Annotated in this window: 52 protein-coding genes (1 of these 52 running past the window's edge); 39 read left to right on the forward strand and 13 right to left on the reverse strand. The window is 56.1% G+C overall.

Annotation, left to right across the window (positions count from 1 at the left end):
• Window positions 1–267: 267 nt before the first annotated feature.
• Both mltA and tcdA read left to right on the forward strand, forming a co-directional pair.
• Window positions 268–1365, forward strand: coding sequence for a murein transglycosylase A (gene mltA, locus ABLU78_RS15670; protein ID WP_015369941.1), 1098 nt, complete (start codon window positions 268–270; stop codon window positions 1363–1365).
• A 79-nt stretch (window positions 1366–1444) separates the two neighbouring features.
• The gene (gene tcdA / locus ABLU78_RS15675; protein ID WP_015703318.1) at window positions 1445–2254 is read left to right on the forward strand and encodes a tRNA cyclic N6-threonylcarbamoyladenosine(37) synthase TcdA; all 810 of its coding nucleotides are present in this window, start codon (window positions 1445–1447) and stop codon (window positions 2252–2254) included.
• Between the two features lie 444 nt (window positions 2255–2698).
• Here tcdA and csdE read toward each other — a convergent pair whose 3' ends face one another.
• Both csdE and csdA read right to left on the reverse strand, forming a co-directional pair.
• A complete protein-coding gene (gene csdE, locus ABLU78_RS15680) occupies window positions 2699–3130 on the reverse strand; it encodes a cysteine desulfurase sulfur acceptor subunit CsdE (protein ID WP_032706330.1) in 432 nt (143 codons plus the stop codon).
• Complete coding sequence (gene csdA / locus ABLU78_RS15685; RefSeq protein WP_047039407.1) at window positions 3130–4335, reverse strand: cysteine desulfurase CsdA; 1206 nt, start codon at window positions 4333–4335, stop codon at window positions 3130–3132. The genes csdE and csdA overlap by 1 nt, the downstream gene beginning before the upstream one ends.
• Window positions 4336–4767: 432 nt before the next feature.
• Between csdA and gcvA the strand changes: the two genes are divergently transcribed.
• Genes gcvA through rlmM form a run of 3 tightly spaced genes read left to right on the forward strand, consistent with a single transcriptional unit; the run spans window position 4768 to window position 7217 of the window.
• A complete protein-coding gene (gene gcvA / locus ABLU78_RS15690; RefSeq protein WP_015369945.1) occupies window positions 4768–5685 on the forward strand; it encodes a glycine cleavage system transcriptional regulator GcvA in 918 nt (305 codons plus the stop codon).
• A 43-nt stretch (window positions 5686–5728) separates the two neighbouring features.
• The gene (locus ABLU78_RS15695; protein ID WP_015369946.1) at window positions 5729–6124 is read left to right on the forward strand and encodes a DUF423 domain-containing protein; all 396 of its coding nucleotides are present in this window, start codon (window positions 5729–5731) and stop codon (window positions 6122–6124) included.
• Window positions 6117–7217, forward strand: a complete 1101-nt coding sequence (gene rlmM, locus ABLU78_RS15700; RefSeq protein ID WP_015369947.1) for a 23S rRNA (cytidine(2498)-2'-O)-methyltransferase RlmM — start codon at window positions 6117–6119, stop codon at window positions 7215–7217. The genes ABLU78_RS15695 and rlmM overlap by 8 nt, the downstream gene beginning before the upstream one ends.
• 43 nt (window positions 7218–7260) lie before the next feature.
• Here the strand turns inward: rlmM and xni are convergent, their stop codons facing one another.
• The 5 genes from xni to queF form a co-directional block, all read right to left on the reverse strand.
• Window positions 7261–8019, reverse strand: coding sequence for a flap endonuclease Xni (gene xni, locus ABLU78_RS15705; RefSeq protein WP_015369948.1), 759 nt, complete (start codon window positions 8017–8019; stop codon window positions 7261–7263).
• A 152-nt stretch (window positions 8020–8171) separates the two neighbouring features.
• Window positions 8172–9539, reverse strand: coding sequence for an L-serine ammonia-lyase (locus ABLU78_RS15710; protein WP_015369949.1), 1368 nt, complete (start codon window positions 9537–9539; stop codon window positions 8172–8174).
• A gap of 66 nt (window positions 9540–9605) precedes the next feature.
• The gene (locus ABLU78_RS15715; protein WP_015369950.1) at window positions 9606–10895 is read right to left on the reverse strand and encodes an HAAAP family serine/threonine permease; all 1290 of its coding nucleotides are present in this window, start codon (window positions 10893–10895) and stop codon (window positions 9606–9608) included.
• Between the two features lie 492 nt (window positions 10896–11387).
• Window positions 11388–12755, reverse strand: a complete 1368-nt coding sequence (ppnN, locus tag ABLU78_RS15720) for a nucleotide 5'-monophosphate nucleosidase PpnN (protein WP_015369952.1) — start codon at window positions 12753–12755, stop codon at window positions 11388–11390.
• A 112-nt stretch (window positions 12756–12867) separates the two neighbouring features.
• Window positions 12868–13713, reverse strand: a complete 846-nt coding sequence (gene queF / locus ABLU78_RS15725) for an NADPH-dependent 7-cyano-7-deazaguanine reductase QueF (RefSeq protein ID WP_048229386.1) — start codon at window positions 13711–13713, stop codon at window positions 12868–12870.
• Between the two features lie 68 nt (window positions 13714–13781).
• Here queF and syd point away from each other — a divergent pair, with 68 nt between their 5' ends.
• From syd to ABLU78_RS15765, 8 genes are all read left to right on the forward strand, one after another.
• Window positions 13782–14327, forward strand: a complete 546-nt coding sequence (gene syd, locus ABLU78_RS15730; RefSeq protein ID WP_015369954.1) for a SecY-interacting protein — start codon at window positions 13782–13784, stop codon at window positions 14325–14327.
• Between the two features lie 629 nt (window positions 14328–14956).
• On the forward strand, window positions 14957–15286 hold the full coding sequence (locus ABLU78_RS15735) for a YqcC family protein (protein ID WP_015369955.1): 330 nt from the start codon (window positions 14957–14959) through the stop codon (window positions 15284–15286).
• Window positions 15286–16080 carry a tRNA pseudouridine(65) synthase TruC gene (truC, locus tag ABLU78_RS15740; protein WP_048229383.1) on the forward strand — a complete coding sequence of 265 codons (795 nt, stop codon included), beginning with the start codon at window positions 15286–15288 and terminating at the stop codon, window positions 16078–16080. The genes ABLU78_RS15735 and truC overlap by 1 nt, the downstream gene beginning before the upstream one ends.
• A gap of 5 nt (window positions 16081–16085) precedes the next feature.
• A complete protein-coding gene (locus ABLU78_RS15745; RefSeq protein ID WP_015369957.1) occupies window positions 16086–16529 on the forward strand; it encodes a flavodoxin in 444 nt (147 codons plus the stop codon).
• A gap of 472 nt (window positions 16530–17001) precedes the next feature.
• The gene (locus ABLU78_RS15750) at window positions 17002–18354 is read left to right on the forward strand and encodes an MFS transporter (protein WP_015369959.1); all 1353 of its coding nucleotides are present in this window, start codon (window positions 17002–17004) and stop codon (window positions 18352–18354) included.
• A gap of 2 nt (window positions 18355–18356) precedes the next feature.
• A complete protein-coding gene (locus ABLU78_RS15755) occupies window positions 18357–19697 on the forward strand; it encodes an enolase C-terminal domain-like protein (RefSeq protein ID WP_020078055.1) in 1341 nt (446 codons plus the stop codon).
• Window positions 19698–19714: 17 nt separating this feature from the next.
• Complete coding sequence (gene gudD, locus ABLU78_RS15760; RefSeq protein ID WP_048229379.1) at window positions 19715–21055, forward strand: glucarate dehydratase; 1341 nt, start codon at window positions 19715–19717, stop codon at window positions 21053–21055.
• A 66-nt stretch (window positions 21056–21121) separates the two neighbouring features.
• Window positions 21122–22261, forward strand: a complete 1140-nt coding sequence (locus ABLU78_RS15765; protein WP_015703309.1) for a glycerate kinase — start codon at window positions 21122–21124, stop codon at window positions 22259–22261.
• Between the two features lie 149 nt (window positions 22262–22410).
• Here ABLU78_RS15765 and barA read toward each other — a convergent pair whose 3' ends face one another.
• Window positions 22411–25161, reverse strand: coding sequence for a two-component sensor histidine kinase BarA (gene barA / locus ABLU78_RS15770; RefSeq protein WP_048229377.1), 2751 nt, complete (start codon window positions 25159–25161; stop codon window positions 22411–22413).
• A 110-nt stretch (window positions 25162–25271) separates the two neighbouring features.
• Here barA and rlmD point away from each other — a divergent pair, with 110 nt between their 5' ends.
• From rlmD to eno, 5 genes are all read left to right on the forward strand, one after another.
• A complete protein-coding gene (gene rlmD, locus ABLU78_RS15775) occupies window positions 25272–26576 on the forward strand; it encodes a 23S rRNA (uracil(1939)-C(5))-methyltransferase RlmD (RefSeq protein ID WP_045367347.1) in 1305 nt (434 codons plus the stop codon).
• Window positions 26577–26704: 128 nt separating this feature from the next.
• Window positions 26705–28942, forward strand: a complete 2238-nt coding sequence (gene relA, locus ABLU78_RS15780; RefSeq protein ID WP_048229375.1) for a GTP diphosphokinase — start codon at window positions 26705–26707, stop codon at window positions 28940–28942.
• Between the two features lie 70 nt (window positions 28943–29012).
• Complete coding sequence (mazG, locus tag ABLU78_RS15785; RefSeq protein ID WP_015703306.1) at window positions 29013–29804, forward strand: nucleoside triphosphate pyrophosphohydrolase; 792 nt, start codon at window positions 29013–29015, stop codon at window positions 29802–29804.
• 279 nt (window positions 29805–30083) lie between these two features.
• Window positions 30084–31721: a glutamine hydrolyzing CTP synthase gene (gene pyrG, locus ABLU78_RS15790; protein ID WP_015703305.1), complete on the forward strand. Its 1638-nt coding sequence runs from the start codon at window positions 30084–30086 to the stop codon at window positions 31719–31721.
• Window positions 31722–31802: 81 nt separating this feature from the next.
• Window positions 31803–33101, forward strand: coding sequence for a phosphopyruvate hydratase (eno, locus tag ABLU78_RS15795; RefSeq protein ID WP_015369968.1), 1299 nt, complete (start codon window positions 31803–31805; stop codon window positions 33099–33101).
• Window positions 33102–33168: 67 nt separating this feature from the next.
• Here the strand turns inward: eno and ABLU78_RS15800 are convergent, their stop codons facing one another.
• Entirely contained in the window at window positions 33169–34278 is a 1110-nt protein-coding gene (locus ABLU78_RS15800; RefSeq protein ID WP_020078059.1) for an SDR family oxidoreductase, read from the reverse strand.
• Window positions 34279–34792: 514 nt separating this feature from the next.
• On the opposite strand from ABLU78_RS15800, the gene queE reads away from it, so the two are divergent.
• Together queE and ABLU78_RS15810 are read left to right on the forward strand one after the other, a co-directional pair.
• Window positions 34793–35464: a 7-carboxy-7-deazaguanine synthase QueE gene (queE, locus tag ABLU78_RS15805; protein ID WP_015369971.1), complete on the forward strand. Its 672-nt coding sequence runs from the start codon at window positions 34793–34795 to the stop codon at window positions 35462–35464.
• A 191-nt stretch (window positions 35465–35655) separates the two neighbouring features.
• The gene (locus tag ABLU78_RS15810; protein ID WP_015703303.1) at window positions 35656–36444 is read left to right on the forward strand and encodes an SDR family oxidoreductase; all 789 of its coding nucleotides are present in this window, start codon (window positions 35656–35658) and stop codon (window positions 36442–36444) included.
• A gap of 66 nt (window positions 36445–36510) precedes the next feature.
• Here the strand turns inward: ABLU78_RS15810 and queD are convergent, their stop codons facing one another.
• A complete protein-coding gene (queD, locus tag ABLU78_RS15815) occupies window positions 36511–36876 on the reverse strand; it encodes a 6-carboxytetrahydropterin synthase QueD (protein WP_162866946.1) in 366 nt (121 codons plus the stop codon).
• Between the two features lie 317 nt (window positions 36877–37193).
• On the opposite strand from queD, the gene cysJ reads away from it, so the two are divergent.
• From cysJ to cysH, 3 genes are all read left to right on the forward strand, one after another.
• Window positions 37194–38993 (forward strand): NADPH-dependent assimilatory sulfite reductase flavoprotein subunit, encoded by a 1800-nt coding sequence (gene cysJ / locus ABLU78_RS15820; RefSeq protein ID WP_048229373.1) that lies wholly within the window; start codon window positions 37194–37196, stop codon window positions 38991–38993.
• Window positions 38993–40705 carry an assimilatory sulfite reductase (NADPH) hemoprotein subunit gene (gene cysI / locus ABLU78_RS15825; protein WP_015369975.1) on the forward strand — a complete coding sequence of 571 codons (1713 nt, stop codon included), beginning with the start codon at window positions 38993–38995 and terminating at the stop codon, window positions 40703–40705. Before cysJ ends, cysI begins: the two co-directional genes overlap by 1 nt.
• Before the next feature lie 101 nt (window positions 40706–40806).
• Window positions 40807–41541: a phosphoadenosine phosphosulfate reductase gene (gene cysH, locus ABLU78_RS15830; protein WP_015369976.1), complete on the forward strand. Its 735-nt coding sequence runs from the start codon at window positions 40807–40809 to the stop codon at window positions 41539–41541.
• A 73-nt stretch (window positions 41542–41614) separates the two neighbouring features.
• On the opposite strand, the gene ABLU78_RS15835 is transcribed toward cysH, so the two are convergent.
• Window positions 41615–42661: an aminopeptidase gene (locus ABLU78_RS15835; protein WP_015369977.1), complete on the reverse strand. Its 1047-nt coding sequence runs from the start codon at window positions 42659–42661 to the stop codon at window positions 41615–41617.
• Window positions 42662–42907: 246 nt separating this feature from the next.
• Between ABLU78_RS15835 and cysG the strand changes: the two genes are divergently transcribed.
• From cysG to rpoS, 13 genes are all read left to right on the forward strand, one after another.
• Complete coding sequence (cysG, locus tag ABLU78_RS15840; RefSeq protein WP_162184003.1) at window positions 42908–44314, forward strand: siroheme synthase CysG; 1407 nt, start codon at window positions 42908–42910, stop codon at window positions 44312–44314.
• 9 nt (window positions 44315–44323) lie between these two features.
• Window positions 44324–45232, forward strand: a complete 909-nt coding sequence (cysD, locus tag ABLU78_RS15845; protein ID WP_015369979.1) for a sulfate adenylyltransferase subunit CysD — start codon at window positions 44324–44326, stop codon at window positions 45230–45232.
• A gap of 9 nt (window positions 45233–45241) precedes the next feature.
• The gene (cysN, locus tag ABLU78_RS15850) at window positions 45242–46669 is read left to right on the forward strand and encodes a sulfate adenylyltransferase subunit CysN (protein WP_045395340.1); all 1428 of its coding nucleotides are present in this window, start codon (window positions 45242–45244) and stop codon (window positions 46667–46669) included.
• Window positions 46669–47274 (forward strand): adenylyl-sulfate kinase, encoded by a 606-nt coding sequence (gene cysC / locus ABLU78_RS15855; protein WP_045395342.1) that lies wholly within the window; start codon window positions 46669–46671, stop codon window positions 47272–47274. Before cysN ends, cysC begins: the two co-directional genes overlap by 1 nt.
• Before the next feature lie 50 nt (window positions 47275–47324).
• Window positions 47325–47651 carry a DUF3561 family protein gene (locus tag ABLU78_RS15860; protein WP_015369982.1) on the forward strand — a complete coding sequence of 109 codons (327 nt, stop codon included), beginning with the start codon at window positions 47325–47327 and terminating at the stop codon, window positions 47649–47651.
• Window positions 47652–47789: 138 nt separating this feature from the next.
• Window positions 47790–48101 (forward strand): cell division protein FtsB, encoded by a 312-nt coding sequence (ftsB, locus tag ABLU78_RS15865; protein WP_015369983.1) that lies wholly within the window; start codon window positions 47790–47792, stop codon window positions 48099–48101.
• 19 nt (window positions 48102–48120) lie between these two features.
• Entirely contained in the window at window positions 48121–48831 is a 711-nt protein-coding gene (ispD, locus tag ABLU78_RS15870) for a 2-C-methyl-D-erythritol 4-phosphate cytidylyltransferase (protein ID WP_020078075.1), read from the forward strand.
• The gene (gene ispF / locus ABLU78_RS15875) at window positions 48831–49310 is read left to right on the forward strand and encodes a 2-C-methyl-D-erythritol 2,4-cyclodiphosphate synthase (RefSeq protein ID WP_015703296.1); all 480 of its coding nucleotides are present in this window, start codon (window positions 48831–48833) and stop codon (window positions 49308–49310) included. The genes ispD and ispF overlap by 1 nt, the downstream gene beginning before the upstream one ends.
• Complete coding sequence (gene truD / locus ABLU78_RS15880; RefSeq protein ID WP_032712422.1) at window positions 49307–50356, forward strand: tRNA pseudouridine(13) synthase TruD; 1050 nt, start codon at window positions 49307–49309, stop codon at window positions 50354–50356. The genes ispF and truD overlap by 4 nt, the downstream gene beginning before the upstream one ends.
• The gene (gene surE, locus ABLU78_RS15885; RefSeq protein ID WP_015369987.1) at window positions 50337–51098 is read left to right on the forward strand and encodes a 5'/3'-nucleotidase SurE; all 762 of its coding nucleotides are present in this window, start codon (window positions 50337–50339) and stop codon (window positions 51096–51098) included. Before truD ends, surE begins: the two co-directional genes overlap by 20 nt.
• The gene (locus ABLU78_RS15890) at window positions 51092–51718 is read left to right on the forward strand and encodes a protein-L-isoaspartate(D-aspartate) O-methyltransferase (protein ID WP_015369988.1); all 627 of its coding nucleotides are present in this window, start codon (window positions 51092–51094) and stop codon (window positions 51716–51718) included. Before surE ends, ABLU78_RS15890 begins: the two co-directional genes overlap by 7 nt.
• Before the next feature lie 124 nt (window positions 51719–51842).
• A complete protein-coding gene (gene nlpD / locus ABLU78_RS15895) occupies window positions 51843–52985 on the forward strand; it encodes a murein hydrolase activator NlpD (protein ID WP_045395344.1) in 1143 nt (380 codons plus the stop codon).
• Between the two features lie 157 nt (window positions 52986–53142).
• Window positions 53143–54135 (forward strand): RNA polymerase sigma factor RpoS, encoded by a 993-nt coding sequence (gene rpoS / locus ABLU78_RS15900; protein ID WP_015369990.1) that lies wholly within the window; start codon window positions 53143–53145, stop codon window positions 54133–54135.
• 52 nt (window positions 54136–54187) lie between these two features.
• Here the strand turns inward: rpoS and ABLU78_RS15905 are convergent, their stop codons facing one another.
• Complete coding sequence (locus tag ABLU78_RS15905) at window positions 54188–54565, reverse strand: DUF4440 domain-containing protein (RefSeq protein WP_015703291.1); 378 nt, start codon at window positions 54563–54565, stop codon at window positions 54188–54190.
• A gap of 122 nt (window positions 54566–54687) precedes the next feature.
• Here ABLU78_RS15905 and ABLU78_RS15910 point away from each other — a divergent pair, with 122 nt between their 5' ends.
• Window positions 54688–55575, forward strand: coding sequence for a LysR family transcriptional regulator (locus ABLU78_RS15910; RefSeq protein ID WP_047049957.1), 888 nt, complete (start codon window positions 54688–54690; stop codon window positions 55573–55575).
• Here ABLU78_RS15910 and ABLU78_RS15915 read toward each other — a convergent pair.
• Entirely contained in the window at window positions 55572–55991 is a 420-nt protein-coding gene (locus tag ABLU78_RS15915) for a MarR family transcriptional regulator (protein WP_042895315.1), read from the reverse strand. The two genes, ABLU78_RS15910 and ABLU78_RS15915, sit on opposite strands and share 4 nt — an antisense overlap.
• Before the next feature lie 172 nt (window positions 55992–56163).
• Between ABLU78_RS15915 and ABLU78_RS15920 the strand changes: the two genes are divergently transcribed.
• Together ABLU78_RS15920 and ABLU78_RS15925 are read left to right on the forward strand one after the other, a co-directional pair.
• Window positions 56164–56754: a non-oxidative hydroxyarylic acid decarboxylases subunit B gene (locus ABLU78_RS15920; protein WP_042895312.1), complete on the forward strand. Its 591-nt coding sequence runs from the start codon at window positions 56164–56166 to the stop codon at window positions 56752–56754.
• A 2-nt stretch (window positions 56755–56756) separates the two neighbouring features.
• Window positions 56757–57671, forward strand: the 5' portion of a protein-coding gene (locus ABLU78_RS15925; protein WP_042895308.1) for a non-oxidative hydroxyarylic acid decarboxylases subunit C. 513 nt of this gene lie beyond the right edge of the window; 915 of the gene's 1428 nt are visible here — the first part of the coding sequence; its start codon is at window positions 56757–56759; the stop codon falls past the right edge of the window.

Consider the following 57671-nt stretch of genomic DNA (forward strand, 5'->3'; position numbering starts at 1 on the left):
ACCGACGACCTTCGGGTTATGAGCCCGACGAGCTACCAGGCTGCTCCACCCCGCGTCCGTGGAAGCGCACTATACTCCGCTAGCGTTCTGATGCAACCTTTTTTCGTAGAAATCGTCAATTTTGTAAAAAACGGCGGCTAAAAATACAGTAATGGGCGAATTTTTACACAATTTGGGCTGCGGGGCGCTTTCGTGCATTTCATTAGCCGCATGGGTTTGTTATCTTCATCACGCACTAAGGCTTAGCAGCAATAAAGAAGAGATACCATGAAAGGACGTTGGGCAAAATATGTAGCGACGGGGGCAATGCTGGCGATGCTCGCCGCCTGTACCTCGAAACCGACCGATCGCGGTCAGCAATATAGTGATGGCAAGTTTACCCAGCCGTTTTCATTGGTAAACCAACCTGATGCGGTAGGCGCGCCGATTAACGCCGGCGACTTCTCCCAGCAGGTTGGTCAGATTCGTAGCGCCTCTCCGCGTCTCTATAATAGCCAGAGCAGCGTCTATAACGCGATTCAGGAGTGGCTGCGTTCCGGCGGCGATACCCGCACGTTACGCCAGTTTGGTATTGATGCTTGGCAGATGCAGGGGGCTGATAACTACGGCAACGTGCAGTTTACCGGCTACTACACCCCGGTCGTACAGGCCCGCCACACTCGCCAGGGCGAGTTCCAGTATCCTATTTACCGTATGCCGCCGAAAAACGGCAAGCTCCCTTCCCGCGCCAGCATCTATGCCGGAGCGCTCAGCGATAACTACGTGCTGGCCTACAGCAACTCGCTGATGGATAACTTCATCATGGACGTGCAGGGCAGCGGCTATATCGATTTCGGCGACGGTTCGCCGCTTAACTTCTTCAGCTACGCCGGGAAAAACGGCTGGCCTTACCGTAGTATCGGTAAAGTGCTTATCGACCGCGGTGAAGTGAAGCGGGAAGATATGTCGATGCAGGCGATCCGTGAATGGGGCGAAAAACATAGCGAAGCGGAAGTCCGCGAGCTGCTGGAACAGAACCCATCTTTTGTCTTCTTTAAACCGCAGTCCTACGCGCCGGTGAAAGGGGCGAGCGCGGTACCGTTGATTGGCCGCGCGTCGGTCGCCTCTGACCGTTCGATTATTCCGCCGGGAACCACCTTGCTGGCCGAGGTGCCTCTGCTGGATAATAACGGTAAGTTTAATGGTCAATACGAGCTACGCCTGATGGTGGCGCTGGATGTCGGCGGGGCGATTAAAGGCCAGCATTTCGATATCTACCAGGGCATCGGCCCGGATGCCGGTCATCGCGCCGGTTGGTATAACCACTATGGCCGCGTGTGGGTACTGAAAAACGCGCCAGGCGCCGGTAGCGTCTTTAGCGGTTAACGTTCAAACGTCCGTACGTTTCTAACCCGGATCCGCGCAACGCGCCGAATCCGGGGTCTCTACTTTATTCCGAGGTTTTATGTCTGTAGTAATCAGCGATGCCTGGCGCCAGCGGTTTGGCGGCACGGCGCGTTTATATGGCGAAAAGGCGCTGCAGTGTTTTGCCGAGGCGCATGTTTGCGTGGTCGGGATCGGCGGCGTCGGCTCATGGGCGGCGGAAGCGCTGGCGCGTACCGGGATTGGCGCGATTACGCTGATTGATATGGATGATGTTTGCGTCACCAATACCAATCGCCAAATCCACGCCCTTGGCGGCAACGTTGGGCTGGCGAAAGCGGAAGTGATGGCCGAGCGTATACGTCTGATTAACCCGGAGTGTCGGGTCACGGTTATCGATGATTTCATCACGCCCGAGAACGTAGCGGAATACCTGGGAGCGGGCTTTAGCTATGTTATCGACGCGATCGATAGCGTCAGGCCAAAAGCGGCGCTGATCGCCTGGTGCCGTCGTTATAAAGTGCCGTTGGTGACGACCGGCGGAGCCGGCGGGCAAATCGATCCGACGCAGATCCAGGTGGCCGATTTGGCGAAAACTATTCAGGATCCGCTGGCAGCGAAACTGCGCGAACGGCTGAAAAGCCAGTTTGGCGTAGTGAAAAATAGTAAAGGAAAGCTGGGCATCGATTGCGTCTTCTCGACCGAAGCGTTGGTCTACCCGCAGGCGGATGGCAGCGTATGTGCAATGAAAAGCACGGCGGAAGGGCCGAAGCGGATGGATTGCGCCTCCGGTTTTGGCGCGGCGACCATGGTGACGGCGACCTTTGGTTTTGTCGCCGTATCCCATGCGTTGAAGAAGATGTTGGCGAAAGCGCAGCGTCAGGGGGAATAGTCCGGCAGGCGTTTCCTTTATTGGCCTGGAACCGTAGATACTATTATTGGTTTGCAACGGTTTTGGTTGGGGATAAACATGTGCTTTGTGTTAATTCAAAGCACATTGCGCTCCCGATATTTCTTCTGCGTTATGGCACTCATGGCGCAGGGAGCGCACAGAGGGCGGCCAGTCGCCGCCGCCCTCTGTACTCCCGGGCTCTGGCCGCCAAAATCGCCACTTCGTGGTTCCTTCGACTTATCCCGGCAGGCTTCGGGTCGGGCCGAGGCAGCGTCCGTGCAAAACACGGCCCTCAGCCCGCATCCATGCGGGCTGCCCCGGCCTGCCGGGAACGTCTCAGCGATTTTGAGGCCCCCAACACCGGCAGTTTCAGTCAGCATTGATGCGGTTGTAGTGGGAGTAGCCCGGCTCAGCGTAGCGCAAGCCGGGGAGACGGCGTTTGAATTAGTTCTCGCGGGCGGCGGCGAGCACCGCGTCGCTTAGCGCCTGCAGCCCCTGGCTGCGCGAAGCGCTAAGCTGCCCGCGCAAACCCAGCTCATCGAATAACGCCAACGGATTATTCGCTAAAATCTCAGCGGCGCTTTTTCCTTCGCAGGCGGCTAACAGCACCGCCAGCAGGCCGCGCACGATACGCCCTTCGCTATCGCCAAAGAAGTGCATCTTGCCCTCAGCATCAACCTGATACCCCAGCCAGACACGGTTTTCGCAGCCGGCGATCTCTTTCGCCTGCGCCCGCTGGTCATCCGTTAATGGCGGCAGTTTCTTACCTACTAAAATCAACTGGCGGTACTTATCTTCCCACTGAGTTAGCGGGGCGAAGATCTGGCGCAGCGTCGCTTCGCTGAGCGCGGCGCTTAAAGGTTGGGAGGTCATCATTAATCCACCAGTATTTCCAGCGCGCGGTCGATAGCGTGCACCAGCGCATAAACATCATCTTGCGTATTGTATGGCGCGAATGAGGCGCGCAGCGTACCGCTAACGCCTAATGCCGCCAGCAGCGGTTGCGCGCAATGCTGCCCGGCGCGTAGCGCAATGCCGGACTCCGCCAGCAACGTAACCATATCGCTATGGTGTACGCCCTCGAAATCAAAGGCCAGCAGGCTCGAATCCTGACAGCGGAACGAACGAAAACCGGGCCGCTTTGCCAGCTCATCTTCCGCAAGCGTCGCCAGGCTACGGCTCCAGCTTTCCGCCTGTGTAAGATCGATTTCCTGCAGCCATTCCAGCGCGGCGCTGAGGCCAATAACGCCGGCGACGTTGGGCGTCCCGGCTTCAAGCCGCCAGGGGGCGGGCTGGGTTTTAAAGCCATCGAATGAGACTTCAGTAATCATTTTGCCGCCGCCGAGCCATGGCGACATCTCCGCCAGCAACTCGCTTTTGCCATACAGCGCGCCAATACCCGTTGGGCCATACAGCTTGTGGGCGGAGAAGGCATAAAAATCGATATCCAGCGCCTGCACGTCGGCCGGAAAGTGCACCGCGCCCTGAGCGCCGTCAACCATCACTATCATTCCCGCCTGATGGGCGAAATCAATAGCAAGTCGCAGATCGGGGCAGCCGCCGGTGACGTTAGACATCTGGCCAATCGCCAGCACCCGGCTGCGCGGAGAGATAAGCGAAGGCAGTTGCGCGACATCCGGCAGACGATCGGCGCCCAGCGGCAGCTTGACCACCCGCGCGCCGGTTTGTTCGGCAACCATCAGCCACGGCACCAGGTTGGCGTGGTGTTCGGCTTCGCTGACGATTATTTCATCGCCAGGATGCAGGCGCGGGCGCACGTAACTCTGCGCGACCATATTGATGGCTTCGGTGGTGCCGCGGGTCCAGACGATATCTTTGCCGGAAGAGGCGTTAAGCCAACTGGCGACGCGTTCGCGCGCCGCCTCGTAGCGCTCGGTAAGACGCTGGGCGGCGGCAAACTGGCTGCGGTGGACGTTGCCGGCGCTCAGACGATAAAACTGGTCGCTGGCATCGATCACGGCCAGCGGTTTTAGCGCCGTCGCCGCGCTATCCAGGTAGACGCCGGCATCCGCCAGGGCTGGAAACTGGGCGCGGAAGTGGGCGGGATTGAATGCGTTCATGGAATTCCTCATATCGATATCACGATCGTCGCGCAAATTCCCCATTAGGGCAAGGCTGGTGATAGCGAGGAGGCGGGGAGAACGGTGATTTTTCGGCAAAAAAAAGCACCGCGCATTGCGGTGCTACATTAAATCACTATGGACAGACAGGGTAAATGTACAGGAAGTGAAAAGGTAGCCTTGCTACCATGGTCTGCAAACCCAGACCAATTGCAAACACAACAACACAACATCACAACCGTAAGCCAAAAGCTTGTTGGAACACGCATTCCAAAAAAAGCTTTTCGTTCCGGCTCAGGAAGTGCCGCCACTATAGGTATTTGCTGGTAGAACCTCAACGGACAATTTATAATGGCTCAGATAAAAAAAACTAATAGGTTAACTGTTGTTTCCTATTTGTTAAAACTCGTTAACATCTCAGTCAGAATAACCATGTCGAAGCGATTACCACCTCTGAATGCATTACGTGTTTTTGATGCAGCCGCACGTCATCTGAGCTTCACTCGCGCAGCCGATGAGCTTTTTGTGACGCAGGCCGCAGTAAGTCACCAAATCAAGTCACTAGAGGACTTTCTGGGCCTGAAGCTGTTTCGTCGACGCAATCGCTCGCTACTGTTAACGGAAGAGGGGCAAAGCTATTTTCAGGATATTAAAGAGATTTTTTCGCAGCTCACCGAAGCTACGCGTAAACTGCAGGCGCGCAGCGCGAAAGGGGCGCTAACTGTTAGTTTATTGCCCAGTTTCGCCATTCAGTGGCTGGTGCCGCGACTCTCAAGCTTTAACTCAGCTTATCCGGGGATCGACGTGCGGATCCAGGCGGTGGACCGTCAGGAAGACAAACTGGCCGACGACGTCGACGTAGCGATTTTCTATGGCCGCGGCAACTGGCCGGGGCTGCGTGTTGAAAAACTGTACGCCGAATATTTACTACCGGTTTGTTCGCCGTTGTTGTTAACCGGTGACAAAGCGTTGAAAACGCCTGCCGATCTGGCGCAACATACGCTGTTACATGATGCCTCTCGCCGCGACTGGCAAACTTATACCCGGCAACTGGGTCTAAATCATATCAATGTGCAACAGGGACCGATATTCAGCCACAGCGCGATGGTGCTGCAGGCGGCAATCCATGGACAAGGCGTCGCACTGGCCAATAACGTTATGGCCCAGTCCGAAATTGAAGCAGGCCGTTTGGTCTGCCCGTTTAATGATGTTCTGGTCAGTAAGAACGCGTTTTACCTTGTTTGTCATGACAGTCAGGCTGAACTGGGTAAAATAGCCGCTTTCCGCCAGTGGATTTTAGCGAAGGCGGCGAGCGAACAAGAAAAATTCCGCTTTCGTTACGAACAATAACGGCCTGATGACCAGGCGTTAACTGACTTTGTAGGGTATCAACATGACCAGCCGTTTTATGCTGATTTTTGCCGCCATCAGCGGCTTTATTTTTGTGGCTCTGGGCGCCTTTGGCGCACACGTATTAAGTAAATCGCTGGGTGCGGCCGAAATGGCCTGGATCCACACTGGCCTTGAGTATCAGGCGTTTCATACGCTGGCGATTTTAGGCCTGTCTGTCGCCATGCAGCGGCGGATAAGTATCTGGTTTTACTGGAGCAGCGTGTTTTTGGCGCTGGGAACCGTGTTGTTCAGCGGCAGCTTATATTGCCTGGCGCTGTCGCATTTACGCCTGTGGGCGTTCGTTACCCCGGTAGGCGGCGTCTGCTTCCTTGCCGGTTGGGTATTAATGTTAATTGGTGCAATTCGTCTGAAACGTAAGGGCGTTGTTCATGAATAAGGTTGTCCTCTATTGTCGCCCCGGGTTTGAGAAAGAGTGCGCAGCAGAAATTACCGATAAGGCAGCCCGCCTTGAGGTATTTGGTTTTGCCCGGGTCAAAGACGACTCCGGATATGTGATTTTTGAGTGCTATCAGCAGGGCGATGGCGAGAAGCTGGTGCGCGATCTACCGTTTAGCTCGCTGATTTTCGCGCGTCAGATGTTCGTTGTTGGCGAACTGCTGCGCGACCTGCCGCCGGAAGACCGCATCACGCCGATCGTCGGCATGCTGCAGGGCGTGGTGGAAAAGGGCGGCGATCTGCGCGTTGAGGTCGCGGATACCAACGAAAGCAAAGAGCTGATGAAGTTCTGCCGCAAGTTCACGGTGCCGCTGCGCGCGGCGCTGCGTGAAGCCGGCGTGCTGACCAACTATGAAACGCCGAAGCGTCCGGTGGTGCACGTGTTCTTTATCGCACCCGGCTGTTGCTATACCGGCTATTCCTTTAGCAATAACAACTCGCCGTTTTATATGGGGATCCCGCGCCTGAAGTTCCCTTCCGATGCGCCGAGCCGTTCGACGCTGAAGCTGGAAGAGGCATTTCACGTCTTCATTCCGGCGGATGAGTGGGACGAGCGTCTGGCGAATGGCATGTACGCGGTGGATCTCGGCGCCTGCCCGGGCGGCTGGACCTATCAACTGGTGAAGCGCAACATGTGGGTCTCTTCGGTCGATAACGGCCCGATGGCGCAGAGCCTGATGGATACCGGACAGGTGACCTGGCTGCGTGAAGATGGCTTCCGCTATCGTCCGAACCGCAATAACATCTCGTGGATGGTGTGCGACATGGTTGAGAAACCGGCGAAAGTGGCGGCGTTAATGGCCCAGTGGCTGGTGAATGGCTGGTGCCGCGAGACCATTTTTAACCTCAAGCTGCCGATGAAAAAGCGCTATGAAGAGGTGTCGCAAAACCTGGCCTATATCCAGGCGCAGCTTGATGAGCACGGTATTAACGCGCAGATTCAGGCCCGTCAGCTGTATCACGACCGTGAAGAAGTGACCGTGCACGTGCGTCGCCTGTGGGCGGCGGTCGGCGGCCGCCGCGACGAGCGCTAATCAGCGCTCAGCAGCCCCGGCCACGCATCAGCGCGGCCGGGGATCACGCGGATGGCAAACGCAGCTGCTGTAGGTTGCCATCGAGCTGTAAATCCGTTTGCAGGCGGGCGATTTCCCGGCAGGTAAACGCCATCTCTTTATGCTCTTCAAGCTTCTTACGCCACTTCTCCGGCACTTCGGCAAGCCGCGCGTAGATGCCTTCTAAATCCTGATAATCCGTTAACAGCTGCGCCGCGCTTTTCGGCCCAATCCCGGCAACGCCCGGGACTTTCGAGCTGCTAATTCCCGCCAGGCCCCAGTAGTCCGGGAGCTGTTCCGGCGTCACGCCGAATTCATTGGCGATAAACGGCGCATCCAGCCAGCGTTTCTGGAAATAGTCGCGGATGCGAATGGTCGGCGACAGCAGCTGACAGTAGCCTTTATCGGTCGAAACAATAGTCGCCTGATGTCCGGCCTGGGCAACTTTAACGGCGAGCGTGGCCGCCAGGTCGTCCGCTTCGCTGCCGGGCAGCGCCCAGCAGCGGATACCGCGCTGTTCGAAAGCCGCCCGCAGCGCCGGCATTTCCGCTTCCAGCGTTTCCGGCATCGGCGCGCGCCCGGCTTTATAGTCCGGCAGCCGCTGGTGGCGCCAGCCGTGGGTGCGGTCTTCATCGTCGAACACCGCCACGGCGTGCGTCGGCTGGCTGTGGACGATAAGCTGTTCGAGGGCGTGCAGGCAGGTATCCGCGCAGGGGGAACCCTGCACCGCATGAATACGGCGGATCAGATTGAGCGCGTCGACAATTAACAGATGAACAGCCACAAGATATCTCCCTTTGTTCTCAGGCTATAAGGGTAACATCGGTGGCAATACGAGGCTATTGGTAGCGCGAAGTTCGGGAAGCAGGCTCGCAGAATGAGCCAGGGCTGGAGGAGAGTTGGCCCGACATGCCGAAGCGTGCCGGGCCAGAGGCGTTAATCGCAGGCGACGATTTTCATCGCCAGGCCGCCGCGAGAGGTTTCGCGGTACTTGGCGTTCATATCTTTGCCCGTTTCATACATGGTCTCGATAACCTTATCGAGGCACACGCGCGGTTCGCTGGTACGGCGCAGGGCCATGCGCGCGGCGTTAACCGCTTTGACCGCCGCGATGGCGTTACGCTCGATGCACGGTACCTGCACCTGGCCGGCAACCGGGTCGCAGGTCAGGCCGAGGTTATGTTCCATACCGATTTCCGCGGCGATGCACACCTGGGCCGGGCTAGCGCCCAGCAGCTCCGCCAGACCGGCCGCGGCCATCGAGCAGGCCACGCCGACTTCGCCCTGGCAACCGACTTCGGCGCCGGAGATAGAGGCGTTCATCTTATACAGCGAACCAATGGCGCTGGCGACCAGCATATAGCGGGCCAGAGAGTTAGCGTTCACCTTGCGGATAAACTTGTCGTAGTAGGCCAGTACCGCAGGAACGATACCGCACGCGCCGTTAGTTGGCGCGGTCACCACGCGGCCGCCGGCGGCGTTCTCTTCGTTCACCGCCAGCGCGAACATGTTGATCCAGTCCACTACCGCCATCGGGTCGCTGTTGGTATTGTCCTGGCTTACCAGCATGCGGCGCAGCGCGGCGGCGCGGCGCGGAACGCGCAGTTTGCCCGGCAGCACGCCTTCAGTGGTAATGCCGCGCTCGATACCGGCGCTCATCACTTCCCACACCGCGGCGAAGTGCTGTTCCAGCTCTTCTTTGCTGTGCAGCGCCAGCTCGTTTTGCATCATCAGACCGGAGAGCGACAGGCCGGTTTCATTGCAGTGTTTCTGCAGGTCGGCGGCGTTTTTGTACGGATAAGGCACAGCAACCGGCGCCTCGGTGGTCAGGCCGAAGTGCTCTTCATCGACGATAAAGCCGCCGCCGATGGAGTAGTAGGTCTGGCTGTAGAGCACCTTGTCGCCGCCCAGCGCGGTAATGCGCATGCCGTTCTCATGCAGAGAAAGGTTGTCGGCATGGAAATTCATGCACTGGTCGACAGGGAACTCGACTTCGTGCTGACCGTTCGCCAGCAGCAGGCGGCCGTGGGTGTTAACGTCCTGAATAAAGCCCGGGATCGCGTCGATGTCGACGGTATCCGGCAGATTGCCGGCCAGTCCCATGATAATGGCGATATCGGTATGGTGGCCTTTACCGGTCAGAGACAGGGAGCCGTAAACGTCGACGACGACTTTGCTGACGTCGGCCAGCAGGCCGCGCGCAATCAGGTCGTCAGTAAATTGTTTGCCCGCTTTCATCGGTCCAACGGTATGGGAGCTGGATGGGCCAATGCCGATTTTGAAAATATCGAATACGCTGATCATGATGTATTCCAGTACTGTCGGAAAGCGCGCCGCCGTTAAGCGGCGCGAGGGGAGGTCTTAAGAGAATTAGCTGAACAGAGAGTAGAAAATCGCGGAGATGGCAATCAGGCCCATAATCACAACGAAGACGTTGCTGATGTGGCCGCTGTATTTGCGCATGGCCGGAACTTTCTGGATAGCGTACATCGGCATCAGGAACAGAATCATCGCGATAATCGGACCGCCCAGGGTCTCAATCATGCCGAGGATGCTCGGGTTCAGTGTGGCCACAATCCAGGTGGTGACCAGCATAAACAGCGCGGTCAGCTTGTTCAGTTTGTTGATTTCGATGGTCTTGCCTTTGCCGCGCAGAGACTTAATCACCATGCCGTTGAAACCTTCACGAGCGCCCAGATAGTGGCCGAGGAAGGATTTGGTGATAGCGATCATCGCGATGATCGGCGCCATCCAGGCGATAACCGGTGCGTTAAAGTGGTTCGCCAGGTAAGACAGAATCGAGATGTTCTGCTCTTTCGCCGCCGCCAGGTCCGCCGGAGACAGGCTCAGTACGCAGCTGAAGACGAAGAACATAACGGTCAGCACCATCATGATGTGAGCGCGCGCCAGGATGCTGGAGCATTTCTTCTCTGCGCCTTCGCCGTACTCTTCACGCTTCGCTACCGCGAAGGAGGAGATGATCGGCGAGTGGTTAAAGGAGAAGACCATTACCGGGATCGCCAGCCACAGGGTCATCAGCAGACCGTTACCGGTTGTTGACGCGCTGCTCAGCGACAGGGTTTCCAGCGCCGCGCCGTTCCATTGCGGGATCAGGTACAGCGCCAGAACCATCAGCGCGATAACGAACGGGAATACCAGGACACTCATTGCCTTAACGATCATCTGCTCGCCGAAACGCACGATGGTCATCATGCCGACAATCAGAATCAGGGACAGAATGGCGCGCGGCGGCGGCGTCATGTGCAGCTGGTGCGCCATGAAGCTTTCGACGGTGTTGGTGATCGCCACGCTATAAACCAGCAGGATCGGGTAGATTGCGAAGAAGTAGAGCAGCGTAATCAGTTTACCTGCGCCTACGCCAAAGTGTTCTTCAACGACTTCGGTAATGTCTTCGCCCGGATTTTTACCGGACAGCACGAAGCGGGTCATACCGCGGTGTGCGAAGAAGGTCATCGGGAAGGCCAGAATCGCCATGATAATTAGTGGGATCATACCGCCGACGCCGGCGTTGATTGGCAGGAACAAAACGCCCGCGCCGATCGCCGTGCCGTACAGGCCCAGCATCCACATGGTATCCGTTTTGCGCCATCCGCTGCGGGATTCACCCGAAACGATAGTGCTGGTTTGTGTGGTTTCCATCTGTATCTCCTGGAGGAATCAACAAAATCTAGTAAATAAAAACGATTAAATAATATGAAATTCGTTGCTTTACGGTTTTTTAGAAATTTTCTCCGTAACAATTGGGCGGCAAGATACATTTATATCGGAAATGCATCAGTGATCGGGATCCCAAATGCAATAATCCACTTTAAATATGAACGTTTTTAGCCCAACAGTCTGTTTATGGTGATCAGCCAGATAAATGTGGCGCGAAGGCTATCATTTGCAGCACATGAGATAAAAGCTCTGTTACCAAATAACGAGGTTTTTGCTGCAAAAAAGTGATGTAAACGACGTTTTTTCGCCTTAATGTTATTTTTATGGTGAATTTTATTGCTCTTTTTGGAAACGCAAACGTTTGGCTATGTGGAAACTCTACGAATCATTAATTAGAAAAATTAATTAACTGGAAATTGCGGCGGGAGTGCCCGGGCAGGGTATCGACCGCCGCCCGGGAGAGGTATCACGTTATCAGGAGCAGATTTCGTAGCACGGAATGTAGGCGCTGCCGCCCGGAAGCTTCATGCGGTGCTGGGCAACGAAGCCCTGCAGCAGATCGTCCATGCGGCGCATCATTTCCGGATCGCCATGCAGCTTGTAAGGGCCATATTTCTCGATGGCCTGAATACCGACTTCTTTCACGTTGCCGGCGACAATCCCGGAGAAGGCGCGACGCAGGTCGGCGGCCAGCACTTCCACCGGTTGGTCCGGATAAAGTTTGAGATTGGCCATATTGTCGTGCGTCGGATCGAACGGCATCTGCAGGTCCGGCGAAATACGAATCGACCAGTTGAAGCTGTAGGCGTCGTCGGTTTCGCGGCGGCTCTCTTTGACCAATGGCATCGCTTTTTTCATCTGGCGCGCCACTTCCGCGGCATCGTCAATAATAATGCGATAGTGGCGGCGAGCCGATTCGCCGAGGGTATGAACGATGAACTCGTCCAGCACGCGGAAGTAGTCGGCGCTCTCTTTCGGCCCGGTGAGGATAAGCGGCAGCACCTGCGCCTTGTTATCCGGATGCATCAGGATGCCCAGCAGATAAAGCAGCTCTTCCGCAGTACCCACGCCGCCGGGGAAGATGATAATACCGTGGGCGATGCGCACGAACGCTTCGAGACGCTTTTCGATGTCCGGCATGATGATCAGTTCGTTGACCAGCGGGTTTGGCGGCTCAGCAGCGATAATGGAGGGTTCGGTCATGCCGATAAAGCGGCTGTCTTTATAGCGCTGCTGGGCGTGGCCGACGGCGGCGCCTTTCATTGGCGCTTCCATGGCGCCTGGCCCGCAGCCGGTGCAGATGTTCAGTTCGCGCAGGCCAAGCTGGGTACCGACGCGGCGCGCGTACAGGTATTCATTTTCATTAATAGAGTGGCCGCCCCAGCAGACAATCATATTCGGCGCTTCGCCGACGTGCAGCGCGCGGGCGTTGCGCAGAATCGAGAACACCAGGTTGGTGATATGAATTGAGCTTTCGAGATCGAGATTCGGGAAGCGGACGGTGTTGTGGATCTGTCCGTAGACGAACAGGATATCGCGCAGCACGGCAAACAGGTTGGCCTGCAGGGAACGGATAATACGGCCATCGACGAAAGCGTCTTCCGGCGGGTTGATCAGTTCCAGCTTCACGCCGCGTTCGCGGCGCAGCACGTTAATATCGAAGTTTTCAAAACGAGACAGTAGCTCCTTGCTGTTATCGGTCAGGCTCCCCGAGTTGAGCACAGCAAGCGAGCAGTTTCGAAAGAGTTGATACAGGTCACTACTGGCGGTGCGTTTAAGCATATCCACTTCCAGCTGTGACAGCATATCCATTGAACCAAGCGGGCTAACGTGTGTAATCAAGTGAACTCCTTACAGGACGATTATCGTCTTCCTGTGATTACAATAGCCCTGGCCGTAGTATTTCCACAACCTTGCGTACGCGTTAACGCACGCAAAGTGTGAAAAATTTCGCTTATTGCCGCGCCAGACGGCCGGTTGCCGGCACGAATTCACCGTTGCTGCGCCACGGATTGATATCCAGGCCGCCGCGACGGGTGTAGCGAGCGTACACGGAAAGCGATTCCGGGCGGCAGAAACGCAGCACATCATTAAAGATGCGTTCGACGCACTGTTCGTGGAATTCATTGTGGTGGCGGAACGACACCAGATAGCGCAGCAGTTTTTCGCGATCGATTTTCGGCCCGCGATATTGAATCTGTACCGAGCCCCAGTCCGGCTGGTGGGTAATCAGACAATTCGATTTCAACAGATGGCTGACCAGCGTCTCTTCGACGACTTTGCCGCTGGCCGCGTCCTGCAGGTAGTCGGCGCTGAACTGATAGTTATCAATCTCGATATCCTGATCGTCGATGCAGGTGCCATGCAGATGAGCGACCGGTTGCCCTTCAAGCTCATCGAGTCGGTACAGCGAAACCTTGACCTCGCCCTGGGCGCAGGCGCTGAGATCGCGGGTCAGCGTGGCCTGAACTTCCTGCCAGTCGGCGAAGCGGGTCTGGTTGAAGCTGTTCAGGTACAGTTTGAAGCTTTTCGATTCCACCAGATTGATGGTGGTATCGCTCAGTTCCACGTAGCCGACGGCGACCTGCGGCAGGCCTTTGGCGTTCAGCCACGACATTTCGTACAGCGTCCAGATATCGGCGCCGTGGAACGGCAGATTATCGGCATGCAGGCCGAGCGGATCGCGGTTCAGGCTGCGGGGCACGCCCTGCAGCAACGAAGCGTCATAGGTATCGCGGTAATCCGTTGATTTACCGAGCGTCAGGCCGGCCAGCGCCTGATGATTATCGTAAGAAGACATGTTTCACCATAGTAAAGCGGGTACACTATATGCCAAGTGTATCCTGTCTAACGTGAAGAGAGAAACCGGTGGATCATCAGACCATAGAAGCGCTGCAATCATTTACCCAACGTTACTGCGATGCGTGGCAGCAGCGTTATGCCAGCCTGCCGCGTAGCGAAGACCTTTATGGCATCCCATCTCCCTGTATTAGCGCCAGTGAAGACGATGCCGTTTTCTGGCAGCCGCAGCCGTTTACGTTAGAACACCATCTCGATGGGGTTGAACGGGCGCTGGAGATTGTGGTACAACAGCCGATTCATAGTTATTATACCACTCAGTTCGCTGGCGATATGCACGCCCGCTTCGCGGAACAGAACCTCACTCTGCTGCAGGCATGGAGCCCGGATGATTTCCAGCGAGTACAGGAAAACCTCATTGGTCACCTGGTGGTACAAAAACGTCTGAAGCTATCGCCGACGCTGTTTATCGCCACGCTGGATAGCGAACTGGAGGTTATTTCGGTCTGTAACCTGAGCGGCGAAGTGATTAAAGAGACGCTCGGTACCCGAAAAAGAGAGACCCTTTCTCACTCGCTTGCGAGTTTCCTGAATCAGCTTGAGCCCCTTCTGTAATCCATTTCCCCAAGTTGTTTGTGAGAGATCTCTTACAAAACCTGTAAGAGATCGTCATCATTTTCAGCAATTTTTTACGTAGTGATTACATATAACTCATTGTTATTTAATGATTTGATGATTGTGTGCGCTTTTAGTTTGGCCACTAATCTTAAGAGATTGTCGTAGTAAGTCTTGTAAGAAGAGGCGGAATCAGTGATCCTATGTACGTCGACAGGAAGTCGCGGATGAAGAGAACATCAGGATGATGGCTCTTCTACAGGACCCGTCAGGATGGCGTTGCAAGGACAGGCTTCAGGATGAAGCAAGGATAACGCAGGAAAGCGTAAAGGACACCTCCAGGATGGAGAACGAGAGCCGCTCAGGATGAACGGTGGATCAGGAAGATCTGGACACACTTAGGGATAAGTTATTTCACATCGGGGTGGTGTGAAAGCAGGATGCGCTAGTTTATGGATGAACTTGGTCAGGAGACCTCAGGAAAAGTTTTCAAGGACGAGCAGGGAGCACCAATGTAGCTGGAATGCTGCAAAACGAACCGGGAGCACTGTTTATACAGTGCTCCCTTTTTTATTTCTCTCGCGGATTTGCTATCCTGCGCCCGGTTTACAATTCATCGAGGTTTCCCCATGACCCTTCACGCTAGCGTGCGCGATCGCCTGCACGCCATTGAAGCGCTGCTGCGCGAAACAAACCACTGGCAGGAACAGGCCCCGGATAGCCGCGCTTTCGCCAGCGAGCAGCCGTTTTGCCTGGACACGCTCGAGCCGCTGGAATGGCTACAGTGGGTGCTGATCCCACGTATGCATCAACTGATTGCCAGCGGTATGCCGCTGCCGCAGAACTTTGCCGTCGCGCCCTATTACGAGATGGCGCTGGATAAAGCTCATCCGGCGCGCGAAGCTATCGTAGCCGAGTTGCTGCTGCTGGATGCATTATTCGCGGATGAAGACGCCTGATGCTGGAGATTATTTACCAGGACGAGTGGCTGGTGGCGGTGAATAAACCTTCCGGCTGGCTGGTGCACCGCAGTTGGCTGGATCGCGATGAGAAAGTGGTGGTGATGCAGACCGTGCGCGATCAAATTGGCCAGCACGTCTTCACCGCTCATCGCCTGGACCGGCCGACTTCCGGCGTGCTGCTGATGGGATTATCGAGCGAAGCCGGCAGGCTGCTGGCGCAGCAGTTTGAACAACACCAGATGCAAAAACGCTATCATGCGATCGTTCGCGGCTGGCTGACTGAAGAGGATGTACTGGATTACCCGCTGGTGGAAGAGCTGGACAAAATCGCCGATAAGTTCGCTCGTGAAGATAAAGGCCCGCAGCCGGCGGTGACCCACTATCGCGGGCTGGCGACGGTAGAAATGCCGGTCGCCACCGGCCGTTACCCGACCACCCGCTACGGGCTGGTGGAGCTGGAGCCGAAAACCGGGCGTAAGCATCAGCTGCGTCGCCATTTGGCCCATCTGCGCCATCCGATCCTCGGTGACAGCAAACATGGCGATCTACGGCAAAACCGCAGCGCCGCTGAACATTTCGGCTGTAATCGCCTGATGCTGCATGCCAGTCAGCTGTCATTAACGCATCCGTTTACCGGCGAGCCGCTGACGATTCGCGCGGGTCTGGATGATATCTGGATGCGCGCGCTGTCGCAGTTTGGCTGGCGCGGGCTTCTCCCGTTAAATGAAAGGGTTGAGTTTGCCGACGACAGCGGTCAGGATGAGAGTATCGCGGATAATCCAGGGAGATAATCACTATGGCAGAAGTCGGAATTTTTGTCGGCACGATGTACGGAAACTCGCTGTTGGTCGCCGAAGAGGCGGAAGCCATTCTGAGCGGGCTGGGGCATAAAGCGACGGTCTTTGAGGACCCGGAAGTAAAAGACTGGGAATCCTATACCGGCAAATACGTGCTGGTCGTGACCTCGACCACCGGGCAGGGCGATCTGCCGGACAGCATCGTTCCGCTGTATGAAGGCATTAAAGATATGTATCAACCGCATCTGCGCTACGGCATTATCGCGCTTGGCGATAGTACCTACGCCAACTTCTGCGGCGGCGGTAAAACCTTTGATGCATTGCTGCAGGAGCAGGGCGCACGTCGTATTGGCGAGATGCTCACCATTGACGCCAGCGAAGACCCGGAACCGGAAAGCGTTTCCAACCCTTGGGTAGAAGCGTGGGCTAAACTGCTCGACTAATCCTATTAAGAACGCCCTCTCCCTACGTAGAGGGCGCGCTTAAGCTGCCAGTGGCCGGATAAACGGTCAGGGTTATCTTAACGTTATCCATCGCGCCCGGCTTCGGGCATCTGCCTGATAACCACTTTATCGATATGGCTTTTTTCTTTGCGTTTCCCCGGCGTCAAGAGAGCCGATTCACACTCTGAAGGTAATGTCGTCCATCGACCCATCAGCGGGCGGCGGTTTTCCATTTCCGTGAACTACTCCCCACAACCTTAGGCATACGCCATAAACTAACGCAGTATCACCCGCTAAAGCTGTGTATATGCACGGTGAGCCCGCCGACGCCTCTTTTTATACTTTTCCTGCCAGTGACAAAAGCAGTACGCCAGATATAACGAAAAAAACACTAACACGTCATTCTGATTACCCTACAGGTTGTGCTGTTCAGAATGAACGTAGCTAAACGCTATGATTCAGGAGTACAACAATGAGTTCATTAAGTCAGGCTGCGAGCGCCGCTGAAAAGCGCACCAATGCTCGCTATTGGATAGTGGTGATGCTGTTTATCGTCACATCCTTTAACTATGGCGACCGCGCGACGTTGTCGATCGCCGGTTCTGAAATGGCCAAGGATATCGGCCTCGATCCTGTTGGCATGGGTTACGTTTTCTCCGCGTTTTCATGGGCCTATGTGATCGGACAGATCCCTGGCGGCTGGCTGCTTGACCGCTTTGGTTCTAAACGCGTCTATTTCTGGTCCATCTTTATCTGGTCCGTGTTTACCCTGCTGCAGGGCTTCGTGGATATCTTTAGCGGCTTTGGCATTATCATCGCGCTGTTTACCCTGCGCTTCCTCGTCGGCCTTGCCGAATCGCCCTCGTTCCCTGGTAATAGCCGCATTGTGGCCGCCTGGTTCCCGGCGCAGGAGAGAGGGACGGCGGTATCGATTTTTAACTCCGCGCAGTATTTTGCCACCGTTATTTTCGCGCCGATTATGGGTTGGTTGACCCATGAAGTGGGTTGGTCGCACGTATTCTTCTTTATGGGCGGACTGGGTATTGTCATTAGCTTCGTGTGGCTGAAAGTGATCCACGATCCCAATAACCACCCAGGCGTTAACCAGAAAGAGCTGGACTACATCGCCGAAGGCGGCGCGTTGATCAACATGGATCAGAAGAGCAGTGCGCAGAAGGTGCCCTTTAGCGTAAAAATGGGCCAAATCAAGCAGTTGATCGGCTCGCGAATGATGGTCGGGATCTATATCGGCCAGTACTGCATCAACGCGTTAACCTACTTCTTTATCACCTGGTTCCCGGTTTATCTGGTGCAGGCGCGTGGCATGTCGATCCTCAAAGCGGGCTTTGTCGCCTCGATTCCGGCGGTGTGTGGCTTTGTCGGCGGCGTGTTGGGCGGGATTATTTCCGACTGGTTGATGCGCCGTACCGGCTCGCTGAATATCGCGCGTAAAACGCCGATCGTACTGGGCATGCTGTTGTCCATGACCATGCTGATGTGTAACTACGTCAACGCGGAATGGATGATCATCGGCTTTATGGCGATGGCCTTCTTCGGCAAAGGCATTGGCGCGCTGGGCTGGGCGGTAATGGCTGACACCGCGCCGAAAGAGATCAGCGGCCTGTCCGGCGGTCTGTTCAACATGTTCGGTAATATTTCCGGCATCGTCACCCCTATCGCTATCGGCTATATCGTCGGCACCACCGGCTCTTTCAACGGCGCGCTGATTTACGTCGGTATCCACGCTCTGGTGGCGGTATTCAGCTACCTGGTGCTGGTTGGCGATATCAAACGTATCGAACTTAAACCGATTGCGGGGCGTTAATCATGAATACCCAATCCAGCCCAATCGTTACCGAAATGAAGGTGATTCCGGTCGCCGGGCACGACAGCATGCTGATGAACATCGGCGGCGCGCATAATGCCTGGTTTACCCGCAATATTGTGGTGTTAACCGACAACGCCGGCCATACCGGCGTCGGCGAAGCGCCCGGCGGCGAAGTCATCTACCAGACGTTGGTCGATGCCATACCCCAGGTGGTTGGGCAGGAAGTCGCTCGCCTCAACCGCGTGGTGCAGCAGGTACATAAAGGCAATCAGGCGGCGGATTTCGACACCTTCGGCAAAGGGGCATGGACCTTCGAATTGAAAGTCAATGCGGTAGCGGCGCTGGAAGCCGCGCTGCTCGACCTGCTTGGCAAGGTGTTGAATGTCCCGGTGTGCGAACTATTGGGGCCGGGCAAACAGCGTGATGCGGTGACCGTGCTGGGCTACCTGTTCTATATCGGCGACCGCGAAAAAACCGATTTGGACTATCTTGCGCGGACGCCGGGCGACCACGAATGGTACCGTCTTCGTCACCAGCAGGCGCTGAATAGCGACGCGGTAGTGCGACTGGCGGAGGCGGCGCAGGATCGCTACGGTTTTAAAGACTTTAAGCTAAAAGGCGGCGTATTACCTGGCGAGCAGGAAATCGACACCGCCCGCGCGCTGAAAAAACGCTTCCCTGACGCGCGCATTACCGTTGACCCGAACGGCGCCTGGCTGCTGGATGAAGCGATTACGCTGTGCAAAGGGCTGCAGGATGTCCTGACCTATGCCGAAGATCCGTGCGGCGCTGAACAGGGCTTTTCCGGTCGGGAAGTGATGGCCGAGTTCCGCCGCGCCACCGGGTTGCCGGTGGCGACCAACATGATAGCCACCAACTGGCGCGAGATGGGTCATGCGGTCATGCTCAACGCCGTCGATATTCCGCTGGCGGACCCGCACTTCTGGACGCTCTCCGGCGCGGTGCGGGTAGCGCAGTTGTGCGATGACTGGGGGCTGACCTGGGGCTGTCATTCGAACAACCACTTTGATATTTCGCTGGCGATGTTTACCCACGTCGGCGCCGCGGCGCCGGGCAATCCGACCGCTATCGATACCCACTGGATTTGGCAGGAGGGCGATGCGCGCCTGACGCAAAATCCGCTGCAGATTATCAACGGCAAAATCGCCGTGCCAGACGCGCCGGGACTCGGCGTGGAGCTGGACTGGGAACAGGTGCATAAAGCTCATGAGGCCTATAAGGTGCTGCCAGGCGGCGCGCGTAACGATGCGGGTCCGATGCAGTATCTGATTCCCGGTTGGACATTCGACCGTAAACGCCCCGTTTTCGGCCGTCATTAATTAAAAAGGATTACGCTATGACTACATCATCTTCAACGCCAATTGTGACCGCTATGCAGGTTATCCCGGTCGCCGGGCATGACAGCATGCTGATGAACCTGAGCGGCGCGCACGCGCCGTACTTCACCCGTAATATCGTTATCATCAAAGATAACTCCGGGCACACGGGCGTTGGCGAAATCCCCGGCGGCGAAAAGATCCGCCAGACCCTGGAAGACGCCGCGCCGTTGGTGGTGGGTAAAACGCTGGGCGAGTACAAAAATGTGCTGAGCGCCGTGCGTAACCAGTTTGCCGATCGCGATGCCGGCGGCCGCGGCCTGCAAACCTTCGATCTGCGCACGACCATTCACGTGGTGACCGGGATTGAAGCGGCGCTGCTGGATCTGCTGGGCCAGCATCTGGGCGTGAACGTTGCTTCTCTGCTTGGCGACGGTCAGCAGCGGAGCGAAGTCGAAATGCTGGGCTACCTGTTCTTTGTCGGTAACCGCCACGCGACGCCGCTGGCTTATCAAAGCCAGCCGGATGAACAGTGCGACTGGTATCGTATTCGTCATGAAGAGGCGATGACGCCGGAGGCTGTGGTTCGTCTGGCGGAAGCCGCTTACGAAAAATATGGCTTCAATGACTTTAAACTGAAGGGCGGGGTGTTGGCCGGTTTTGAAGAAGCCGAAGCGATTAGCGCGCTGGCGAAGCGTTTCCCTGATGCGCGCGTGACCCTCGACCCGAACGGCGCCTGGTTGCTGGATGAAGCCATCCAGATAGGTAAACAGCTGAAAGGCGTGCTGGCCTATGCGGAAGATCCTTGCGGCGCTGAACAAGGTTTCTCCGGCCGCGAAGTGATGGCTGAATTCCGTCGGGCGACCGGGCTGCCGACCGCGACCAACATGATCGCCACCGACTGGCGGCAGATGGGCCATACGCTGTCGCTACAATCGGTGGATATTCCGCTGGCGGACCCGCACTTCTGGACCATGCAAGGGTCGGTACGCGTGGCGCAGATGTGTCATGAATTCGGCCTGACCTGGGGTTCGCACTCTAATAATCACTTCGACGTGTCGCTGGCGATGTTTACCCATGTTGCCGCGGCGGCGCCGGGTAAAATTACCGCTATCGATACCCACTGGATCTGGCAGGAGGGCAACCAGCGTCTGACCAAACAGCCGTTTGAAATCAAAGGCGGTATGGTGCAGGTGCCGGCGATGCCGGGTCTGGGCGTTGAGCTGGATATGGACCGCGTGATGCAGGCTAATGAGCTATATAAGAAACATGGCCTGGGCGCGCGTGATGACGCCATGGCGATGCAATATTTAATCCCGAACTGGACCTTTGATAACAAACGTCCTTGCATGGTTCGCTAAGATAACGCCGACCCTGTAAGGGTCGGCAACTGCCGGTCGCCGGGGTTATTCATATTAAGGACACTTATGAAGATAGTGATCGCGCCGGATTCTTACAAAGAGAGCCTGAGTGCGCTGGACGTCGCCACCGCGATAGAAACGGGGTTCCGCGAAATTTATCCCCATGCGGAGTACGTTAAAGTCCCGGTTGCCGACGGCGGCGAGGGTACCGTTGAGGCGATGGTGGCCGCGACTCAAGGGCATATCGTACAGGTCAGCGTTACCGGGCCGCTTGGCGAGCCGGTCAACGCCTTTTACGGCCTCTCCGGCGATATGCGCTGCGCCTATATCGAAATGGCGGCAGCCAGCGGACTGGAAAGCGTGCCGCCCACGCGACGTAATCCGCTACTGACTACCTCCTGGGGAACCGGCGAGCTGATTCGTCACGCGTTGGATGCGGGGGTTTCGCAGATTATTATTGGCATCGGCGGCAGTGCGACCAATGACGGCGGCGCCGGCATGGCGCAGGCGCTGGGGGCAAAACTGTTGAGCGCCGGGCAACAGCAAATTGCGCCGGGCGGCGGCGCGCTGGAGACGCTGGCGCGGATCGATCTCAGTGAACTGGATCCAAGATTGGCGGATTGCCGGATTGATGTCGCCTGCGACGTTACCAATCCGTTAACCGGCCCGCAGGGCGCAAGCGCGGTGTTTGGCCCGCAAAAAGGGGCGACGGCGGCGATGATTGAGCGTCTTGACCGCGGCCTGCAACACTTTGCGCAGATTATCGACCGTGATTTAGATATTGACGTGCTGAGCCTGGAAGGGGGAGGGGCGGCGGGTGGTATGGGGGCGGCGTTGTATGCGTTTTGCGGCGCTAACCTACGTCCGGGAATTGAGATTGTGACCGATGCGCTAGGGTTGGCGGATTTAGTGGCTGATGCCGATTTAGTAATTACCGGCGAAGGTCGCATCGACAGCCAGACCATTCACGGCAAGGTACCGGTGGGGGTGGCGAAGGTTGCGAAACGCTTCAACGTGCCGGTGATTGGGATTGCCGGCAGCCTGACCGCCGATGTTGGCGTCGTGCATCAGCATGGCCTCGATGCCGTCTTTAGCGTGCTCTATTCCGTCTGTACCCTGGACGAGGCGCTGGCGAACGCCGCCGCCAACGTGCGGATGACGGCACGTAACGTGGCGGCGGTATTAGAGATGGGCGGCAAGCGGTAACCTGGCCGGGGCAGTGGTATTGGTAGCCCGGATAAGGCACGTAGCGCCTTATCCGGGAACCCTCCCCGGCGGCGCTTACGCTTACCGGGGCTACCAACCGAGTACCGGATCGTAGCCCGGATAAGACGCGTAGCGCCGCTATCCGGGGTTTACACTCCCATCTTGCACGCTTCGCGGGCGACGTTATCCATCTCGTCTAACAGTTCCAGCAGTTCCGGCTCCAGCTCTTCCGGCGCGGTACCTGCGCGCAACTGGCTTTCAAGGGTATGGCACAGTTTTTTCAGCCGCGGTACGCCGCTATAGCTGCAGCTGCCGTGCAGTTTATGAATTAAATCCAGCAACCCTTCCGGCGTTTCGCCAACCAGCTGTTCTTCAACTTTATTGCGCACCTCCGGCATAAAGGCGAGCAGCATTTGCAGCATCTCCCGCGCGAGGTCTGGTTTCATGGCAGCCTGACGCAGCGCCAGCTGCCAGTTGAGAGTGACGTTATGATCGATAACCGGCTCCACCGGTTCGGCTAATTGCGACGCGGCGACGTGCATGCCGGGCTGATAGCGCAACAGCAGGGTGCTAAGCTTATCTTCTTCAATCGGCTTCGCCAGATAATCGTTCATCCCGGCGGCCAGCAGTTTCTCGCGCTGCCCCTCAAGGGCGTGGGCGGTCACCGCGATCACCGGGGTCTGCTGCTGATGCGGGAGATGGCGGATCAATTCACAGGCGCGAATGCCGTCCATATCCGGCATTTGAATATCCATCAGAATGAGATCCAACTGCGACTGTTTGGCCTGCTCTACGGCATCCTGGCCGCTATCGCACAGAATGACATGCTGCACCAGATCGTCCAGCAGCGCGCCAATAAGCTTGAGGTTGGCCGGGTTATCATCTACCGCCATTACCGTCATCGCCAGTTTATCACTATCGATATAGGGCTGTGGCACCGGCGGCTGCGCGCGGCAAGAGGCCATCAGCACCGGGAAAAGCCGCGTGGAGGTCAATGGTTTAAGCAGGCAGGCGGTAACACCGTTTCTTTTCAGCTCTTCGGCGCTAACCTGCGCGTGGCAAGGCAGCCCCAGCACCAGGGTATCGGAAAGTGAGCAAGCGCGGACCAGTTTTTCCCGCTGGTTGCTGAGATCGCGCATCGACACCGGAATACCGGCCAGTAAAATATCGTAGTGCGCATCCGGCAGCGCTGACAGCGTCGGGCTGTAGACCACTTCCAGCGGTGTGGTTGCCAGCAGTTCCATCGTGCTTTGCGCAGCGGTGGTATTGGCTTCAATGTAGGCCAGCTTCTTGCCCGCCAGGCAATGGGTATCGAAACCGTCGGTAATAGCGTTCGGATTCAGGTCAAGGCTGATATGGAACCAGAAGGTGGAACCGCGGTTCGGCTGACTATGGAATGAGATATCGCCGCCCATCTCTTTGACCAGCCGCTGAGTGATAACCAGCCCCAGGCCGGTGCCGCCGTGGCGGCGTGAGATACTGGCATCGGCCTGACGGAAGGCCTGGAACAACCGCGACTGATCGCGCTCTGGAATGCCGATGCCGGTATCATGAATCTGTACTTCGATTTGTACTCGCGAATTGCTCATCGCCCGCTGTTCAACCAGCACATCAATGTTGCCGTGTTCGGTGAATTTAATCGCGTTACCCACCAGATTGGTGATCACCTGCTGCAGGCGCAGCGGATCGCCAATCACATTATCCGGGACATCGCTTTTAATGTTGAGGGTGAGCTCAAGGCCTTTATCGTGCGCCGAGTGTGCCAGCAAGGTCACCACTTCATCCAGGGTATTACGCAGCAGGAAAGGAATGCTTTCCAGAATCAGCTTGCCCGCTTCGAGCTTGGAGAAATCCAGCACGTCATTGATAATGGCCAGCAGATTATTCGCCGAACGTTCGATGGTGGTCAGGTGGTCGCGCTGGGTAGCGTTGAGATCGGTTTTCAAGGTCAGGCGGGTAAAGCCAATCACGCCGTTAAGCGGAGTTCGTAGCTCGTGCGACATATTGGCAAGGAACTCGGACTTGATGCGCGCGGCCTCCTGGGCGCGCTTTTTCGCCAGATCCAGCTCGACGTTCTGAATCTCCATCTGCTCCAGCGTTTCGCGCAGATCCGAGGTCGCCTGATCGACATTGTGCTGCATCTCCTCGTGGTAGGCCGCCAGCGACATCGCCATCGAGTTAATGCCGTTTTTCAGCATATCCAACTCGCCGAGCATAAAACCTTCAACGCGGCTATCCAACTGGCCGCGGCGGATGCGGTCAACGGTGTTGACCATATTACGAATCGGTCCGGTCACGTCGCGCATCAGGCGCCAGCCGAAAATCAGCGCAATGCCGATACAAAACAGCATCATGACGCTTGAGATAAATATCTCTTTGTACTGCTGCAGGCGCACAGATTTAAGGTCGAGCTCCAGCGCCACATAGCCGAGCATATTGTCCGGCATTTTAGCATCGCTTTCCGGCGACTCATCGGGCAGATAGCTTTCTGACACAATAGGCGTGCGCAGCACCATGATATCGCCGTGGCGGGTGACGCTCAGCCGGCGAGGGAAGGGCGCGCCGCGCGGGAGCTGTATTTCCCGCGGATCGAGCTGGAAGTTAGAGGTAACGAACAGCCGGTTTTTAGCATCATAAATAGAAATAGCCCGCACGATATCGGAATGGCGGCGGTGAAGCACGCTGATAAGTTGGCCGATCGCCTCGCGATTTTGCAAATTCATGCCGTACTCACTGGATACCGCCAGCGGTTCGATAATACTGGCGCCGGCATCTTCCAACTGCCGCTGCAGGTCGTTATAGCGGTGGGCAACGAAGAAAATACTGAGCAGCAGACCAATCAAAACGGTCGGCGCCAGAATAAGAATCATCATGCGAGCACGTAGGCTGTAGTTGGTCATGCGGTTCCATTATGGGAGAATATACATATCAACCTTCAGACGGCTTCTGCATTGGTAGCCCGAATGATTTCATGTATAGAGTCAGTATATTTTTGAGATAATCCTCTACGATGGCGCAATTCTACTCTGCAAAACGGCGTGTGACGACGCGCCAGATCATAACCGTGACGGTAAATGACCTTGATCCCTTTGGCCAGGGCGTAGCCCGTCATCAGGGTAAGGCGCTGTTTATCCCCGGCCTGTTGCCGCAAGAGCAGGCGGAAGTCGTGCTGGTAGAGGATAAAAAACAGTATGCCCGCGCTCAGGTTAAACGCCGCCTCAACGACAGTCCACAGCGCGTTGCGCCACGCTGCCCGCATTTCGGCGTCTGCGGCGGATGTCAGCAGCAACATGCGAGCATTGAACTACAGCAGCAAAGCAAGCGCGCCGCGCTCTCCCGCCTGATGAAACGTGACGTTGACGACATTATAGCCGCTGAACCCTGGGGCTACCGGCGTCGGGCGCGTTTGAGCTTGAATTATCAGCCAAAGACCCAACAACTGCAGATGGGTTTTCGCAAGGCCAACTCCAGCGAAATCATCGATGTGGTGCAGTGCCCCGTTTTGGTGCCTCAACTTGAGGCGTTGTTACCCGCGGTGCGCGAGTGTTTAACCAGCCTGCAATCACAACGTCAACTTGGTCACGTTGAACTGGTGCAGGCGGATAATGGCCCGCTGATGGTTTTACGCCATACCGCCGCGCTGACGGCGGCGGATAAAGAAAAACTGGAACGTTTTTCGCAAACTCACGGTCTATCCCTGTACCTCGCGCCGCAAAGCGAGATACTTGAACATATTCGCGGCGATGAACCATGGTACACGTCAGACGGACTACGCTTAGTGTTCAGTCCGCGCGATTTTATCCAGGTAAACGATGGCGTAAACCAGAAAATGGTGCGTACGGCGCTGGCCTGGTTAGATATTCAGCCGCAGGACCGCGTTCTGGATCTGTTTTGCGGTATGGGCAATTTCACCCTGCCGCTGGCCAAAGCGGCGGCGAGCGTGGTGGGCGTCGAAGGCGTACCCGCGCTGGTGGCAAAGGGGCGGGAAAATGCCGCCCTCAATGAATTGCAGAACGTGACTTTCTTTCATGAAAACCTGGAAGAAGATGTTACCCGGCAGGCCTGGGCGAAGCATGGCTTTGATAAAATTCTTCTCGACCCGGCAAGAGCCGGGGCGCCGGGCGTGATGGCGCATATTATCAAGCTGGCACCGCGGCGGATGGTCTATGTTTCATGTAACCCGGCGACGCTGGCGCGCGATAGCGAAGCGTTGCTTCAGGCGGGATATCGCATTCAACGTCTGGCGATGCTGGACATGTTCCCGCACACCGGGCACCTGGAATCGATAGTATTGTTTGAGCGCGAGCTTACATAAAATTGTTCAGCCCGCATCGAGGCGACAGTGAAGATGCCTGATGGCGGTGTGGACTGAAGGATGAAGTATGACGGGTATAAAATACGGCTTGCTGACTTCGGTAGGCTGAGTCCCTTAAGGAGAGGACAATGGTTGCGGTAAGAAGTGCACATCTTAATAAAGCTGGTGAGTTTGACCCGAAGAAATGGATCGCGAGTCTGGGGATTTCCAGCCAGCAGTCGTGTGAGCGCTTAGCCGAGACCTGGGATTATTGTCGCGTAACAACGCAGGGACACCCGCAGGCGGATCTCCTGCTTTGGCGCGGCGTGGAGATGGTAGAAATTCTCTCCATGCTCAATATGGATATCGATACCTTGCGGGCCGCTTTACTGTTTCCGCTGGCGGACGGCAACGTCGTCAGCGAAGAGGTCCTGCAAGAGAGCGTCGGCAAATCCGTCGTTACCCTGATTCACGGCGTGCGTGATATGGCGGCGATTCGCCAGCTTAAAGCCACGCACACCGACACCGTCTCCTCAGAACAGGTCGACAATATTCGCCGCATGCTGCTGGCGATGGTCGATGATTTCCGCTGCGTGGTTATCAAGCTTGCGGAACGTATCGCTCACCTGCGCGAGGTAAAAGATGAACCCGAAGATGAGCGCGTACTGGCAGCAAAAGAGTGTACCAACATCTATGCGCCGCTGGCGAACCGCTTAGGCATCGGTCAACTGAAGTGGGAACTGGAAGACTACTGCTTCCGTTACCTGCATCCAGCCGAATATAAGCGTATTGCTAAGTTGCTGCACGAACGCCGTATCGACCGCGAACATTACATCGATGAGTTCGTCGGCCACCTGCGTTCAGAAATGAAAAATGAAGGCGTGAAGGCTGAGGTATACGGGCGTCCGAAGCATATCTATAGCATCTGGCGCAAAATGCAGAAGAAGCATCTCGCTTTTGATGAGCTGTTTGACGTGCGCGCGGTACGTATCGTCGCTGAACGTTTGCAGGATTGCTACGCGGCGCTGGGGATCGTGCATACCCACTATCGTCATCTGCCTGACGAATTTGATGATTACGTCGCCAACCCGAAACCGAACGGCTACCAGTCTATTCACACCGTGGTGCTTGGGCCGGGCGGGAAAACGGTTGAGATCCAAATTCGCACCAAACAGATGCATGAAGACGCCGAGCTCGGCGTGGCGGCGCACTGGAAGTATAAAGAGGGCGCCAGCGCCGGGGCGAGCGGCGGTCGCGGCCATGAAGACCGTATCGCCTGGCTGCGTAAGCTGATCGCCTGGCAGGAAGAGATGGCCGATTCCGGCGAAATGCTCGATGAAGTGCGCAGCCAGGTCTTCGACGACCGGGTCTACGTGTTTACGCCGAAGGGCGACGTGGTTGATCTGCCGGCGGGCTCAACTCCGCTCGACTTTGCCTACCATATCCATAGCGATGTCGGGCACCGCTGCATCGGCGCCAAAATTGGCGGGCGCATTGTGCCGTTCACCTATCAGCTGCAGATGGGCGATCAGATTGAGATAATCACCCAGAAGCAGCCGAACCCAAGCCGCGACTGGCTGAACCCGAACCTTGGCTACGTGACCACCAGCCGTGGACGCTCCAAAATTCACGCCTGGTTCCGTAAACAGGATCGCGATAAAAACATTCTCGCCGGGCGGCAGATCCTTGACGATGAGCTCGAGCATCTGGGCATCAGCCTGAAGGATGCCGAGAAACATCTGCTGCCGCGCTACAACTTTAATGAACTGGATGAACTGCTGGCGGCTATCGGCGGCGGCGATGTTCGCCTTAACCAGATGGTCAACTTCCTGCAGGCGCAGTTCAACAAACCGAGCGCCGCCGAGCAGGATGCGGCCGCGCTGAAGCAACTGCAGCAAAAAACCTACACCCCGCAGAACCGCAGCAAAGACAATGGCCGGGTGGTGGTTGAGGGCGTCGGCAATCTGATGCATCACATTGCCCGCTGCTGCCAGCCGATCCCCGGCGACGAAATCGTCGGCTTTATCACCCAGGGGCGCGGGATTTCAGTACACCGCGCCGACTGCGATCAGCTGGCTGAGCTGCAGTCTCACGCGCCGGAACGCATCGTTGATGCGGTATGGGGCGAGAGCTATTCGGCTGGATATTCGCTGGTGGTGCGCGTAGTCGCCAACGACCGCAGCGGCCTGCTGCGCGACATTACCACTATTCTTGCCAACGAGAAGGTGAACGTGCTGGGCGTGGCCAGCCGCAGCGATACGAAACAGCAGCTGGCGACCATCGATATGACCATTGAAATCTACAACCTGCAGGTGTTGGGCCGGGTGCTCGGCAAGCTGAACCAGGTGCCGGATGTGATCGACGCGCGTCGTCTGCACGGCGGTTAATTCGTCTGTAGGCCGGATAAGGCATAGATGCCTTATCCGGCCTACTATTTTAAATTTCCAGGATTGTTACATGACTCAAATTGACCGCCTGCTAGGCATCATGCGCCGCCTGCGCGACCCGGAAAACGGCTGCCCGTGGGATAAAGAACAGACCTTTGCCACTATCGCCCCTTACACCCTTGAAGAGACCTATGAAGTGCTGGACGCCATTGCGCGCGAAGATTTTGACGATCTGCGCGGCGAGCTTGGCGATCTGTTATTCCAGGTGGTGTTCTATGCGCAGATGGCGCAGGAAGAAGGGCGTTTTGATTTCAACGATATCTGCGCCGCCATCAGCGACAAACTGGAACGTCGTCATCCGCATATCTTTGGCGATGCTTCGGCCGGGAACAGTGCGGAAGTGCTGGCGCGCTGGGAGCAGATTAAGAGCGCGGAACGAGCGGAAAAGGCGCAACACTCGGCGCTGGATGATATTCCGCATAGCCTGCCGGCGCTGATGCGCGCGCATAAAATTCAGCGTCGCTGCTCGGCGGTGGGCTTTGACTGGACCTCGCTTGGCCCGGTGCTCGATAAAGTGCATGAAGAGATAGATGAAGTCATGCATGAAGCGCAGCAGGCGGTGGTTGATGAAGCTAAACTTGAGGAAGAAGTGGGCGATTTGCTGTTCGCCACGGTGAATTTGTCCCGTCATTTAGGGGTTAAAGCCGAGGTCGCATTGCAGAAAGCGAACCTCAAATTTGAGCGCCGCTTCCGCGAAGTTGAGCGTATTGTCGCCGCCAGAGGTCTGGAAATGACCGGCGTTGACCTCGAAACCATGGAAGAAGTGTGGCAGGAAGTAAAACGCCAGGAAACTGATCTCTAACGAGTTTTCGTGATCAAGCGCTATTTGTGTGATTTTATAAATAACAAGCGCTTGATTTACGTCAAAAACATTTCGCCAAAAGCGGCTATTTTCTCATTCCGTTATGTTGTTGAAACACCATGTAGCCTGCCTCTTCGAGTTGTTCGAGTCGCAACGCAGGTGCGGCTGGTAGAAAGAAGAGGAGGGGAGAATGAAAGTTTGTGGCGTCACGCATGTTCGGGTATACTACTTTCCCGTCCTGGTTATTCCATCGTTTTACCCTAACTTCTCAGGTTCAGCATGACAACGAACTATATTTTTGTGACCGGCGGGGTCGTATCCTCTCTGGGTAAAGGCATTGCCGCAGCTTCCCTGGCAGCCATTCTTGAAGCCCGTGGGCTCAATGTAACTATCATGAAACTGGATCCGTACATCAACGTCGATCCGGGCACCATGAGCCCAATCCAGCACGGGGAAGTGTTCGTTACTGAAGACGGCGCTGAAACCGATCTGGACCTGGGTCACTACGAGCGTTTCATCCGCACCAAGATGACTCGCCGCAACAACTTCACCACCGGTCGAATCTACTCCGACGTTCTGCGTAAAGAGCGCCGTGGCGACTATCTGGGCGCAACCGTACAGGTTATCCCGCACATCACCAACGCCATCAAAGAGCGCGTACTGGCTGGCGGCGAAGGCCATGACGTGGTGCTGGTTGAAATCGGCGGTACCGTAGGCGATATCGAATCCCTGCCGTTCCTCGAAGCTATTCGCCAGATGGCGGTAGAAATCGGCCGTGAGCATACCCTGTTCATGCACTTGACCCTGGTGCCATACATGGCGGCGGCGGGTGAAGTCAAAACTAAACCGACTCAGCACTCTGTTAAAGAGCTGCTCTCCATCGGTATCCAGCCAGATATCCTGATTTGCCGCTCCGATCGCGCGGTTCCGGCCAACGAACGTGCAAAAATTGCATTGTTCTGTAACGTCCCGGAAAAGGCTGTGATTTCTCTGAAAGACGTCGATTCCATTTATAAAATTCCAGGCCTGTTGAAATCTCAGGGGCTGGACGATTATATTTGTAAACGATTCAGCTTAACTTGTCCGGAAGCAAACCTGGCCGAATGGGAACAGGTAATCTATGAAGAAGCTAACCCGGCAGGCGAAGTCACCATTGGTATGGTTGGTAAGTACATTGAACTGCCGGATGCCTACAAATCGGTGATTGAAGCGCTGAAACACGGTGGTCTGAAAAACCGCGTGACCGTCAACATCAAGCTTATCGATTCGCAAGATGTTGAAACGCGCGGCGTCGAAATCCTTAAAGATTTGGACGCGATCCTCATCCCGGGCGGCTTCGGCTACCGCGGCGTTGAAGGTAAGATCGCCACCGCGCGCTATGCGCGTGAGAACAATATTCCATATCTGGGTATCTGCCTGGGTATGCAGGTTGCGCTGATTGAGTTCGCGCGCAACGTAGCGGGCATGGAAAACGCCAACTCTACGGAATTTGTGCCAGACTGTAAGTACCCGGTGGTGGCGCTGATTACCGAATGGCGTGACGAAGAAGGCAACGTTGAAGTTCGTTCCGAGAAGAGCGACCTCGGCGGCACCATGCGCCTTGGCGCGCAGCAGTGCCAGCTGGGTGATGATTCACTGGTCCGTCAGCTGTACGGCGAGCCGACTATCACCGAGCGCCATCGTCACCGCTACGAAGTCAACAACATGTTGTTGAAACCGATTGAAGCTGCCGGCCTGCGCGTTGCGGGCCGTTCCGGGGATGATCAGTTGGTCGAGATCATCGAAGTGCCGAACCATCCGTGGTTTGTGGCCTGCCAGTTCCACCCGGAATTTACTTCGACGCCGCGTGACGGCCACCCGCTGTTTGCCGGCTTTGTGAAAGCCGCGAGCGAGTACCAGAAGCGTCAGGCGAAGTAAAAAGAGTTAGAACGGCAATGCACCCAATTGGGTGCATTGTTTGTCTGGAGTTTTAGTTTAACTTGTACTGAGGAAAACCTAATGTCCAAAATCGTTAAAGTCATCGGTCGTGAAATCATCGACTCCCGTGGTAACCCGACTGTTGAAGCCGAAGTACACCTGGAAGGTGGTTTCGTCGGTATGGCAGCTGCTCCGTCAGGTGCTTCTACTGGTTCCCGCGAAGCGCTGGAACTGCGCGATGGCGACAAATCCCGTTTCCTGGGTAAAGGCGTAACCAAAGCTGTTGCTGCGGTAAACGGCCCGATCGCTCAGGCAGTCCTGGGTAAAGATGCTAAAGATCAAGCTGGCATCGATAAGATCATGATCGACCTGGACGGTACTGAAAACAAATCCAACTTCGGTGCGAACGCAATCCTGGCGGTATCCCTGGCGAACGCCAAAGCAGCAGCTGCTTCTAAAGGCCAGCCGCTGTTCGAACACATTGCTGAACTGAACGGCACTCCGGGCAAATACTCTATGCCGGTTCCGATGATGAACATCATCAACGGTGGTGAGCACGCTGACAACAACGTCGACATCCAGGAATTCATGATTCAGCCGGTTGGCGCGCCGACTCTGAAAGAAGCCGTACGCATGGGTTCTGAAGTGTTCCATCACCTGGCGAAAGTTCTGAAATCCAAAGGTATGAACACTGCAGTTGGTGACGAAGGCGGCTACGCGCCGAACCTGGGTTCCAACGCCGAAGCGCTGGCTGTTATCGCTGAAGCGGTTAAAGCAGCAGGCTACGAACTGGGCAAAGACATCACTCTGGCGATGGACTGCGCAGCTTCTGAATTCTACAAAGACGGTAAATACGTTCTGGCTGGCGAAGGCAACAAAGCGTTCACTTCTGAAGAGTTCACCCACTTCCTGGAAGAGCTGACCAAACAGTACCCGATCGTCTCCATCGAAGATGGTCTGGACGAGTCTGACTGGGACGGTTTCGCATACCAGACCAAAGTACTGGGCGACAAAATCCAGCTGGTTGGTGACGATCTGTTCGTAACCAACACCAAGATCCTGAAAGAAGGCATCGAAAAAGGCATCGCTAACTCCATCCTGATCAAATTCAACCAGATCGGTTCTCTGACCGAAACTCTGGCTGCAATCAAGATGGCGAAAGACGCTGGCTACACCGCTGTCATCTCTCACCGTTCTGGCGAAACTGAAGACGCTACCATCGCTGACCTGGCTGTTGGTACCGCTGCAGGCCAGATCAAAACTGGTTCTATGAGCCGTTCTGACCGCGTTGCTAAATACAACCAGCTGATTCGTATCGAAGAAGCGCTGGGTGAAAAAGCGCCGTACAACGGTCGTAAAGAGATCAAAGGCCAGGCTTAATCCTGACTTTTTGTGAAATAAAAATGCCAGTCTGCGGACTGGCATTTTTTTTACCTGCTAATTGCACTTACTTGAAATCGACGGCCATCTGCTGCGGGATAGAGAGCCCGCGGGTGGTTTGTACGCAGCGGTCGATATAATCGGTGAAGCGCGGCGGTTTGGGCATGCCCAGGCTGAGCAGCTTATCATTGCTGAAGCGGACGTTAAGCGTCGCGAAGGCGCCATACAGGCGCATCGCTTTGAGCATCAGGCGCTCGTTGCACGGGCCAAAAATATCCTTCAACTCACGGCGCATTTTAACCAGCGTCTCGTAGCTGACCTGCGCGTATCGGTCGCCTACCGGAGCCTGCTCCAGCGCTGAGGCCATCGCGCGATCGATTTCCGCAAATTTCACGCTGTTTTCTTCTCCGGCGGAGATATGCACGACTTCACCACGCGCCAACGGGCGTTGTAATAACATCAGCAGCGCATCGGCGCAGTAGTCGACCGGGATCACGTCAACACGGTCTTCCAGGGAGCAGAGGAATTTTTGCAGCATCAGCCCCATGCTGAACACCCAAAAAATGCTGCTTGAGGGCTGGCAACCGTGATGAGTATGACCAACGACGATAGAAGGGCGGGCGATGGCTAACGGTAACGTCGGACATTGCTCCTGCATCAGGCGCTCAATCGTCGATTTGGAATGGGTATACTCCACCAGATGCTCGGCGTGCTCGCGGAATTCAGCGCTTTCTGCGACCAGTGAATCTGGCTCCGGGGTACAAGACATCGCGGTGCCGACGTGGAGAAAACGTTGTAGTCCAGCTACACGGGACATCCGTTGGGCAAATTTGAACGTTCCTTCGACGTTCACTTTCCAGATGAGTGGATTATTACCAAATGAGGCGACGGCGGCGCTGTTGATCACGTGAGTGACCTGCTCCAGACGCGGGTCGCTCAGGAACGTCTCCGGTGATGACAAATCGCCGAGCAGGATCTGCCGGGGGGTTAATGCGGCCAGCTTCTCCTCTGCAATATTGAATTTACGCAGGTTTTCCTTCACCCGGGCCAGAGCCGCTTCATCGTTATTGGCTCGCACCAGGAGCAATAGATTAATCCCATTTTCATTATTGAGGATATTCTCTAATACCGCTCCACCCAGAAATCCGGTAACGCCTGTAATTAATAATGTATTCATGAATGCAGTCTCTCATGGTTGGTCGACTGGATTCTAGGCGCGGAAAATTAAACGGAGATTAAATAAAAACAGGCGGCAACAAGCGCTTTCTTAAGCTTATTTTAAGCTATGGAAATCAAGTGAATTGAATTTGACCCTGGGCGAAGATAAAAGATTCATTGTTTCATGTATCGGTTTGTACATCGTTGATTAATAATTTCTTTTTGTTGCTTTGGACAGCGATGGATAATGTCATTACGATCATCAAAGACATTCTTTGTTACATCTTTATCCGCGCGCAGATACATCTGAAGAAAGTAATAAATAATCCAATTCAATGACCAAGTGCGGCGCATGCTAAAATAATACTCAAAATATCGTAAATACATTTTGTGCTTATTTTATAGTTTGCTAGCTAATATAAAAAGATGGCTTACGAAAAGCTGACGATGGGGTCTGGTAATCGCAGCTGAGGACAAGACCTGAGCGCCTGAATCTGCGATAATACCTTTTTACCACCTGAACAGAGATGACTATGCAGTACCCGATTAACGAGATGTTCCAGACCTTGCAAGGCGAGGGTTACTTTACCGGCGTGCCTGCCATTTTTATTCGTTTGCAGGGATGCCCGGTTGGTTGCGCCTGGTGCGATACCAAACATACCTGGGATAAGCTGGCCGATCGGGAAGTGTCTCTATTTAGTATCCTCGCTAAAACCAAAGAGAGCGATAAGTGGGGCCCGGCGACCAGCGACGATCTGCTGGCGATCATTGGCCGTCAGGGATGGACCGCCCGTCACGTCGTGATTACCGGCGGCGAGCCCTGTATTCACGATCTCACGCCGTTGACCGATCTGCTTGAGCAACATGGTTTCAGCTGCCAGATTGAAACCAGCGGTACCCATGAAGTGCGCTGCAGCCACAACACCTGGGTCACGGTCTCGCCGAAAGTGAACATGCGCGGCGGCTATGATGTGCTTTCGCAGGCGCTGCAGCGCGCCGATGAAATCAAGCATCCGGTTGGCCGCGTGCGCGATATCGAAGCGCTGGATGAACTGCTGGAAACGCTGGCCGATGAAAAGCCGCGTATTATTGCCTTGCAGCCGATTAGCCAAAAAGAAGATGCCACGCGGCTGTGCATTGAGACCTGTATCGCCCGAAACTGGCGCTTATCCATGCAGACGCATAAATACCTGAACATCGCCTGATACCCGCTTTCATTGCCGGGTTGGTTGCTAACCGCCCGGCAGCTCTCTTCTTCATATATGAATTCATCTTTGCACTCGATTTCAGCGCCGGGGTTGAGATACGCCTTCATGACAGCAGTGCTATCATTGGCGCATTAATTCAGCCGCCTGAAGCGGGCGGCTGATACGTTGACTTAAGGAACGAGTTAACCATGCAGCCAATTGATCCATCCACTGCCTTCTCTATGGACTTCTTCTCGCTCAAGGGGAAAACCGCTATCGTTACCGGTGGTAATAGCGGCCTGGGGCAGGCTTTTGCCGTTGCTCTGGCGACCGCCGGCGCGAATCTGTTTGTTCCCGCTCTGCGCGAAGAACACACGCAAACCCGCAAACTTATCGAACAGCAGGGCGTTGAGCTGGAATTCATGCTGGCGGATATCACCGATGGCGGTATGCCGCAGCGGATTATCGCCGCCTGCTGCGAACGTTTCGGTACCGTTGATATTCTGGTGAACAATGCCGGTATTTGTCAGTTGAATAAGGTGCTGCGCTTTGGGCGAACAGACTGGGATCCGATGATCGAGACTAACCTGACCGCAGCGTTCGAGCTCAGCCACGAAGCCGCGAAAATTATGGTTCCGCGGCGAAGCGGTAAGATTATTAATATCTGTTCGGTGTTTTCTTATCTCGGCGGCAGCTGGTCGCCGGCCTATGCCGCCACCAAGCATGCGCTGGCTGGCTTAACCAAAGCCTACTGCGATGAGCTGGGCCCGCATAATATTCAGGTTAACGGCATCGCGCCTGGCTATTACGAAACTGCCATGACCGCTATCACCCGCAGTATCCCAAAAGAGAACCGACGCGTACTTGCGCATATACCCGCAGGCCGTTGGGGAGAAGCGCAGGATTTAATGGGCGCCGTTGTGTTCCTCGCCAGCCGGGCCTCGGATTACGTTAACGGTCATATTCTGGCGGTGGATGGCGGCTATCTGGTGCGTTGATTCCAACGGCGTGGGATGAAACAGAAAACCGCCATGGCAGCAGCCGGATGGCGGATAGACAGGGCATTACTCGCCGCGATAGACGCAGCCTGCGGTGCAGGTCTCTTTTACCATTACCGCGCTCAGCAGAGGAACCTGCGGTTTCATTTGATCCCAAATCCATTTGGCCAGCACTTCGCTGGTTGGGTTCTCCAGTCCTGGGATATCGTTCAGGTAATAGTGGTCTAAACGATCGTAGGTCGGTTTAAACGCGGCTTTCAGCTCGGCGAAATCCATGATCCACCCGGTATGGGGATCGACTTCACCGGTAATCTCCAGACGCACCATAAAAGAGTGACCATGCAGGCGACCGCATTTGTGGCCTTTCGGTACGTGCGGCAGGTGGTGGGCGGCTTCGAAGGTGAAATCTTTAAACAGCGTGGTGGACATCATTAACTCTCAACAGGACGAAAAAAACCGCCGTAGGGTACCGGAAAGTACATTTTTTAGCATTAACTAAAACGGCCCTGAACGCAAAATCGCCATTTTTGTGGTGTTTTGATGACTTAATTTATTATTTTTCAACAGGTTAACTAATCGTTTTTGTTGTTAATAACTATAACTAAAACAGGTTAGTCCATTTGGTTATTTGTTATTTCCATCCCTTCTTTAATTGTTAGTATGCCCGCCGTTAACCTTACAATCTCTTCTGTTTTTGTCGCGCTGACAGGGCGTGAATAACAGCTTTGCTTACTGGAACATAACGACGCATGACGACACAGGCCCCACCTTCCAATCTGCTGCCGCTAAACCCGGAGCAACTGGCGCGCCTACAGGCGGCCACGACTGACTTTACGCCAACCCAACTGGCTTGGGTGTCCGGCTACTTCTGGGGCATGCTGAATCAGCAGCCCGGCGCCGTGGTAAGCGCGCCCGTTCAGGCGGTAGAAGCGCCGGCCATCACCCTGATTTCCGCTTCGCAGACCGGCAACGCGCGTCGGGTTGCCGAAGCGCTGCGCGACGATTTACAGGCCGCGCAGCTGAACGTGAAACTGGTGAACGCTGGCGACTATAAATTCAAACAAATCGCCGGTGAAAAACTGCTGGTAGTGGTGACGTCGACTCAGGGTGAAGGTGAGCCGCCGGAAGAGGCCGTCGCATTGCATAAATTCTTGTTTTCAAAGAAAGCGCCGAAGCTCGATGGCACCGCCTTCGCGGTGTTTGGTCTCGGCGATACCTCCTATGAGTTTTTCTGCCAGTCCGGCAAAGATTTCGATAGCAAACTGGCCGAACTGGGCGGCGAACGTCTGCTCGATCGCGTTGACGCCGACGTTGAATATCAAGCCGCGGCGGCGGAATGGCGCGCTCGCGTAGTGGATGTGCTGAAAGCGCGTGCGCCGACGGCAGCGCCTGCCCAGCTTGCTACCAGCGGCGCAGTGAATGAAATTCATACCAGTCCGTATACCAAAGAAGCGCCGCTGACGGCGACGCTTGCTGTGAATCAGAAAATAACCGGTCGCGACTCGGAAAAAGATGTCCGTCATATCGAGATCGATCTGGGTGATTCCGGCCTGCGTTATCAGCCGGGAGATGCGCTAGGCGTGTGGTATCAGAACGATCCGGCGCTGGTCAAAGAGCTGGTGGAGCTGCTGTGGCTTAAGGGTGATGAACCGGTCACGGTAGAAGGCAAAACGCTGCCGCTGGCGCAAGCGCTGGAGTGGCATTTTGAGCTGACGGTCAATACCGCCAATATTGTTGAGAACTATGCCACCCTGACCCGCAGTGAAACGCTGCTGCCGCTGGTCGGCGATAAAGCGCAGTTGCAGCACTATGCCGCGACGACGCCTATCGTCGATATGGTGCGCTTCTCGCCGGCACAGTTGGATGCCGAAGCCTTAATCGGCCTGCTGCGCCCGCTAACGCCGCGCCTCTACTCTATTGCGTCCTCGCAGGCGGAAGCGGAAAACGAAGTCCACGTTACCGTTGGCGTCGTGCGTTATGACATCGAAGGCCGCGCTCGCGCCGGCGGCGCGTCCAGCTTCCTCGCCGACCGCGTGGAAGAAGATGGCGAAGTGCGCATCTTTATCGAACACAATGACAATTTCCGTCTGCCTGCTAACCCGCAAACCCCGGTTATCATGATTGGCCCTGGAACCGGGATTGCGCCGTTCCGCGCCTTTATGCAGCAGCGCGCGGCGGAAGGGGCGGAAGGGAAGAACTGGTTGTTCTTCGGCAATCCGCATTTCACGGAAGATTTCCTCTATCAGGTGGAATGGCAGAGCTACGTCAAAGAGGGCGTGCTGAGCCGAATCGACCTGGCCTGGTCCCGCGATCAACAACAAAAAATCTATGTACAGGACAAACTGCGCGAGCAGGGGGCTGAAGTGTGGCGTTGGATTAACGACGGCGCCCATATTTATGTCTGCGGCGATGCCAATCGTATGGCGAAAGACGTCGAGCAGGCGTTACTGGAAGTGATTGCCGAATACGGCGCGATGGACGCCGAAGCGGCGGACGAATTTTTAAGTGAGCTGCGCGTTGAGCGCCGTTATCAGCGAGATGTCTACTAATGAGCGAAAAACATCCTGGCCCGCTGGTGGTCGAAGGTAAACTCTCCGACGCCGAGCGTATGAAGATCGAGAGCAACTACCTGCGCGGCACCATCGCGGAAGATTTAAATGACGGCCTGACCGGCGGTTTTAAAGGCGACAACTTCCTGCTCATCCGCTTCCACGGTATGTACCAGCAGGACGACCGCGATATTCGCGCGGAACGCGCGGCGCAGAAACTGGAGCCGCGCCACGCGATGCTGCTGCGCTGCCGTCTGCCGGGCGGCGTTATCACCACCAAACAGTGGCAGGCGATTGATAAATTCGCCGCGGATAACACCATCTACGGTAGTATTCGTCTGACCAACCGTCAGACTTTCCAGTTCCACGGTATTCTGAAGAAGAACGTGAAGCCGGTGCATCAGATGCTGCACTCCGTTGGCCTGGACGCGCTGGCGACCGCCAACGACATGAACCGCAATGTGCTGTGCACCTCGAACCCGTTTGAGTCGCAGCTGCACGCCGAAGCCTACGAGTGGGCGAAGAAGATCTCCGAACATCTGCTGCCGCGTACCCGCGCCTATGCTGAGATCTGGTTAGATCAGGAAAAGGTCGCCACCACCGACGAGGAACCGATCCTCGGCCAGACCTATCTGCCGCGTAAATTCAAAACGACGGTGGTGATCCCGCCGCAGAACGATATCGATCTGCACGCCAATGATATGAACTTCGTGGCGATAGCGGAAAACGGCAAGCTTGTCGGCTTTAACCTGCTGGTGGGCGGCGGGTTGTCTATCGAGCACGGTAATAAGAAAACCTATGCGCGTACCGCCAGCGAGTTTGGCTATCTGCCGCTGGAGCATACCCTGGCAGTGGCGGAAGCGGTCGTGACCACCCAGCGCGACTGGGGTAATCGTACCGATCGTAAAAACGCGAAAACCAAATATACCCTTGAGCGCGTCGGCGTGGAGACCTTCAAGGCGGAAGTTGAGCGTCGTGCCGGGATCAAATTCGAACCGATTCGTCCGTACGAGTTTACCGGCCGCGGCGACCGCATCGGCTGGGTTAAGGGTATCGATAATAACTGGCACCTGACGCTGTTTATTGAGAACGGCCGTATTCTGGATTATCCGGGCCGCCCGCTAAAAACTGGCCTGCTGGAGATCGCGAAGATTCACAAAGGTGAATTCCGCATCACCGCCAACCAGAACCTGATCATCGCCAGCGTACCGGAAGATCAGAAAGCGCGGATTGAGAAACTGGCCCGCGATCATGGCCTGATGAATGCCGTCACGGCGCAGCGTGAGAACTCAATGGCCTGCGTGTCGTTCCCGACCTGTCCGTTAGCGATGGCCGAAGCCGAGCGTTTCTTGCCGTCGTTTATCGACAAGGTCGAAGAGGTGATGAGCAAGCACGGCGTTGGCGACGAGCATATCGTAACCCGCGTCACGGGTTGCCCGAACGGCTGCGGCCGCGCGATGTTGGCGGAAGTTGGCCTGGTGGGTAAAGCCCCTGGCCGCTATAACCTGCATATCGGCGGCAACCGCAGCGGGACGCGCATTCCACGAATGTATCGTGAAAATATCACCGAGCCGGAGATCCTTGCTTCGCTCGACGAGCTGGTAGGGCGCTGGGCGAAAGAGCGCGAAGCGGGTGAAGGCTTCGGCGACTTTACGGTGCGTGCGGGCATCATTCGCCCGGTGCTCGACCCGGCGCGTGATTTCTGGGAATAACCTGAATTGCCGGATAGCGGCATGAATGCTTTATCAGGCCTACCGTTCGCGTAGGCCTGATAAGCGAAGCGCCATCAGGCAAGGCACACAGTGAGGAATCTATGTCCAAACTCGATCTAAACGCGCTGAACGATCTGCCTAAAGTAGAACGCGTCATGGCGCTGGCGGAAGTTAACACTCAGCTGGAAAAACTCAGCGCCGAAGAACGCGTGGCGTGGGCGCTGGAAAACCTGCCCGGCGACTATGCGCTCTCTTCAAGCTTTGGTATTCAGGCGGCAGTCAGCCTGCATCTGGTGAACCAGCTGCGCCCGGACATTCCGGTGATCCTGACCGATACCGGCTATCTGTTCCCGGAAACCTATCAGTTTATTGATGAATTGACCGAGAAGCTCAACCTGAACCTTAAAGTCTACCGGGCGACGGAAAGCGCCGCCTGGCAGGAAGCGCGTTATGGCAAACTGTGGGAGCAGGGCGTTGAAGGCATTGAGAAGTACAATGAAATCAACAAAGTCGAGCCGATGAACCGGGCGCTGAAGGAGCTCAACACCCGCACCTGGTTTGCTGGCCTGCGCCGCGAGCAGTCCGGCAGCCGGGCGCATTTACCGGTGCTGGCTATCCAGCGCGGCGTCTTTAAGCTGCTGCCGATTATCGACTGGGATAACCGGACGGTTTATCAGTATCTGCAAAAGCACGGCCTGAAATACCACCCGCTCTGGGAGCAGGGGTATTTGTCCGTTGGTGACACTCACACTACCCGTAAATGGGAACCCGGTATGGCGGAAGAAGAAACCCGATTCTTTGGCCTCAAGCGGGAGTGCGGATTGCACGAAGGCTAAGCGATGCGCTATGCCGGAGAGTGTTATTCCAAAGCGGACACGCGGGCTATACCGCGGGTTCGCTTTGCGAAAATCACTTTTTCTTCTCAACTTTCGCCAGCTCTTTCACCAGCGGCAGCATCACTTTGACTACATCGCGCCCGCGGTGCTCGATCCTTCCCGGCAGCGCTTTGTCGATATACTGTTGGTTATCCAGTTGTACATCATGCCAGCTGGTCCCCTGCGGGAAGCTACGGGTTTTACTGCGCTGCTGATAGCCATCCTTTTTACCCAATGACCAGTTAGTCGCTTCCACAGAGAGTACCGGGATCCCGGCGCTATCAAAAACGCTGGCATCGTTACAGCAGCCGGTGCCTTTCGGGAACTCCGGATTCAGCCCTGGATTGGTGAACGCGGCGATACCGTGACTACGGGCGATAGCCAGCGCGCGATCGCGGGTCAGCTTGCGTACCGATGCCGGCGTGCTGCGCCCGCTATTGAAATAGAGCTTATCGCCGACCACCAGGTTATCGAGATTAATCACCAGTAGCGTATTTTTCTTTTCCGCCTCGCTCATGCGTTTAAGTATGTTTTGCGCGCCCAGGCGGCCTTCTTCCTCGCCGCTGGTGGCGATAAAGCGAATGCCGTAACGGGTGGGGACGTTCTTTAAATGTTCCGCCAGCTCCAGCAGCACGCCGAGCCCCATTGCGTTATCGTCGATCCCCTGCAGCGTCAGGCCGCCAAGGTTGTTCTCAACGTCTTTATCGCTCTGCGGCGCGTAGGTATCGAGGTGCGCCATAATAATGATTTGCTGGCGAGACTGGCCTTCATGCGCGGCGATAACCGTGCTGCCGGTGGCGTTGTGCCAGTTCTTACGTTGATTGCTGTCGGTATAGATGTAGCGGGTATTAAAGCTACGTACGTCGCTCTGATAACCCATCTGGGCAAACTGTTGACGAAGATAATCGGCTGATAGCATCTCGGCCGGCGTACCGGTCATTCTTCCGGGGAAGACGGTAGCAATATGGCGGGCCTGGGTATTGGCGGTGTCGCCCAGGGCGCTGAATGCCGGAGCGGCGGAGAAGACAAAACCTGTGCCAAGCGCCAGCGGCAGCAGACGGCGGCACATCGCGGAAAACATAATGGGTCCTTACACAAGCGAAACATTTCGACCGCGTTAGTATGAAACTGTGACGGCGCTTAAACAATTTCATTTGCTCTTAAATAGCGGAAAATGAGCGTGTTAAGCACTTTTTGATATTTAGATTTCCAGCTCGTTATTCTTTTGCGTCACAACTCATTCCATTTCGTAATTTCATTTGCTCAAGGCCGCCCCCTATAGTCCCTCTATTGCTGAATGTAAGAGAGTTGTTGCGCCGTGGATTACTTGCCCCTGTTTGCCGAGTTGAAAGAGAGACCCGTGCTGGTTATCGGCGGCGGTGAAATTGCCGTCCGTAAGATTAAATTCTTGCTGCGGGCGCAGGCGAAGGTACAGGTGGTCGCCGCCGTCCTGTCGCCGGAGCTCGCTGAACAGGTTGAACGTCAGCAAATCAGCTGGCGGGCAACCGCCTTTGATGAGCAGCAGGTGGACGATGTATTTCTGGTGATTGCCGCCACCGACGATCGTGAACTTAACCAGCGGGTGTTTGCCGCGGCTAACGCGCGTTACCGCCTGGTGAACGTGGTGGATGACCAGCAACTGTGCTCATTCGTCTTTCCTTCTATTGTCGACAGGTCGCCGCTGCTGGTGGCGATCTCCTCCAGCGGCAAGGCGCCGGTGCTGTCGCGCATTCTGCGTGAAAAAATCGAAGCGCTACTGCCCACAAATTTGGGGCGACTGGCTGAAACGGCGAGCTACTGGCGCCATCATCTGAAAACCCGGCTGACCACCACCGAAGCGCGTCGTCGCTTCTGGGAGCGCGTTTTCACCGGGCGTTTTGCCAGCCTGATGGTGGCCGGTAACCACGCGGCGGCGGAACGGGCGCTGCAGGATGAACTCGACAGGCCGGAACGCAGCGTGGGCGAAATTATTCTGGTAGGCGCCGGGCCGGGGGATGCCGGGTTGCTGACGCTACGCGGCCTGCAGGCGATTCAACAGGCGGACGTGGTGTTTTATGACCATCTGGTGACCGAGAGCGTGCGGGAACTGGTGCGCCGCGATGCCGAAATGATCTGCGTTGGCAAGCGCGCGGGCGAGCACTCCGTTCCGCAGCACGAAACGAATCAAATGCTGGTGGAGGCCGCCAAAGCGGGGAAAACGGTGGTGCGCCTGAAGGGCGGCGATCCGTTTATCTTCGGGCGCGGCGGGGAAGAACTGCAGGCCGCCGCCGCTGCCGGGATCCCGTTCCAGGTGGTGCCAGGCGTTACCGCCGCGGCGGGCGCGACGGCCTATGCCGGCATTCCGCTGACCCATCGCGATTATGCGCAAAGCGCAGTTTTCGTCACCGGTCACTATAAATCTGACAGCGCGCCGTTTGATTGGGCGCTGCTGGCGAAGAGCCAACAAACGCTGGCGATTTACATGGGCACCATGAAAGCGGCGGACATCAGCGCTCAGCTGATCGCCCATGGCCGCGACGCGAATACTCCGGTGGCGGTGATTTCCCGCGGCACTCGCGAGGATCAGCAGACGCTGACAGGTACGTTACAACAGCTCGAACATCTGGCGAAAGATGCCCCAATGCCCGCGCTACTGGTGGTGGGCGAAGTGGTACAGCTGCATCAGCAGCTCGCCTGGTTTCAACACACAACGACAGCGGAAGGGTTTAACTCTTCTGTGGTAAATCTGGCTTAAGGAACGGTTATGGACCAAAAACGACTCACTCACCTGCGGCAACTGGAGGCGGAAAGCATCCATATCATTCGTGAGGTGGCCGCCGAATTCTCTAACCCGGTGATGATGTATTCCATCGGTAAAGATTCCAGCGTAATGCTGCATCTGGCGCGCAAAGCGTTTTATCCGGGGACCCTGCCGTTCCCGCTGCTGCACGTTGATACCGGCTGGAAATTCCGTGAGATGTATGAATTCCGTGACCGTACCGCCAAAGCCTATGGCTGCGAACTGCTGGTGCATAAAAACCCGGAAGGGGTGGCGATGGGCATCAACCCGTTCGTTCACGGCAGCGCCAAGCACACCGATATCATGAAAACCGAAGGCCTGAAGCAGGCGCTGAACAAATACGGCTTTGATGCCGCATTCGGCGGCGCGCGTCGTGATGAAGAAAAATCCCGCGCTAAAGAGCGTATTTACTCCTTCCGCGATCGTTTCCACCGCTGGGACCCGAAAAATCAGCGTCCGGAGCTGTGGCACAACTACAACGGCCAGATTAACAAAGGCGAAAGCATTCGCGTCTTCCCGCTCTCTAACTGGACCGAGCTGGATATCTGGCAGTACATCTACCTGGAAAATATTGAAATCGTTCCGCTGTACCTGGCGGCAGAGCGCCCGGTACTGGAGCGTGATGGCATGCTGATGATGATTGATGACGACCGTATCGATCTGCAGCCGGGCGAGATGATCAAAAAGCAGATGGTGCGCTTCCGTACCCTCGGCTGCTGGCCGCTGACCGGCGCGGTAGAGTCCAACGCGCAAACGCTGCCGGAAATTATTGAAGAGATGCTGGTATCCACCACCAGCGAACGTCAGGGGCGCGTCATTGACCGCGACCAGGCAGGCTCCATGGAGCTGAAAAAACGTCAGGGGTATTTCTAAGGAGCCGCCATGAACACTACGATTGCACAACAAATTGCTAAAGAAGGCGGCGTAGAAGCTTATCTGCACGCGCAACAGCACAAAAGCCTGCTGCGTTTTCTGACCTGCGGCAGCGTCGATGACGGCAAAAGTACCTTGATTGGCCGCCTGCTGCACGATACGCGCCAGATTTATGAAGATCAGCTCTCTTCCCTGCACAATGACAGCAAGCGTCACGGTACTCAGGGCGAGAAACTGGATCTGGCGCTGCTGGTGGATGGCCTGCAGGCCGAGCGCGAGCAGGGCATCACCATTGATGTCGCCTATCGCTACTTCTCGACTGAGAAACGCAAATTTATCATTGCCGACACGCCGGGCCATGAGCAGTACACCCGCAATATGGCGACCGGCGCGTCCACCTGCGATCTGGCGATCCTGCTGATTGACGCCCGCAAAGGCGTGCTCGACCAGACTCGCCGCCACAGCTTTATCTCTACACTATTAGGGATTAAGCACCTGGTGGTCGCGGTGAACAAAATGGATCTCGTCGAGTTCAGCGAAGCGCGCTTCAATGAAATTCGTGAAGATTATCTGACCTTCGCCGAACAGCTACCGGGCAAGCTTGATATCCGTTTCGTGCCGCTCTCGGCGCTGGAAGGGGATAACGTCGCCACCCAGAGTGATAAAATGCCGTGGTACAGCGGCCCGACGCTGCTGGAAGTGCTGGAAACCGTTGACATCCAGCGCGAGGTTGAAAGCCAGCCGCTGCGCTTCCCGGTGCAGTACGTGAACCGTCCGAACCTGGATTTCCGCGGTTTCTCCGGCACCGTCGCTTCCGGTACGGTCACCGTTGGCCAGCGCCTGAAGGTATTGCCGTCGGGCGTCGAGTCGAACGTGGCGCGTATTGTCACCTTTGACGGCGACCTGCCTCAGGCCGGGGCGGGGGAAGCGATCACTATCGTTCTGAAAGATGAAATCGACATCAGCCGCGGCGATTTGCTGGTTGACGCTGAAGCCTCGCTGCCTGCGGTACAAAGCGCCAGCATCGACGTCGTGTGGATGGCGGAACAGGCGCTGTCGCCGGGCCAGAGCTATGACATTAAAGTGGCTGGCAAGAAAACCCGCGCCCGCGTTGACGCTATCCGCTATCAGGTGGACATCAACAATCTGACCCAGCGGGAAGTCGACACGCTGCCGCTGAACGGCATCGGGCTGGTGGAGCTAACCTTTGACGAGCCGCTGGTGCTCGATCCGTATCAGGACAACCCGGTGACCGGCGGGCTTATCTTTATCGATCGCCTGAGCAACGTGACGGTTGGCGCGGGAATGGTCAACGAACCGCACCTGCAGGCGCAGGCCCCGACGTCGCAGTACAGCGCGTTTGAACTGGAACTGAATCAATTGATTCGTAAACACTTCCCGCACTGGGACGCGCGCGATCTGCTGGGAGGCAAGTAATGGCCCGGCATGACGAAAACGTCGTCTGGCATGCGCATCCGGTGACCCGAGAGCAGCGCGAGCGGCACCATGGCCATCGCGGCGTGGTGCTGTGGTTTACCGGCCTCTCGGGGTCGGGTAAATCCACCGTCGCCGGGGCGCTGGAAGAGGCGTTGCACGAGCTTGGCGTAAGCACCTATTTGCTTGACGGCGATAATGTGCGTCACGGGCTGTGCAGCGATCTGGGATTCAGTGACGACGATCGCAAAGAGAACATTCGCCGCGTCGGTGAAGTGGCTAAGCTGATGGTCGATGCCGGGCTGGTTGTATTGACGGCATTTATATCTCCGCATCGTGCGGAACGGCAGATGGTGCGTGAGCGTTTGGGAGAGGGACGCTTTATCGAGGTCTTTGTCGATACCCCGTTAGCCATCTGTGAGACGCGGGATCCAAAAGGATTGTACAAGAAGGCGCGGGCAGGGGAGTTGCGCAATTTTACCGGTATTGATTCGGTCTATGAATCCCCGGAGAATGCTGAAATTCATCTGGATGGTGAACAATTGGTAACAAATTTGGTGCACCAACTATTAGACCTGCTTCGACAGAGCGATATTATCAGATCCTGAAAAGGCAACGGCATCGAGGGGTGCCGGTCGGCCGGTCAACAGGATTCGATATGCGCAATACCCAGAACCTCAGTATTATTCGTTCAGAACCGCCTCCGGCGGCCAGCGACGAGACCACCTGGTCTTTGTCGGGCGCCGCCGTGGGCTTTATTTCGTGGCTGCTGGCGCTGGGTATTCCCTTCCTCTTGTATGGCGGTAATACGCTCTTTTTCTTCCTCTACACCTGGCCTTTCTTCCTTGCCATTATGCCGGTCGCCGTGGTGGTCGGTATTGCGCTACATTCATTACTGGACGGCAAGCTGATTTACAGCGTTTGCGCGACGATTTTAACCGTCGGGCTGATGTTTGGTCTGCTGTTCCTCTGGCTGTTGGGATAGCCTTTTTGGGATGAATCAAGCCTGGGTATCCATCGCAAAAATGTGGTACAGTCCCCGCGTTACGCGGCATCGTCCGCGCGCCAGGGTAGAGTACTCCGGCGAGTTATGGGATGATGATGCCGTTTTTCAGGGGGCAGGATGGGTAAATTAACGCTGCTATTATTAGCTTTGCTGGTCTGGCTACAGTACTCGCTGTGGTTTGGCAAAAATGGTTTGCACGACTATAGCCGGGTTAATGACGATGTCTCCGCTCAGCAGGCCACTAACGCCAAATTAAAAGCGCGCAACGATCAGCTTTTCGCCGAAATTGACGATCTCAACGGCGGTCAGGAAGCGATCGAAGAACGCGCACGCAATGAACTCAGCATGACCCGCCCGGGCGAAACGTTCTATCGTCTGGTGCCGGATGCCTCAAAACGCAATCAGGGTTCTGCGCAGAATAATCGATAAACAAGCCCAGGATGACAATATGGCAGCCACTTTTCCGGGCGTTTGCGCCGTGGTGCCGGCAGCCGGTTTTGGCCGCCGTATGCAAACGGAGTGCCCGAAACAATATCTCTCAATCGGTAACAAAACGATTCTCGAACATTCGGTCGCCGCGCTACTGGCGAACGAACGCGTTCAGCGGGTGGTGATCGCCGTCAGCCCCGGCGACCTCCGCTTTAGTCAACTTCCCTTAGCCCATCATCCGCAGGTCACCGTCGTTGACGGCGGCGCCGAGCGCGCCGATTCGGTACTGGCGGGGCTAAAAGCGTTAGCGGATGCGCAATGGGTGCTGGTTCATGATGCCGCGCGACCGTGCCTGCATCAGGACGATCTCTCGCGACTGCTGGCGCTGAGCGCGACCAGCCGCGTCGGCGGCATACTGGCGGCGCCGGTGCGCGATACCATGAAGCGTGCCGAACCGGGCAAAACCGCGATCGCCCATACCGTTGAACGCAATGATTTATGGCATGCGCTGACGCCGCAATTTTTCCCGCGTGAACTGCTATTTGACTGCCTGACGCGCGCGCTGGATGAAGGCGCGACCATCACCGATGAAGCGTCGGCGCTGGAGTACTGCGGCTTCCATCCCGAATTGGTCGCCGGACGAGCTGATAATATTAAAGTAACGCGCCCGGAAGATCTGGCGCTGGCCGAATTTTACCTTACCCGTTCCCGACACCAGGAGAAGGCTTAATGCGAATTGGACACGGTTTTGACGTACACGCTTTTGGCGGTGAAGGGCCAATTATTATTGGCGGGGTACGTATTCCTTATGAGAAAGGGCTGCTCGCCCATTCCGATGGCGATGTCGCGCTACATGCGCTGACCGACGCGCTGCTGGGCGCCGCGGCGCTCGGCGACATCGGCAAACTGTTCCCGGATACCGATCCGGCCTTTAAAGGCGCGGATAGCCGGGAGCTGCTGCGTGAAGCGTGGCGGCGGATTCAGGCGAAGGGATATACCCTTGGCAACGTTGACGTCACCATCATCGCCCAGGCGCCAAAAATGCTGCCGCATATCCCGCAGATGCGCGTGTTTATCGCCGAAGATCTCGGCTGCCATATGGACGATGTCAATGTGAAAGCGACCACCACCGAGAAGCTTGGCTTCACCGGCCGTGGCGAAGGCATCGCCTGTGAAGCGGTGGCGCTGCTGCGTAAGGCTGCGCAATGATCGCCTTTGATGACTTAACATACCTGCACGGCAAGCCGCTGGGCCAGGGGCGGCTGAAGGCCAATCCGGAAGACTTTCTGGTGGTCGAAGACCTCGGTTTCGCCCCTGATGGCGAAGGCGAACATGTGCTGGTGCGGATTCTGAAAAATGGCTGCAACACCCGTTTTGTTGCCGATGCGCTGGCGAAATTCCTTAAAATCCATGCGCGCGAAGTGAGCTTTGCCGGGCAAAAGGATAAGCACGCGGTCACCGAACAGTGGCTGTGCGCCCGCGTGCCGGGCAAAGAGATGCCGGATCTGAGCAAGTTTCAGCTCGAAGGCTGCCAGGTGCTGGAGTATGCACGCCATAAGCGTAAGCTGCGTTTAGGCGCGCTGAAGGGCAACCAGTTCACGCTGATCCTGCGGGAAATCAGCGATCGCGACGATGTCGAAAAGCGCTTGCAGGCAATTGCCGACGGCGGCGTGCCGAACTATTTCGGCGCGCAACGCTTTGGTATCGGCGGCAGTAACCTGCAGGGCGCTTTGCGCTGGGCAGAGAGCGGCGAACCGGTGCGCGATCGCAATAAACGCAGTTTTTGGTTGTCGGCGGCTCGCAGCGCGTTGTTTAATCAGCAAGTTGCAATTAGATTAAAAAAAACGGAATTTAATCAGGTTGTTGATGGCGATGCGCTACAATTAGCGGGGCGCGGAAGCTGGTTTGTGGCAACCACCGAAGAGTTGGCGGAATTACAGGCGCGGGTCGATAACCGCGAACTGATGATTACCGCTGCGCTGCCGGGCAGCGGCGACTGGGGCAGCCAACGCGACGCGCTGGCCGCCGAGCAAGCCGCGATAGCCGAAGAAACGTCGCTACAGGCGCTGCTGGCGCGCGAGAAAGTTGAAGCCGCGCGCCGGGCGATGCTGCTGTATCCGCAGCAATTGTGCTGGAACTGGTGGGATGATGTCACTGTTGAACTGCGCTTCTGGCTGCCAGCGGGAAGTTTTGCCACCAGCGTGGTAAGGGAACTTATCAATACAACGGGTGACTATGCGAATATTGCTGAGTAACGATGACGGTATCCACGCGCCGGGGATCCAAACCCTGGCGAAGGCCTTACGCGAATTTGCCGAGGTCCAGGTCGTTGCACCCGATCGTAATCGCAGCGGCGCCTCAAATTCGCTCACGCTGGAATCTTCTCTGCGCACGTTCACCTTTGAAAATGGCGATATCGCCGTCCAGATGGGCACGCCGACCGACTGCGTTTATCTCGGCGTTAACGCGCTGATGCGCCCGCGCCCGGATATTGTGGTCTCTGGAATCAACGCGGGCCCCAATCTTGGCGATGATGTTATCTATTCCGGCACCGTCGCGGCCGCGATGGAAGGCCGCCATCTTGGTTTTCCCGCCCTTGCCGTTTCGCTGAACGGCTATCAACATTACGATACCGCGGCGGCAGTGACGTGCACCATTCTGCGCGCGTTAAGCCGCGAGCCGCTGCGTACCGGGCGGATCCTCAACATCAACGTGCCGGATCTTCCCCTCGAGCAAATCAAAGGCATTCGCGTCACCCGCTGCGGCAACCGGCACCCGGCCGACCAGGTCATCCCGCAAAAAGATCCGCGCGGCAATACGCTGTACTGGATCGGCCCGCCGGGTGATAAGCGCGATGCCGGGCCGGGGACCGATTTTGCTGCGGTGGATGAAGGCTATGTTTCCGTAACGCCATTGCATGTCGATTTAACCGCTCATCAGGCACATGAGGTGGTAACCGATTGGTTAGAACGCGTCGGGGTTGATACGCAATGGTAAGTAAACGTGTTGAAAGTTTGTTGAATCAGCTACGCACTCAGGGCATCGTCGATGAGCGGGTCCTCGAGGCAATCGCGCAGGTTCCGCGCGAAAAATTCGTTGATGAAGCCTTTGAACATAAGGCGTGGGAAAACACCGCGCTGCCGATTGGCCAGGGGCAAACCATCTCGCAGCCTTATATGGTGGCGCGGATGACGGAGCTTCTGGAACTGACGCCGGACTCAAGGGTGCTGGAAATTGGCACTGGCTCCGGCTATCAGACGGCGATCCTGGCGCACCTCGTGCACCACGTCTGCTCGGTTGAGCGGATTAAGAGCCTGCAGTGGCAGGCGCGTCGGCGTCTTAAACAACTTGATTTACATAATGTTTCAACCCGTCATGGCGATGGATGGCAGGGTTGGCAGGCTCGCGCGCCTTTTGACGCGATTATCGTCACCGCCGCGCCGCCGGAAATTCCGGCCGCGCTGATGGCGCAGCTTGATGAAGGCGGCGTGTTGGTTTTGCCTGTCGGTGAAGAACATCAGTACCTGAAGCGGATCCGTCGCCGCGGCGGCGAATTTTTCATCGATACCGTCGAAGCCGTTCGCTTTGTTCCGCTCGTCAGAGGGGAACTGGCCTGAACCCGGATTATTCCAGGTTTTTTTTGCCTAAGTTTAGGCGTAGGGTGGACACATTTTTCAGTGTCCTGGCCGGGCGCTGCCCGGTAAGCAAGATATTGGCAGTTAACATATTCCTGGGGGATAAATGAGCGCGGGAAGCCCAAAATTTACCGTAAGCCGTATTGCGGCGTTGTCACTGGTTTCACTCTGGCTGGCCGGGTGTACAAATACCAATAATCCGCCTGCGCCGGTGAATTCGGCAAGCGGCGCTGCGTCCTCCAGCACCAATTCCGGGATGCTGATTACACCGCCATCCTCCGGCGCGCAGCAAGTTCCGCCGGCTCAGCCGATTCAACCGATGCAGACCCAGCCAATTCAGACTCAGCCGACCCAGGTTCAGCCGATGGCTCAGCAACCGGTGCAGACGGTGAACGGCAAGATCGTTTACAACCGTAAATATGGCGATATTCCGAAAGGCAGCTATACCGGCGGCAGTACCTATACCGTTAAGCGCGGCGATACCCTGTTCTATATCGCATGGGTCACCGGCAACGATTTCCGCGACCTTGCGGAACGCAACAACATCCCGGCGCCGTACGCGCTGAACGTGGGCCAGGTGCTGCAGGTCGGCAACTCCGCAGGCCAGCCGATCACCGGCGAAAACCCGGTATCTCAGGCTAGCGCGCAAGCAAGCGGCGGTGCGACGGCCACCACAACTTCTGCACAAAAATCCACCGCAGTGGTTGCGTCACAACCGACTATTACGTATTCTGAATCTTCAGGTGAACAGAGTGCTACTAAGATGTTGCCGAATAATAAACCAGCAACGACCACGACAGCGGTCGCTCCGGTTACGGCGCCATCAACCGTTAGCACAACCCAACCGACTGCAAGCAGTACGTCTACCAGTTCGCCGATCTCATCATGGCGCTGGCCGACTGATGGCAAGGTTATCGAGAACTTTAGCGGCGCGGAAGGCGGCAATAAAGGTATCGACATTGCAGGCAGTAAAGGACAGGCTATTGTCGCGACCGCCGATGGGCGCGTCGTCTATGCCGGTAACGCACTGCGCGGTTACGGTAATCTTATTATCATCAAACACAACGATGATTACCTGAGTGCCTACGCTCATAACGATACCATGCTGGTTCGGGAGCAACAGGAAGTCAAAGCGGGGCAGAAAATCGCTACCATGGGTAGCACCGGAACCAGCTCAACAAGATTACATTTTGAAATTCGTTACAAGGGGAAATCCGTCAACCCGCTGCAGTACTTACCGCAGCGATAATTTGGCAAAGTACGGATAGGCGTAACACCATGAAAGGCGCCAGGGCGGTCGCGATATGCCTCCTTCAGTGGAGGCATAAAGAGGATAACTCCGGCGTCGTTTAGTGATGGGTCGCGGAAGGTGCTTTGCTCAGGGATCACGGGTAGGAGCCACCTTTATGAGTCAGAATACGCTGAAAGTTCATGATTTAAATGAAGACGCGGAATTTGATGAGAACGGAATGGAGGTTTTCGACGAGAAAGCCTTAGTAGAAGAGGAACCCAGTGATAGCGATCTGGCTGAGGAAGAGCTGCTGTCGCAAGGCGCCACCCAGCGCGTTCTCGATGCGACACAGCTGTATCTTGGTGAGATTGGTTATTCCCCGCTGCTGACGGCCGAAGAAGAAGTCTATTTCGCCCGTCGCGCACTACGTGGAGATGTTGCTTCACGCCGTCGCATGATTGAAAGTAACCTGCGTCTGGTGGTGAAGATTGCTCGTCGTTACAGCAATCGTGGTCTGGCGCTGCTGGATCTGATTGAAGAAGGTAACCTCGGCCTGATCCGCGCAGTTGAGAAGTTTGACCCGGAGCGTGGGTTCCGTTTTTCAACCTACGCCACCTGGTGGATCCGTCAAACGATTGAACGGGCGATTATGAACCAAACCCGTACCATTCGTTTACCTATCCATATTGTGAAAGAGCTGAACGTTTATCTGCGTACCGCGCGCGAGTTGTCGCATAAGCTGGACCACGAGCCAAGCGCCGAAGAGATAGCCGAACAGCTGGATAAACCGGTTGATGACGTTAGCCGTATGCTGCGTCTGAACGAGCGCATTACCTCAGTGGATACCCCGCTGGGCGGTGACTCAGAAAAAGCGCTGCTGGATATTCTGGCCGATGAAAAAGACAACGGCCCGGAAGACACCACGCAGGACGATGATATGAAACAGAGCATCGTCAAATGGCTGTTCGAACTGAACGCCAAACAGCGCGAAGTACTGGCTCGTCGTTTCGGGCTGCTGGGTTATGAATCCGCAACGCTTGAAGATGTGGGTCGTGAAATCGGCCTGACCCGCGAACGCGTGCGTCAGATTCAGGTGGAAGGCCTGCGCCGCCTGCGGGAGATCCTGCAGGGACAGGGGCTAAACATCGAAGCGCTATTCCGCGAATAAATCGTTTTCTTTCAAAAAGGCCCAATCCTGCGATTGGGCCTTTTCCTTTGCATTAACCGATACGGGTTTCCTGCAGATGACGCCAGAGGATTTTTCCCTCAATGCGTTGAAATATCGCCGTGGACCAGCGCACGACTTCGCCTTGTTCCGGCAGGGTCTGGCTTTCGCGGTAGAGCACCGCGCCGCCGTCATGCCATTCGCTCAACACCTGCGCATTATCAACCACGATACTTAATCCCGGGCGACTGCCGCCCGCGCTATGGAAAAAGCCGCTTACCGTCGGGTAATCCATCTTAGCGCCGCTGATAGGAACCATTGTAAATTCTTGCGCAAAACGGCTCATCAGCGCTTGTGCGCTACCTTCTTTCCGGCCCAGCCATTGTTCAATGATCACGTGGGCGTCGATAACTTCTTGGATCCATGGGTTCATGTTTTCTCCGGATTAAGCTGCAGGCAATGCAGGGGATTACTGTAAACCGCGCGTCAGGGGCGGATAAATGCGCTTTTCAGGGATATACTGTCTAAAAATTTTTGACAATAAGCCCTATTCAAATGCTAAACCTGCAGCGCGTTACCATGTTTGTCGCCGTTGTTGATGCCGGAAGCTTTACTGCTGCTGCGGCGGCGCTTGGGCAGACCAAAGCGGTGGTCAGTTTTAACGTTCGCCAGCTAGAGAGTGAACTGGGGGTGACGTTGCTGCTGCGTTCGACGCGCCGGTTAACGCTCACCGAAGCCGGGGCGGTGTTTTACCAGCGCGGCGTCGGGCTGTTGAAAGCCGCGGAGAATTTACAGGATGAGGTGCGCGCCAGCCACGCCGGATTAAGCGGTGAATTGCGGATCACCACCACCCCGGAATATGGCGCTCAGGTGATTATCCCGGCGCTGGCGGAATTTGCTCGTCAACATCCGGCGCTGCGGGTGCGTCACGTCTCATCGTCTTATCACGCGGATTTGATCTCTGAACGTTTTGATGTCGCGATACGCCTCGGGACCCTGGCCGATTCGCGCTATCATGCGGCCCGGATTTCGCGTTTTGCCATCGTGCCCGTGGCCTCGCCGATTTGGCTGGATAAACATCCGCTGCGCACGCTTACCGACCTGGCGCAGGCGGCGTGGATTGTTAACGAGCGCCTGGCGACGCCGCTACGCTGGCAGCTCCTGACCGCCGAAGGGCAATCGATCGCTTTTGAAATTACGCAACCACCGCGGATCTCAGCCGATAGCGTACAAGCGTTAATGGGCTTCGCGCTGGCGGGAAGCGGAGTGGCGCTACTCCCGGAGTGGCTGGTGGCCGAAGCTATCGCGCGGCAGGAGCTGGTGCGGGTAGTGCCAGAGTATATTTTTCCATCGCAGGGGGTATACGCCGTCTACCCGGACGCGCAGCATGTGCCAACCAAGGTCCGGGCATTTATCGATTTTCTGCGCGAACGAACCGCTTAATCCGCGTTTTTATTTTCCATCATTTTCAGCACCAGCCGGGAAAACTGCGCGCGCTCCTCTTCGTTAAGGCGGCTCAAAAATTCTTCATCGACCCGATTGCCCTGCGGCATGGAATTTGCCAGCAGCGCCTGCCCCTCATCCGTCAGATAGACAAAGCGGCGACGTTTATCGCTCGGATCGTGTTCGCGGCGTACCAGCCCGCGTTTTTCCATCCGGCTAAGCATCTCCGCCAGCGTCGCTTTTGTGCTGACGGCCGCTTCGATAAGCGTCACCTGCTCGATACCAGGATGTTCGGCTACCGAGCGCATCACCGCGTATTGCGGCTTGGTCAGTTCCGGTAATTCATGCTGCCAGCGCGCGGTATGCTGTTGAAAAAGCTGGCGTAGAAGGTGGAACGCCTCGTTACGTAACTCCATGGACACTCCGTCACAAAAATATCACCTTTATGATAGCCGTATTTTCGGCTTCTTTTCACATCTCATTTTTTTGATTATTGATGCGATCGTGTGCGAACGATATTGAGATCTCGCAAGAATGAGCGTAGTTTTAATACAAATGTTCGTATACGAACAATGTATGAGGTAGCGAATGAAACTGATTATTGGGATGACCGGGGCGACCGGCGCGCCGTTAGGCGTCGCGCTGTTGCAAGCGCTGAACGAAATGCCGGATGTGGAAACGCACCTGGTGATGTCGAAATGGGCAAAAACCACCATTGAGCTGGAAACGCCCTATAGCGCTCGTGAAGTCGCCGCGCTGGCGGACTTCTGCCATAGCCCTGCGGATCAGGCCGCGACCATCTCATCAGGATCGTTTCGTACCGACGGCATGATTGTTATCCCCTGCAGCATGAAAACGCTGGCGGGTATCCGCGCTGGCTATGCGGAAGGGTTAGTCGGCCGCGCGGCGGACGTGGTGCTGAAAGAGGGGCGCAAGCTGGTTCTGGTGCCACGTGAAATGCCGCTGAGCACCATTCATCTGGAGAACATGCTGGCGCTGTCGCGCATGGGCGTAGCGATGGTGCCGCCCATGCCTGCCTATTACAACCACCCGGAAACGGTAGAGGATATCACCAACCATATTGTAACCCGGGTGCTGGATCAGTTTGGTCTCGAATACCACAAAGCGCGTCGCTGGAAAGGCTTACGCGCGGTCGAGAATTTATCACAGGAGAATTAGTCATGGCTTTTGATGATTTACGCAGCTTTTTGCAGGCGCTGGATGAGCAGGGGCAACTGCTAAAAATTAGCGAAGAGGTGAATGCCGAGCCGGATCTCGCCGCTGCCGCTAACGCCACTGGGCGCATCGGCGACGGCGCGCCGGCGCTATGGTTCGATAACATTCGCGGCTTTACCAACGCCCGTGTCGCCATGAACACCATCGGTTCCTGGCAAAACCACGCGATTTCGCTGGGGCTGCCGCCAAACACGCCGGTGAAAAAGCAGATTGATGAATTTATTCGCCGCTGGGATAAATTCCCGGTAACGCCGGAGCGTCGCGCCAATCCGGCGTGGGCGGAAAACACCGTTGATGGCGACGATATCAACCTGTTCGATATTCTGCCGCTGTTCCGCCTGAACGATGGCGACGGTGGTTTCTATCTCGACAAAGCCTGTGTGGTTTCGCGCGATCCGCTTGACCCGGACAACTTCGGCAAGCAGAACGTCGGTATTTACCGGATGGAAGTGAAAGGCAAGCGCAAGCTGGGCCTGCAGCCGGTACCGATGCACGATATCGCGCTGCATCTGCATAAAGCGGAAGAGCGCGGTGAGGATCTGCCCATTGCCATCACCCTGGGTAACGATCCGATTATTACCCTGATGGGCGCCACGCCGCTGAAATATGATCAGTCAGAATATGAGATGGCGGGCGCGCTGCGCGAAAGCCCGTATCCCATCGCCACCGCGCCGCTGACCGGCTTTGATGTTCCCTGGGGCTCAGAGGTTATCCTTGAAGGGGTGATTGAAGGGCGCAAGCGTGAAATCGAAGGGCCGTTCGGCGAGTTCACCGGCCACTACTCAGGCGGCCGCAATATGACGGTGGTGCGTATCGATAAAGTCTCTTATCGCACAAAACCGATTTTTGAATCGTTATAT

Source organism: Klebsiella sp. JN_Kp122, assembly GCF_040062085.1.
Lineage (GTDB): Bacteria > Pseudomonadota > Gammaproteobacteria > Enterobacterales > Enterobacteriaceae > Klebsiella > Klebsiella aerogenes.

Excerpts from the sequence above, each read along its gene's own strand:
- ABLU78_RS15920 (WP_042895312.1), top strand. The coding sequence starts at position 56,164 with ATGAAACTGATTATTGGGATGACCGGGGCGACCGGCGCGCCGTTAGGC.
- ABLU78_RS15735 (WP_015369955.1), top strand. The coding sequence starts at position 14,957 with ATGACCCTTCACGCTAGCGTGCGCGATCGCCTGCACGCCATTGAAGCG.
- cysI (WP_015369975.1), top strand. The coding sequence starts at position 38,993 with ATGAGCGAAAAACATCCTGGCCCGCTGGTGGTCGAAGGTAAACTCTCC.
- tcdA (WP_015703318.1), top strand. The coding sequence starts at position 1,445 with ATGTCTGTAGTAATCAGCGATGCCTGGCGCCAGCGGTTTGGCGGCACG.
- ABLU78_RS15765 (WP_015703309.1), top strand. The coding sequence starts at position 21,122 with ATGAAGATAGTGATCGCGCCGGATTCTTACAAAGAGAGCCTGAGTGCG.
- cysJ (WP_048229373.1), top strand. The coding sequence starts at position 37,194 with ATGACGACACAGGCCCCACCTTCCAATCTGCTGCCGCTAAACCCGGAG.
- ABLU78_RS15750 (WP_015369959.1), top strand. The coding sequence starts at position 17,002 with ATGAGTTCATTAAGTCAGGCTGCGAGCGCCGCTGAAAAGCGCACCAAT.
- queE (WP_015369971.1), top strand. The coding sequence starts at position 34,793 with ATGCAGTACCCGATTAACGAGATGTTCCAGACCTTGCAAGGCGAGGGT.
- relA (WP_048229375.1), top strand. The coding sequence starts at position 26,705 with ATGGTTGCGGTAAGAAGTGCACATCTTAATAAAGCTGGTGAGTTTGAC.
- truD (WP_032712422.1), top strand. The coding sequence starts at position 49,307 with ATGATCGCCTTTGATGACTTAACATACCTGCACGGCAAGCCGCTGGGC.
- ABLU78_RS15695 (WP_015369946.1), top strand. The coding sequence starts at position 5,729 with ATGACCAGCCGTTTTATGCTGATTTTTGCCGCCATCAGCGGCTTTATT.
- barA (WP_048229377.1), bottom strand. The coding sequence starts at position 25,161 with ATGACCAACTACAGCCTACGTGCTCGCATGATGATTCTTATTCTGGCG.
- ispD (WP_020078075.1), top strand. The coding sequence starts at position 48,121 with ATGGCAGCCACTTTTCCGGGCGTTTGCGCCGTGGTGCCGGCAGCCGGT.
- cysC (WP_045395342.1), top strand. The coding sequence starts at position 46,669 with ATGGCCCGGCATGACGAAAACGTCGTCTGGCATGCGCATCCGGTGACC.
- nlpD (WP_045395344.1), top strand. The coding sequence starts at position 51,843 with ATGAGCGCGGGAAGCCCAAAATTTACCGTAAGCCGTATTGCGGCGTTG.
- ABLU78_RS15810 (WP_015703303.1), top strand. The coding sequence starts at position 35,656 with ATGCAGCCAATTGATCCATCCACTGCCTTCTCTATGGACTTCTTCTCG.
- csdA (WP_047039407.1), bottom strand. The coding sequence starts at position 4,335 with ATGAACGCATTCAATCCCGCCCACTTCCGCGCCCAGTTTCCAGCCCTG.
- ABLU78_RS15715 (WP_015369950.1), bottom strand. The coding sequence starts at position 10,895 with ATGGAAACCACACAAACCAGCACTATCGTTTCGGGTGAATCCCGCAGC.
- rlmD (WP_045367347.1), top strand. The coding sequence starts at position 25,272 with ATGGCGCAATTCTACTCTGCAAAACGGCGTGTGACGACGCGCCAGATC.
- mazG (WP_015703306.1), top strand. The coding sequence starts at position 29,013 with ATGACTCAAATTGACCGCCTGCTAGGCATCATGCGCCGCCTGCGCGAC.
- pyrG (WP_015703305.1), top strand. The coding sequence starts at position 30,084 with ATGACAACGAACTATATTTTTGTGACCGGCGGGGTCGTATCCTCTCTG.
- queF (WP_048229386.1), bottom strand. The coding sequence starts at position 13,713 with ATGTCTTCTTACGATAATCATCAGGCGCTGGCCGGCCTGACGCTCGGT.
- ABLU78_RS15745 (WP_015369957.1), top strand. The coding sequence starts at position 16,086 with ATGGCAGAAGTCGGAATTTTTGTCGGCACGATGTACGGAAACTCGCTG.
- eno (WP_015369968.1), top strand. The coding sequence starts at position 31,803 with ATGTCCAAAATCGTTAAAGTCATCGGTCGTGAAATCATCGACTCCCGT.
- cysN (WP_045395340.1), top strand. The coding sequence starts at position 45,242 with ATGAACACTACGATTGCACAACAAATTGCTAAAGAAGGCGGCGTAGAA.
- ABLU78_RS15905 (WP_015703291.1), bottom strand. The coding sequence starts at position 54,565 with ATGAACCCATGGATCCAAGAAGTTATCGACGCCCACGTGATCATTGAA.
- cysH (WP_015369976.1), top strand. The coding sequence starts at position 40,807 with ATGTCCAAACTCGATCTAAACGCGCTGAACGATCTGCCTAAAGTAGAA.
- gcvA (WP_015369945.1), top strand. The coding sequence starts at position 4,768 with ATGTCGAAGCGATTACCACCTCTGAATGCATTACGTGTTTTTGATGCA.
- cysD (WP_015369979.1), top strand. The coding sequence starts at position 44,324 with ATGGACCAAAAACGACTCACTCACCTGCGGCAACTGGAGGCGGAAAGC.
- rlmM (WP_015369947.1), top strand. The coding sequence starts at position 6,117 with ATGAATAAGGTTGTCCTCTATTGTCGCCCCGGGTTTGAGAAAGAGTGC.
- ABLU78_RS15890 (WP_015369988.1), top strand. The coding sequence starts at position 51,092 with ATGGTAAGTAAACGTGTTGAAAGTTTGTTGAATCAGCTACGCACTCAG.
- rpoS (WP_015369990.1), top strand. The coding sequence starts at position 53,143 with ATGAGTCAGAATACGCTGAAAGTTCATGATTTAAATGAAGACGCGGAA.
- ABLU78_RS15860 (WP_015369982.1), top strand. The coding sequence starts at position 47,325 with ATGCGCAATACCCAGAACCTCAGTATTATTCGTTCAGAACCGCCTCCG.
- truC (WP_048229383.1), top strand. The coding sequence starts at position 15,286 with ATGCTGGAGATTATTTACCAGGACGAGTGGCTGGTGGCGGTGAATAAA.
- ABLU78_RS15835 (WP_015369977.1), bottom strand. The coding sequence starts at position 42,661 with ATGTTTTCCGCGATGTGCCGCCGTCTGCTGCCGCTGGCGCTTGGCACA.
- csdE (WP_032706330.1), bottom strand. The coding sequence starts at position 3,130 with ATGATGACCTCCCAACCTTTAAGCGCCGCGCTCAGCGAAGCGACGCTG.
- ftsB (WP_015369983.1), top strand. The coding sequence starts at position 47,790 with ATGGGTAAATTAACGCTGCTATTATTAGCTTTGCTGGTCTGGCTACAG.
- mltA (WP_015369941.1), top strand. The coding sequence starts at position 268 with ATGAAAGGACGTTGGGCAAAATATGTAGCGACGGGGGCAATGCTGGCG.
- ABLU78_RS15915 (WP_042895315.1), bottom strand. The coding sequence starts at position 55,991 with ATGGAGTTACGTAACGAGGCGTTCCACCTTCTACGCCAGCTTTTTCAA.
- queD (WP_162866946.1), bottom strand. The coding sequence starts at position 36,876 with ATGATGTCCACCACGCTGTTTAAAGATTTCACCTTCGAAGCCGCCCAC.
- ABLU78_RS15710 (WP_015369949.1), bottom strand. The coding sequence starts at position 9,539 with ATGATCAGCGTATTCGATATTTTCAAAATCGGCATTGGCCCATCCAGC.
- gudD (WP_048229379.1), top strand. The coding sequence starts at position 19,715 with ATGACTACATCATCTTCAACGCCAATTGTGACCGCTATGCAGGTTATC.
- ABLU78_RS15755 (WP_020078055.1), top strand. The coding sequence starts at position 18,357 with ATGAATACCCAATCCAGCCCAATCGTTACCGAAATGAAGGTGATTCCG.
- ABLU78_RS15800 (WP_020078059.1), bottom strand. The coding sequence starts at position 34,278 with ATGAATACATTATTAATTACAGGCGTTACCGGATTTCTGGGTGGAGCG.
- surE (WP_015369987.1), top strand. The coding sequence starts at position 50,337 with ATGCGAATATTGCTGAGTAACGATGACGGTATCCACGCGCCGGGGATC.
- ispF (WP_015703296.1), top strand. The coding sequence starts at position 48,831 with ATGCGAATTGGACACGGTTTTGACGTACACGCTTTTGGCGGTGAAGGG.
- ABLU78_RS15910 (WP_047049957.1), top strand. The coding sequence starts at position 54,688 with ATGCTAAACCTGCAGCGCGTTACCATGTTTGTCGCCGTTGTTGATGCC.